The sequence below is a fragment of the Ideonella sp. genome, from assembly GCF_035254525.1.
Taxonomy (GTDB): domain Bacteria; phylum Pseudomonadota; class Gammaproteobacteria; order Burkholderiales; family Burkholderiaceae_C; genus Ideonella.
The window spans coordinates 1-51,650 of sequence record NZ_DATFAN010000135.1 but is presented as its reverse complement, the minus strand read 5'-3'; the positions used below and the strand labels follow the sequence as shown (position 1 = coordinate 51,650).

General features: G+C 71.2%; 46 protein-coding genes and 1 pseudogene. 26 read left to right on the top strand and 21 right to left on the bottom strand.

Annotated features, from left to right (window positions below):
- From VJ693_RS13425 to VJ693_RS13415, 3 genes are all read left to right on the top strand, one after another.
- A partial coding sequence (locus VJ693_RS13425; protein ID WP_324154857.1) for a class I tRNA ligase family protein occupies positions 1–1,150 on the top strand: 1,150 nt, incomplete at its 5' end.
- The gene (lspA, locus tag VJ693_RS13420) at positions 1,150–1,650 is read left to right on the top strand and encodes a signal peptidase II (RefSeq protein WP_324154855.1); all 501 of its coding nucleotides are present in this window, start codon (positions 1,150–1,152) and stop codon (positions 1,648–1,650) included. The genes VJ693_RS13425 and lspA, both read left to right, overlap by 1 nt.
- 77 nt (positions 1,651–1,727) lie before the next feature.
- Positions 1,728–2,861, top strand: a complete 1,134-nt coding sequence (locus VJ693_RS13415; RefSeq protein WP_324154853.1) for an ABC transporter substrate-binding protein — start codon at positions 1,728–1,730, stop codon at positions 2,859–2,861.
- Positions 2,862–2,868: 7 nt separating this feature from the next.
- Here the strand turns inward: VJ693_RS13415 and VJ693_RS13410 are convergent, their stop codons facing one another.
- From VJ693_RS13410 to VJ693_RS13400, 3 genes are all read right to left on the bottom strand, one after another.
- A complete protein-coding gene (locus tag VJ693_RS13410; RefSeq protein ID WP_324154852.1) occupies positions 2,869–3,606 on the bottom strand; it encodes a glycine zipper 2TM domain-containing protein in 738 nt (245 codons plus the stop codon).
- 170 nt (positions 3,607–3,776) lie between these two features.
- On the bottom strand, positions 3,777–4,907 hold the full coding sequence (locus tag VJ693_RS13405; protein ID WP_324154850.1) for an anhydro-N-acetylmuramic acid kinase: 1,131 nt from the start codon (positions 4,905–4,907) through the stop codon (positions 3,777–3,779).
- Positions 4,908–4,948: 41 nt separating this feature from the next.
- A complete protein-coding gene (locus tag VJ693_RS13400) occupies positions 4,949–6,355 on the bottom strand; it encodes a M23 family metallopeptidase (RefSeq protein ID WP_324154848.1) in 1,407 nt (468 codons plus the stop codon).
- 277 nt (positions 6,356–6,632) lie between these two features.
- Between VJ693_RS13400 and tyrS the strand changes: the two genes are divergently transcribed.
- From tyrS to VJ693_RS13375, 5 genes are all read left to right on the top strand, one after another.
- Positions 6,633–7,871, top strand: coding sequence for a tyrosine--tRNA ligase (gene tyrS / locus VJ693_RS13395; protein ID WP_324154846.1), 1,239 nt, complete (start codon positions 6,633–6,635; stop codon positions 7,869–7,871).
- Between the two features lie 41 nt (positions 7,872–7,912).
- The gene (locus VJ693_RS13390; protein ID WP_324154844.1) at positions 7,913–8,380 is read left to right on the top strand and encodes an FKBP-type peptidyl-prolyl cis-trans isomerase; all 468 of its coding nucleotides are present in this window, start codon (positions 7,913–7,915) and stop codon (positions 8,378–8,380) included.
- A 163-nt stretch (positions 8,381–8,543) separates the two neighbouring features.
- The gene (locus VJ693_RS13385; protein WP_324154842.1) at positions 8,544–9,437 is read left to right on the top strand and encodes a cation diffusion facilitator family transporter; all 894 of its coding nucleotides are present in this window, start codon (positions 8,544–8,546) and stop codon (positions 9,435–9,437) included.
- Between the two features lie 10 nt (positions 9,438–9,447).
- The gene (gene dtd / locus VJ693_RS13380) at positions 9,448–9,903 is read left to right on the top strand and encodes a D-aminoacyl-tRNA deacylase (protein ID WP_324154840.1); all 456 of its coding nucleotides are present in this window, start codon (positions 9,448–9,450) and stop codon (positions 9,901–9,903) included.
- Positions 9,904–10,009: 106 nt separating this feature from the next.
- Complete coding sequence (locus VJ693_RS13375; RefSeq protein ID WP_324154838.1) at positions 10,010–10,438, top strand: c-type cytochrome; 429 nt, start codon at positions 10,010–10,012, stop codon at positions 10,436–10,438.
- A gap of 25 nt (positions 10,439–10,463) precedes the next feature.
- On the opposite strand, the gene VJ693_RS13370 is transcribed toward VJ693_RS13375, so the two are convergent.
- The 7 genes from VJ693_RS13370 to VJ693_RS13340 all read right to left on the bottom strand — a co-directional run bounded on the left by VJ693_RS13370 (position 10,464) and on the right by VJ693_RS13340 (position 17,448).
- On the bottom strand, positions 10,464–11,576 hold the full coding sequence (locus tag VJ693_RS13370; protein WP_324154836.1) for an ABC transporter substrate-binding protein: 1,113 nt from the start codon (positions 11,574–11,576) through the stop codon (positions 10,464–10,466).
- A 116-nt stretch (positions 11,577–11,692) separates the two neighbouring features.
- Entirely contained in the window at positions 11,693–12,214 is a 522-nt protein-coding gene (locus VJ693_RS13365; RefSeq protein ID WP_414652280.1) for a DNA-deoxyinosine glycosylase, read from the bottom strand.
- Positions 12,211–13,074, bottom strand: a complete 864-nt coding sequence (locus tag VJ693_RS13360; protein WP_324154834.1) for a TatD family hydrolase — start codon at positions 13,072–13,074, stop codon at positions 12,211–12,213. The genes VJ693_RS13365 and VJ693_RS13360 overlap by 4 nt, the downstream gene beginning before the upstream one ends.
- 6 nt (positions 13,075–13,080) lie before the next feature.
- Positions 13,081–13,602 (bottom strand): preprotein translocase subunit YajC, encoded by a 522-nt coding sequence (locus VJ693_RS13355; protein WP_324154833.1) that lies wholly within the window; start codon positions 13,600–13,602, stop codon positions 13,081–13,083.
- 12 nt (positions 13,603–13,614) lie between these two features.
- Positions 13,615–14,304 carry an ABC transporter ATP-binding protein gene (locus tag VJ693_RS13350; RefSeq protein ID WP_324154831.1) on the bottom strand — a complete coding sequence of 230 codons (690 nt, stop codon included), beginning with the start codon at positions 14,302–14,304 and terminating at the stop codon, positions 13,615–13,617.
- Entirely contained in the window at positions 14,297–15,568 is a 1,272-nt protein-coding gene (locus VJ693_RS13345) for a lipoprotein-releasing ABC transporter permease subunit (RefSeq protein WP_324154829.1), read from the bottom strand. The genes VJ693_RS13350 and VJ693_RS13345 overlap by 8 nt, the downstream gene beginning before the upstream one ends.
- Before the next feature lie 50 nt (positions 15,569–15,618).
- Complete coding sequence (locus VJ693_RS13340) at positions 15,619–17,448, bottom strand: sensor histidine kinase (protein WP_324154827.1); 1,830 nt, start codon at positions 17,446–17,448, stop codon at positions 15,619–15,621.
- A gap of 233 nt (positions 17,449–17,681) precedes the next feature.
- Here VJ693_RS13340 and VJ693_RS13335 point away from each other — a divergent pair, with 233 nt between their 5' ends.
- From VJ693_RS13335 to VJ693_RS13320, 4 genes are all read left to right on the top strand, one after another.
- Positions 17,682–18,623: a hypothetical protein gene (locus tag VJ693_RS13335; protein ID WP_324154825.1), complete on the top strand. Its 942-nt coding sequence runs from the start codon at positions 17,682–17,684 to the stop codon at positions 18,621–18,623.
- 95 nt (positions 18,624–18,718) lie between these two features.
- A complete protein-coding gene (gene recJ / locus VJ693_RS13330) occupies positions 18,719–20,434 on the top strand; it encodes a single-stranded-DNA-specific exonuclease RecJ (RefSeq protein ID WP_324154823.1) in 1,716 nt (571 codons plus the stop codon).
- 156 nt (positions 20,435–20,590) lie between these two features.
- Positions 20,591–21,754, top strand: a complete 1,164-nt coding sequence (locus VJ693_RS13325) for a VCBS repeat-containing protein (RefSeq protein ID WP_324154821.1) — start codon at positions 20,591–20,593, stop codon at positions 21,752–21,754.
- 101 nt (positions 21,755–21,855) lie between these two features.
- On the top strand, positions 21,856–22,902 hold the full coding sequence (locus VJ693_RS13320) for an RNA methyltransferase (protein ID WP_324154819.1): 1,047 nt from the start codon (positions 21,856–21,858) through the stop codon (positions 22,900–22,902).
- 10 nt (positions 22,903–22,912) lie between these two features.
- Here the strand turns inward: VJ693_RS13320 and VJ693_RS13315 are convergent, their stop codons facing one another.
- On the bottom strand, positions 22,913–23,998 hold the full coding sequence (locus VJ693_RS13315) for a beta/gamma crystallin-related protein (protein WP_324154818.1): 1,086 nt from the start codon (positions 23,996–23,998) through the stop codon (positions 22,913–22,915).
- A 223-nt stretch (positions 23,999–24,221) separates the two neighbouring features.
- Between VJ693_RS13315 and VJ693_RS13310 the strand changes: the two genes are divergently transcribed.
- On the top strand, positions 24,222–26,108 hold the full coding sequence (locus VJ693_RS13310) for a DUF885 domain-containing protein (protein WP_324154816.1): 1,887 nt from the start codon (positions 24,222–24,224) through the stop codon (positions 26,106–26,108).
- Here VJ693_RS13310 and VJ693_RS13305 read toward each other — a convergent pair.
- Together VJ693_RS13305 and VJ693_RS13300 are read right to left on the bottom strand one after the other, a co-directional pair.
- On the bottom strand, positions 26,080–26,733 hold the full coding sequence (locus VJ693_RS13305) for a 3'-5' exonuclease (protein WP_414652279.1): 654 nt from the start codon (positions 26,731–26,733) through the stop codon (positions 26,080–26,082). The two genes, VJ693_RS13310 and VJ693_RS13305, sit on opposite strands and share 29 nt — an antisense overlap.
- Positions 26,730–28,556 (bottom strand): putative nucleotidyltransferase substrate binding domain-containing protein, encoded by a 1,827-nt coding sequence (locus VJ693_RS13300; RefSeq protein WP_324154812.1) that lies wholly within the window; start codon positions 28,554–28,556, stop codon positions 26,730–26,732. Before VJ693_RS13300 ends, VJ693_RS13305 begins: the two co-directional genes overlap by 4 nt.
- Before the next feature lie 148 nt (positions 28,557–28,704).
- Between VJ693_RS13300 and VJ693_RS13295 the strand changes: the two genes are divergently transcribed.
- Positions 28,705–29,013 carry a DUF485 domain-containing protein gene (locus tag VJ693_RS13295; RefSeq protein WP_324154811.1) on the top strand — a complete coding sequence of 103 codons (309 nt, stop codon included), beginning with the start codon at positions 28,705–28,707 and terminating at the stop codon, positions 29,011–29,013.
- Positions 29,010–30,737 carry a cation acetate symporter gene (locus tag VJ693_RS13290; protein WP_324154809.1) on the top strand — a complete coding sequence of 576 codons (1,728 nt, stop codon included), beginning with the start codon at positions 29,010–29,012 and terminating at the stop codon, positions 30,735–30,737. Before VJ693_RS13295 ends, VJ693_RS13290 begins: the two co-directional genes overlap by 4 nt.
- 61 nt (positions 30,738–30,798) lie before the next feature.
- On the opposite strand, the gene VJ693_RS13285 is transcribed toward VJ693_RS13290, so the two are convergent.
- Positions 30,799–32,766, bottom strand: a complete 1,968-nt coding sequence (locus tag VJ693_RS13285; protein WP_324154808.1) for an alkyl/aryl-sulfatase — start codon at positions 32,764–32,766, stop codon at positions 30,799–30,801.
- 24 nt (positions 32,767–32,790) lie between these two features.
- Positions 32,791–34,401 carry a GMC family oxidoreductase gene (locus VJ693_RS13280; RefSeq protein ID WP_324154806.1) on the bottom strand — a complete coding sequence of 537 codons (1,611 nt, stop codon included), beginning with the start codon at positions 34,399–34,401 and terminating at the stop codon, positions 32,791–32,793.
- A gap of 116 nt (positions 34,402–34,517) precedes the next feature.
- Here VJ693_RS13280 and VJ693_RS13275 point away from each other — a divergent pair, with 116 nt between their 5' ends.
- Positions 34,518–35,477 (top strand): LysR family transcriptional regulator, encoded by a 960-nt coding sequence (locus VJ693_RS13275; protein ID WP_324154804.1) that lies wholly within the window; start codon positions 34,518–34,520, stop codon positions 35,475–35,477.
- Here the strand turns inward: VJ693_RS13275 and VJ693_RS13270 are convergent.
- Positions 35,428–35,982 carry a DUF2505 family protein gene (locus tag VJ693_RS13270; protein ID WP_324154802.1) on the bottom strand — a complete coding sequence of 185 codons (555 nt, stop codon included), beginning with the start codon at positions 35,980–35,982 and terminating at the stop codon, positions 35,428–35,430. The two genes, VJ693_RS13275 and VJ693_RS13270, sit on opposite strands and share 50 nt — an antisense overlap.
- Positions 35,983–36,170: 188 nt before the next feature.
- Between VJ693_RS13270 and VJ693_RS13265 the strand changes: the two genes are divergently transcribed.
- The 9 genes from VJ693_RS13265 (at position 36,171) to VJ693_RS13225 (ending at position 43,917) form a co-directional block, all read left to right on the top strand.
- On the top strand, positions 36,171–36,620 hold the full coding sequence (locus VJ693_RS13265) for a hypothetical protein (RefSeq protein WP_324154800.1): 450 nt from the start codon (positions 36,171–36,173) through the stop codon (positions 36,618–36,620).
- Positions 36,621–36,758: 138 nt separating this feature from the next.
- Complete coding sequence (locus VJ693_RS13260; RefSeq protein WP_324154798.1) at positions 36,759–37,094, top strand: hypothetical protein; 336 nt, start codon at positions 36,759–36,761, stop codon at positions 37,092–37,094.
- A complete protein-coding gene (locus VJ693_RS13255; protein ID WP_324154796.1) occupies positions 37,091–38,518 on the top strand; it encodes a TolC family protein in 1,428 nt (475 codons plus the stop codon). The genes VJ693_RS13260 and VJ693_RS13255 overlap by 4 nt, the downstream gene beginning before the upstream one ends.
- A gap of 16 nt (positions 38,519–38,534) precedes the next feature.
- Positions 38,535–39,959 (top strand): copper oxidase, encoded by a 1,425-nt coding sequence (locus VJ693_RS13250; protein WP_324154794.1) that lies wholly within the window; start codon positions 38,535–38,537, stop codon positions 39,957–39,959.
- 25 nt (positions 39,960–39,984) lie between these two features.
- Positions 39,985–40,494 carry a cupredoxin family protein gene (locus VJ693_RS13245; RefSeq protein WP_324154792.1) on the top strand — a complete coding sequence of 170 codons (510 nt, stop codon included), beginning with the start codon at positions 39,985–39,987 and terminating at the stop codon, positions 40,492–40,494.
- 17 nt (positions 40,495–40,511) lie between these two features.
- On the top strand, positions 40,512–40,835 hold the full coding sequence (locus VJ693_RS13240) for a copper-binding protein (protein WP_324154790.1): 324 nt from the start codon (positions 40,512–40,514) through the stop codon (positions 40,833–40,835).
- Between the two features lie 68 nt (positions 40,836–40,903).
- A complete protein-coding gene (locus tag VJ693_RS13235; protein ID WP_324154788.1) occupies positions 40,904–41,314 on the top strand; it encodes a hypothetical protein in 411 nt (136 codons plus the stop codon).
- 21 nt (positions 41,315–41,335) lie between these two features.
- On the top strand, positions 41,336–43,549 hold the full coding sequence (locus VJ693_RS13230) for a copper-translocating P-type ATPase (RefSeq protein ID WP_324154787.1): 2,214 nt from the start codon (positions 41,336–41,338) through the stop codon (positions 43,547–43,549).
- A complete protein-coding gene (locus VJ693_RS13225; protein ID WP_324154785.1) occupies positions 43,546–43,917 on the top strand; it encodes a hypothetical protein in 372 nt (123 codons plus the stop codon). Before VJ693_RS13230 ends, VJ693_RS13225 begins: the two co-directional genes overlap by 4 nt.
- On the opposite strand, the gene VJ693_RS13220 is transcribed toward VJ693_RS13225, so the two are convergent.
- From VJ693_RS13220 to cadR, 5 genes are all read right to left on the bottom strand, one after another.
- A complete protein-coding gene (locus VJ693_RS13220; protein ID WP_324154783.1) occupies positions 43,901–47,062 on the bottom strand; it encodes an efflux RND transporter permease subunit in 3,162 nt (1,053 codons plus the stop codon). The two genes, VJ693_RS13225 and VJ693_RS13220, sit on opposite strands and share 17 nt — an antisense overlap.
- A gap of 11 nt (positions 47,063–47,073) precedes the next feature.
- Positions 47,074–48,378, bottom strand: a complete 1,305-nt coding sequence (locus VJ693_RS13215; protein ID WP_324154782.1) for an efflux RND transporter periplasmic adaptor subunit — start codon at positions 48,376–48,378, stop codon at positions 47,074–47,076.
- A complete protein-coding gene (locus VJ693_RS13210; protein ID WP_324154780.1) occupies positions 48,375–49,631 on the bottom strand; it encodes a TolC family protein in 1,257 nt (418 codons plus the stop codon). Before VJ693_RS13210 ends, VJ693_RS13215 begins: the two co-directional genes overlap by 4 nt.
- Before the next feature lie 150 nt (positions 49,632–49,781).
- Positions 49,782–50,213: a hypothetical protein gene (locus VJ693_RS13205; protein ID WP_324154778.1), complete on the bottom strand. Its 432-nt coding sequence runs from the start codon at positions 50,211–50,213 to the stop codon at positions 49,782–49,784.
- 96 nt (positions 50,214–50,309) lie between these two features.
- Positions 50,310–50,750 carry a Cd(II)/Pb(II)-responsive transcriptional regulator gene (cadR, locus tag VJ693_RS13200; protein WP_324154777.1) on the bottom strand — a complete coding sequence of 147 codons (441 nt, stop codon included), beginning with the start codon at positions 50,748–50,750 and terminating at the stop codon, positions 50,310–50,312.
- Positions 50,751–50,816: 66 nt separating this feature from the next.
- Between cadR and VJ693_RS13195 the strand changes: the two are divergent.
- Positions 50,817–51,650: pseudogene (locus tag VJ693_RS13195) on the top strand (cation-transporting P-type ATPase); the annotation flags it as partial.

The window sequence follows — 51,650 nt, the reverse complement described above, 5'->3', positions numbered from 1 at the left end:
CAAGAAGTCCCATGCCGGCGCCGGCCACGAGACCGGCCCCGAGGCGGACCTGTACCTCGAAGGCCATGACCAGCACCGCGGCTGGTTCCACTCATCGCTGCTCACCGCCTGCGCGATGTACGGCCGGGCGCCGTATCGCGGGCTGCTCACGCACGGCTTCACGGTCGATGCGCAGGGCCGCAAGATGAGCAAGTCGCTGGGCAACGGCGTCGATCCGCAGGAGACCAGCAAGAAGCTCGGCGCCGAGATCATCCGGCTGTGGGTCGCCGCGAGCGACTACTCGGGCGACATCGCCGGCGACGACAAGATCCTCGCCCGCGTGGTGGACGCCTACCGCCGCATTCGCAACACGCTGCGTTTCCTGCTCGCCAACGTGAGCGATTTCGACCCGGCGAAGGATGCGGTGCCGGGCGACGAGATGCTCGAGATCGACCGCTACTCGCTGGCACGTGCCAGCGAGCTGCAGGCCGAGATCCTCAAGCACTACACCGCCTACGAGTTCCACCCGGTGGTGGCCAAGCTGCAGGTCTACTGCTCGGAGGACCTCGGCGCGTTCTACCTCGACGTGCTGAAGGACCGCCTGTACACGACCGCGCCGAAGAGCCTCGCGCGCCGCAGCGCCCAGACCGCGCTGTGGCACATCACGCAGGCGATGCTGCGCTGGATGGCGCCGTTCCTGAGCTTCACGGCCGAGGAGGCGTGGAAGGTGTTCGCGCACGGCACGGGCTCGGTGCAGACCATCTTCACCGAAACCTACTGGCCGCTGCCGACGCCCGACGCGGCGCTGCTGGCCAAGTGGGCGCGCATCCACGAGATCCGCGACCTGGCGAACAAGGAGATCGAGACCGTGCGCACGACCGGCGCGGTCGGCGCCTCGCTGCAGGCCACGCTGACCATCACCGCCCCGGCGCAGGACGCAGCGCTGCTGCGCTCGCTGGGCGACGACCTGCGCTTCGTGACCATCACCTCGGCGGTGAAGGTGGTCGAGGGCGCGACGCTGTCGGTGGTGGTCACGCCCAGCACCGCGCCCAAGTGCGAGCGCTGCTGGCACTACCGCGACGATGTCGGTGCCGATGCGGCCCACCCCACGATCTGCGGGCGCTGCGTCAGCAACCTGAGCGGTGCGGGCGAAACCCGTAAGGTGGCCTGATGGCGGCCCGCCAGTATTCCGCCGCCGGCGGCGCGAGCCTGTGGATCTGGCTCGGGCTCGCGCTCGTCGTGATCCTGCTCGACCAGTTCGCCAAGACGCTGATCCTCGGCGACTTCAGCTACGGCGAGAGCCGCAGCGTGACCTCGTTCTTCAACGTGGTCCGCGTGCACAACACCGGCGCGGCGTTCAGCTTCCTGGCCGGTGAGTCGGGCTGGCAGCGCTGGTTCTTCGTCGGCCTGGGTGCACTGGCATCGGGGGTGATCGTCTGGATGCTGAAGAAGCACCCGACGCAGAGCCTGTTCTGCTTCGCGATCTCGCTGATCCTCGGCGGCGCGGTCGGCAACGTGATCGACCGCCTGCTGCATGGCTACGTGGTCGATTTCATCCAGCTGCACTGGGCCGGGCGCGCGTTCCCGTCGTTCAACCTGGCCGACAGCGCGATCACGCTGGGTGCCGTCTGCCTGGTGCTCGACGAACTGCTGCGCGTGCGCAAGAGTTGACCGAATGGTGCGCGCGCCCCGCGGCTGAACAGCCAATCAGCTCATCTCCTCGCCTAGACTCGGCGCCAGGAGACGACATGGCAAACGACATTCAACGGCGCCGCCTGCTGCAAGCAGGCCTGGGCGCCATCGCGCTGGGCACCCAGGCGCCCACGCGCGCGCAGGCCCGCGGCGAACTGCTGCTGGGCCAAAGCGCAGTGCTCAGCGGCCCGCTGGGCAAGGCGATCACGGCGCTGAACCAGGGGCTGCAACTGGCGCTCGACCAGGCCAATGCGGCCGGCGGCATCAACGGCCAGGCCCTGAAGCTCATCTCGCTGGACGACGAGCTCAAGCCCGACAAGGCGATCGCCAACTACAAGGCCCTGATCGGGCAGCACCGCGTCAGCGCCTTCCTCGGCTGCGTGGGCTCGGGCACGACCGCCGCGGCGGCCGGCGTGCTGCGCGAGAGCGGGCTGCCCAGCTTCGGCGGCTACGCCGTCGGCGACGGTGCCCGCGAGAAGGCCAAGGGCGCCGCCTACTTCCTGCGCGCCAGCTACGGCCGCGAAGCCGAGGTGTTGGTGCAGCACCTGCTCACGCTGGGCATCGACCGGATTGCCGTGGCCCATCTGGCCAACCCGGGCGGCGACGAGGTGCTGCAATCGGTCACCCGGCTGCTCGACGCCAAGCAGGTCAAGCTGCGCGGGGCCGGCGCCGTGGCCAACGATGGCGCCAACGCCGGTGCGGTCGCCCGCACGCTGGCCGCGCTGGATGCCCAGGCCATCATCATGTTCCTGAGCGCGCCGCTGGCCGCCGCGCTGATGGATGCGGTGCTGCAGACCGGCCACCGGCCGAGCTTCTACGGCATGTCCATCGTCGCCGGCGACGGCGTCGCCGCCATCATCGGGTCGAAGGCGCGCGGGCTGGTCGTGGCCCAGGCCGTGCCCTACCCCTGGTCCGAGGTCGACGTGACGGCGCAGGAGTACCGGCGGCTGTGCGCCGCCCGGCAGGCGGCGCCGAACTACATCGGCTTCGAGGGCTACCTGAACGGCACCTTGTTCGTCAACATCCTGCACCGCGCGGGCGACCTCAGCCCGTCACGCATCCACGCCGCCGTGCGCGCCACGCGCACGCGCCTGGCGGGCATGAACGTCGACTTCGCCGATGGCGACCTGAGCGGCTCGAGGTTCGTCGAGCTGGTGCAGGTCACCGAAGCCGGCCGCTTCGTGCGCTGAAGCCGGCTCAGGCCGGGCGGCTGCCGGCAGCAGGCGGCGGCGAGGTCACCTTCAGCGTCTCGCCGTTGACGGTCACGTGGCTGCCCACGGCCACCGATTGCGGCCGCGTCAGCATGCGCAGCGAGCCGTCTTCCATCCGCACCTTCACGCGGTAGACCGTCTCGGCCCTGGCGTGCTTCTCGATCGCGTTGCCGGAGAAGCCGCCGCCGATGGCGCCGAGCACCGTCAGCGCGGTCTTGCCGCTGCCGGCGCCCATGCGGTTGCCGATGGCGCCGCCGACGACGCCGCCGGCCACGGCCCCGACGCCGGTGGCCTTGCCCTGGCGTTGCACCGGCTCGACCGCCTCGACGACCCCGCAACTGTTGCAAACCGACACCGCGACGGGCTGCATGCCCGTCCGGGGCGACGCGGCCGCATCGTTCGTGGGCGTGCCGCGGCCCGCTGGTGCGCCGCGCTGCACCGGTGCCGGGCCGGCGACGGGCAGCGGCTTCGGGCCTGCGGCGGCGTCCTGCGGCGGTGGTGCGCCGGTCGTCGCGGTGGCCGGCATCGGCTGTTCGGCCGCGCCCCCTGCAGCGAGCGCCAGGGGCAGCGCGGGCTCCTGCGGCGCACTGTCCGGGCCGCGCCAGACCAGCGCGGCGCCGAGTGCGGCGATCGTCGCGCACATCAGGGTGATGACGACCCAGACCGAGCGGGGCCAGCCCGTTCGCGGCGGGCGGGGTGGGATGAAGGCGGTGGATGGATGCATGGCGGCCCCTCGTATTCGGTTCGAGCCGTGCGTACGGCCGCGGCCCGAGGTGGAGATGGCCCGATACTGCCGCGGGCGAAAGGCCCTCGCGTTTCCGAATGCTTCGGCGGCGGGCTGCGCTGGCTGCAAGCAGGCGGCGTGCCACCCTGCCCGCGCACGCAGCCAAGGCCTCAGGCCGGGTAAACGGCCCCCAGCACGCGCGGGCCGCGGGCGCCGGTCGCTTCGGGCCGGTTGCCCGGCTGCCCGAGCAGGCAGGCGCGCGCCAGCCAGGCGAATGCGGCCGCCTCCACCTGCAGCGGCGGTAGGCCCGCGTCGGCCGTGGAGCCCACGCCGATCCCCGGCAGCAGGGCCGCCAGGCGTGCCATCAGGTGCGCGTTCAGCGCACCGCCGCCGCACACGCGCAGGTCGGTGATGCCGGTGGCCTCGCGGCGCAGTGCCTCGGCCGCGGCGCGGGCGGTGAACTCGGCCAGCGTGGCCTGCACATCCTGCGGCGCCGCCTGTTCGAAGCCCGCCAGGCGCCCCGCCAGCCAGCCGGCATTGAACAGGTCGCGGCCGGTGCTCTTCGGCGGCCGGCGGGCGAGAAACGGCTCCGACAGCAGCGCGCCCAGCAGGGCGGGCAGCACATGGCCGCCGGCGGCCCAGCGGCCATCATCGTCGAAGGGCCGGCCCTGGTGGCGCTGCACCCAATGGTCCAGCAGCGCGTTGCCCGGGCCGCAATCGAAGCCGCGCACCATGCCGGCCGCATCGCCGGCCGGCGGCAGCAGCGTCAGGTTGCCGATGCCGCCGAGGTTCAGCACCGCGCGGGCGGCGTCGGGCAGGCTGAAGACCTGGGCATGGAAGGCCGGCACCAGCGGTGCGCCCTGCCCGCCGGCCGCCACGTCGCGCGAACGGAAGTCGGCGATCACGCAGATGCCGGTCGCCTCGGCCAGCAGCGCAGGCTGGTTGATCTGGATCGTGTAGCCGGTGCCGTCGAACTCACCCGGGCGGTGGCGCAGCGTCTGGCCGTGCGAGCCGATCGCGGCCACGTCGCCGGCGGCCTGGCCACTGGCGGACAGCAAGGCCTGCACGACCTCGGCCTGCACGCGGGCGAGCTGGTTCGCGGCCAGCGCGGCGCGGTGCAGCTCGTTGTCGCCGGCGTGGTTCAGTTCGAGCAGCTCGCCGCGCAGGGTCTGCGCGAACGGCCGGTGCGCATGCGCCAGGACCCGGATCGAGTGCTGCGCCGGGTCGTCGGGAAACCGCGCGAGCACACCGTCCACGCCGTCCAGCGAGGTGCCGGACATCAAGCCGATGAAGCAACTCATCGGCGCATTGTCGCGGGCCGAGGGCCGAGGGCCCGGTCGGCCTATTCGGCCCGGCCGGCCACGCCCTGCAACTCGTCGGCGGCGAGCAACTGGGTCTTCAGCGCCGCGGCGACCTGTGCGAAGCGCGGCCGCTGCGCCGCGTCCAGCACCACCGTCTCGGCCGCCTTGGCGATCTTCAACGGATCCTGGTGCTGGCCATTGACCTTGAACTCGAAATGCAGGTGCGGGCCGGTGGCCCACCCCGTCGAACCGACGGCACCGACGTTCTGCCCCTGCTCGACACGCTGGCCACGGTTGACGTTGATGCGCGACAGGTGGCCGTACAGCGTGCTGCGGCCGCCGGCGTGCTGGATCTGCACGACGTTGCCGTAGCCGTTCTGCCAGCCGGCGAACTCGACGACGCCGTCGCCCACCGCGCGCACCGGCGTGCCGGTCGGCGCGCCGTAGTCGGTGCCCAGGTGCGCGCGCCAGGTCTGGAGGATCGGGTGGAAACGCATCGAGAAGCCCGAGGTCACGCGCGAGAACTCCATCGGGCTGGCGAGGAAGGCGCGGCGCTTGCTCTCGCCCTTGAAATCGTAGTAGCCGCCCTTGCCGCCCTGGCCGCCGAACCAGACGGCCTGGTAGGTGCGGCCGTCGTTGACGAACTCGGCGGCCAGCACGCGGCCGCTGCCCTGGCTCCAGGTGATCGGCTCGCCGTCGGCCGTCAGGGCCTCGTAGACGATCGAGAAGCCGTCGCCCTTGCGCAGCTCGCGGTGGAAATCAATGTCGGCCGAGAAGATCTCGGCCATCTGCACCGCGATCGCGTCGGGAATGCCGGCCTCGTCGGTGGCGGCGAACAGCGAGCTGCGGATCGTCCCGCCGGCCAGCCGGGCGCTGGCCTCGAGCGGCGCGGTCTCGAGCGTGGTCGTGAAGCCGCCGTGCGCGCTGCGCGAGATCGTCAGCCGGGTGAAGCGCGAAGGCAGGTTCGAGGCCGCGCCGTCGTCGTCGGCCGGATAGCGCGCGACCAGCGACTGCAGCCGCCCTTCGTCGTCGAGCTCGGCCGACACCATCTTGCCCGGGCGGCCCGACAGCACGCGCTGGCCGTTGCGGTCGGTGCGCAGGAACTGGGCGGCTTCGGCGTCGATCACCCCGAGGCGGTGCAGCAGCGTGTCGGCCGTGTCGCTGGCGCGCGTGTTCTCGCTGCGGCGCAGTTGCAGGCCCTGCTCGGCCAGGGCCTCGATCTGGCTGGCCAGGCCCTGCGGCTCGATCGCCTCGACGATCTGGCGACGGGGCAGCTCGGCCGCATCGGGTGCCAGCGGCGCGATACCGAAGGCGGTGACGGCGAAACCGGTCATCACGACCGCCAGGCCGGTGGCCAGGCCGTGCCGGTGGGCGTGGGCGGCGTCGCGCGCAGCGCGCGCCACGGAGATCAGGGTAGTCGGCAGGCTCGGGCGGGATGGCTCGGTCATCGGTTCGATCGGTACAGCACAACCCGCCCCAGGGTCGACGACAAGGCACTCTCGCGCCGGGGAGCCGGCACCGCAGAGATCCAGGTTCAAGAGCCGAAGCGCCCTGGGCGGGGGCCGACCCGTAGAATTCGCCGCTTGTAGCCACCATCGCGATGGCCTTGGGGCAATGCCGGCCCGGGGCGGCCCTCATGGGAGCCGGAGCCCGTTCCAGGCGTGCGCGCGAGTATAGCAACGCAGCTACAAGCACCATCCCCTGTTTGCATTTTGTGACCTCCGTATGTCCGAATCCGTGACCGCTGCCGCGCCCGGCACCCTGAGCGATACCGTCCAGCACGCGCTGGCCGTCAGCCTGCGGGGCTGCAGCGAGCTGCTGCCCGAGGCCGACTGGGTCAGGAAGCTGCAGCGCGCCGAGGCCAGCGGCCAGCCGCTGCGCATCAAGCTCGGCCTGGACCCGACCGCGCCCGACATCCACCTCGGCCACACGGTGGTGCTCAACAAGCTGCGCCAGCTGCAGGACCTGGGGCACCGCGTGATCTTCCTGATCGGCGATTTCACCTCGCTGATCGGCGACCCGTCGGGCCGCAACACGACGCGCCCGCCGCTCACGCGCGAGCAGATCGAGGCCAACGCGCAGACCTACTACGCCCAGGCCAGCCTGGTGCTCGACCCCGCGAAGACCGAGATCCGCTACAACAGCGAGTGGTGCGATGCGCTGGGCGCACGCGGCATGATCGAGCTGGCCGCGAAGTACACCGTCGCCCGCATGCTGGAACGCGACGATTTCACCAAGCGCTTCCAGGCCGGCACGCCGATCTCGGTGCACGAGTTGCTGTACCCGCTGATGCAGGGCTACGACTCGGTCGCGCTGAAGAGCGACCTCGAGCTCGGCGGCACCGACCAGAAGTTCAACCTGCTGGTCGGCCGCGCGCTGCAGGGCGAGTACGGCCAGGAGCCGCAATGCATCCTGACCATGCCGCTGCTCGAGGGGCTGGACGGCATCGAGAAGATGTCGAAGTCGAAGAACAACTACGTCGGCATCACCGAGCCGGCGAACACGATGTTCGCCAAGATCCTGTCGATCAGCGACGAACAGATGTGGAAGTGGTATACCCTGCTGTCGTCCCGCTCCGAGGGCGAGATCGCCGCGCTCAAGGCCGAGGTGGCCGCCGGCCGCAACCCGAAGGACGCCAAGGTGATGCTCGCCAAGGAGATCACCACGCGCTTTCACAGTGTCGCGGCGGCCGATGCGGCCGAGCTCGACTTCCAGAACCGCGCCCGCGGCGGCATCCCGGACGAGATCGCCGAGGTCTCGCTCACCGGGGCGCCCATGCCCGTCGGTGCCCTGCTCAAGGCTGCCAACCTGGTGCCCAGCACCAGCGAAGGCCTGCGCATGGTCGAGCAAGGCGGGGTGCGGGTCGACGGCGGGGTGGTTTCTGACAAGGGGCTGAAACTGCCAGCCGGTACATTCGTCGTCCAGGTGGGCAAGCGCAAATTCGCGCGCGTCACGCTGAGTTAGGGCCGTACGCCGGCCGTCTATCCACGTTCGCGGAGATCCCGATGAACCGAATCCGTCTCACAGGTTTGCTTGTTTCCTTGCTTGCGCTCGCCGGGCTCGCCGCCCATGCCCAGATCGAGCCGGTCAGCAGTGCCGCCTCGGCGGCCAGCCCGGCCAAGGCCGCCGACGGCAGCGAGACCTGGCCGAGCGGCCTGGTGTACCGCTCCCTGCGCGACGGCAGCGGCCCGACCCCGAGCTCGACCGACGTGGTCAAGGTGCACTACCGCGGCACCTTCCCGAACGGCACGGAGTTCGACAGCTCCTACACCCGCGGCCAGCCGGCCGAGTTCCCGCTCAACCGCGTGATCGCCTGCTGGACGGAGGGCGTGCAGAAGATGAAGGTCGGCGGCAAGGCCCGGCTGACCTGCCCGCCGTCGATCGCCTACGGCACCAAGGGCGCCGGCGGCGTGATCCCGCCGAACGCGACACTCAATTTCGACGTCGAGCTGATCGGCATCGCAGGGCGTTGACCCCCTGGTTGGAGCCCCCACGCCCCCTTCCGGGGGCTGCCCCCAGGGGGGCTCGCGCAGCGGACCGGCGAAGCCGGATCCGCGCACGCCACTTGAATGGGCGGCGCTTCGCGCGCCCGTTCGGCACGGGAAGACCTTAAGCTCGGCCGGCGACAATTTCGACATGCAGGTCAGCTCCTACTTGAAATTGTCTGTCGCCACCGCGGTGGCGACCATCGTCCTGAAGACCGGCGCGTGGTGGCTGACCGACTCGGTCAGCCTGCTGTCGGATGCGATGGAATCGCTGGTCAACCTGGCCGGCGCGATGTTTGCGCTGGCGATGGTCACCATCGCCGCCCAGCCGCCCGACGACGACCACCCGTACGGCCATCACAAGGCCGAATACTTCTCCAGCGGCTTCGAAGGCGTGCTGATCATCGCGGCGGCGCTGGGCATCGTCTGGGCCGCGGTCGAGCGCTGGTTGCACCCGCAGCCGCTGCAGGCGCTGGGCCTGGGCCTCGGCCTGTCGATCGTCAGTTCGGCCATGAACGGCGGGCTGGCCTGGGGCATGCTGCGCACCGCGCGACTGCACCACTCGATGGCGCTCGAGGCCGATGCACGACACCTGTTCACCGATGTGTGGACTTCGGCCGGCGTCGTCGTCGGCCTCGTCGCCGTCAGCCTCACCGGCTGGCAGTGGCTGGACCCGCTGGCGGCCATCGCGGTCGCGGTGAACATCGTGCGTGAAGGCATCTCGCTGGTCTGGCGCTCGGCCGACGGGTTGATGGACCGCGCGCTGGAAGACGAGCACCGCGCGGCCATCGACGAGGTGCTGGCCGGCTTCACCCACCCGACCAGCATCCGCTTCGATCACCTTGTCACGCGCCGCGCCGGCGCCCGCCGCTTCATCGACCTGCACATGCACATGCCGGCCGGCTGGACGCTGCAGCGGGCGGCCGCGCTGCGTACCGATGTCGAGCAGGCGCTGATGAGCGCGGTGCCGGGCCTGCGCGCGAGCATCCAGTTGCTGCCGATGGACGTCGAGGCACATTTCGACGACGCGAAGGACCTGCTGTGAGGGGAGACCGTTGATCGGCCTCGTCCAGCGCGTGCGTGAGGCCAGGGTCGAGATCGCGGGCCGCACCGTCGGCGCGATCGGGCCCGGACTGCTGGTGCTGGCCTGCGCGGAGCCGGCCGACGGCGAGGCGCAGGTCGAGCGCTTCATCGCCAAGATCCTGAAGCTGCGCATCTTCAGCGACGAGGCCGGCAAGATGAACCGCAGCGTGCAGGATCTCGACGGGGCCGGCACCCCCGGCGGCCTGCTGGTCGTCTCGCAGTTCACGCTGGCCGCCGACACCTCGGGCGGCAACCGGCCGAGCTTCACCGGCGCCGCGCCGGCCGAACAGGGTCGCGCGCTGTACGAGCGGCTGCTCGCGCGGGCACGGGCGCTGCACCCGCAGGTCGCCGCCGGCGAATTCGGCGCCGACATGCAGGTGCATCTGGTCAACGACGGGCCGGTGACGATCCCGCTGCGGATCGGTTGAGCCGCGGCCCGGCCGGCCGATGCCGGTTTGCGCTGGCTCAATGGATGGCGGCGGTCAGGCGCGCAGGCTTGCATCGTCATCCCGAAGACCAACTCTGGAGGCGCCCATGAGAGCGAACTGGACATCGATGGCCATCGCTGCGGCATTGGCCTTGTGTGTTGCGCCGTCGGTACTGGCTCAGTCCAAGCCGGCCAGTGATTTTGGCAAGCGCGAGTTCGAGGGCAATTGCGCGAGTTGCCACGGCATGAACGCCAAGGGCAACGGCCCCTTGGTCGAGATGCTGCGCAAGAGCCCGCCGGACTTGACCCTGCTGGCCAAGGCGAACGGCGGCGTGTTCCCGATGGCGCGCCTGTACGACGTGATCGACGGGCAGAACGTGCCGTCGCACGGCTCGCGCGACATGCCGATCTGGGGCCGGGACTACAAGATCCAGGCGGCCGAGCACTACATGGACATGCCCTACGACCCCGAGGCCTACACCCGTGCGCGCATCCTGGCGCTGCTCGAGTACCTCAACCGCTTGCAGGTGAAGTAGGGCGCCTCACGGCGACCGGGCGAGGTCACTGCACGAACCGATTGCCTCGCGACAACATGGTCAGCTCGACCCAGTTGCTGCCCTGGTGGCGGGTCGGCGAGAACTGCAGCGAATAGCCGCCGAGATCGAGTCTGTCGACCGCATCCATGGCATGCAGGATGCTCTCGCGCGTGGGGTTCGGGCCGGCCTTCCTGATCGCCGTGACCAGCGCCGTGGCTGCAATGCACGACTCGAGCGAGGTGTAGTTGAGCTTGGCACCGTTGAGCGCGTTCAAGGCCTCGGCGCATTCGCGAATCAGCGGGACCGAGACCTGATTGGAAGGCCGCGGCGACGGGATCACCTGCGACACCATCGTGCCGCGCGCCAGGCCGCCGGCGGATTCGGCCAGTTCGTCCGGGTTGACGAACGACAGCGCCGCGACCGACAGCGGGACACCCTTGTCGCCCGCTGCCTTGAGGAGATCGCGCACCGCCCCGAACTGGGTGGTGGCCAGCACGTAGTGGGCCGGGCTCTTCAGCACGGCATCCAACGCGGCGGTGTCGAGCGCCGCGCCGCGCTTGATCGCCACGCCCGGCGGCCTGGCCAGGCCCACCTCGGCATGCGCAGCAACGACCGCGTCGAAGTTGCTGCGGCCCACCTCGTCGTCGTAGTAAAGAACGACGGCCCTGTCGGCGCCGACGCTGCGCTTGGCATCGATGATCTTGAGCGCCTCTTCCTTGTACGACGCGCGAATCGTGAACACGTTGGGGTGGCTGCGCAACGCGAGCGAGCCGCTGAACGGCGCGAAGAACAGCACGTTGTAGCGCGCAGCGAGCGGCAGTGAATCGATGCTGTTCGTCGCCGAGTTGTAGCCGAACAGCGCCAGCGCGCCCTGCGCGCCGAGCAGCTGCTGCGTGTTCTCGAGGGCACGCTGGCGATTGTTGGCGTTGTCCAGCGTGACCAGCTTCAGGCGCCGGCTGCCCAGGGACTTGCTCGCATTGACGCGGGCAAACACCGCGAGCGCCCCGTCGCGCATGTCGCGGCCGATGTCCGCGTTGGTACCACTCAAGGCCACCGACTGGCCGATCACGATGTCCTGCGCATGCGCCGGCGGCGCAAGGGCGAGGATGAGCGACAAGACTGCCAGGCCCTTCTTCATGAGGTGTCCTTTCGTGCCGAGAGTGGCGCGAATGTCCACCGGGCCCTGTTCAGTTCTTCTTGACCGCGGTCATCATTTCGACAGCCCCCGCGGGGAACACGGGCGCTTTTCACGATTCAGCGGCCCAGCCCCGCCGACTGGAACGCCTCGCGCCAGGCGGCCAGCTTGCGCTCGAGGCTCCAGCTCGCGTTGGCCGGACTGGTCGACGGCAGGCGGTAGACGGGCAGGCCCAACGCGGAGGTGACGCGCATGTGGCGCGCCGATTCACCGCCATTGTGGGCGATGGCCGCCAGGCCGGGGGCGCGCCGGCGCAGGCTGCCCAGGTCGTTCGGCTCGGCGGCCTCGATCGCGCTGTCGAGGCTGCCTTCGCGCACACAGGCGGCATAGACGTCCCACAGGCCCAGGCCGCGTGCGCGGATCGCCGCCAGGCGCGCCGGATACGGCAGCGCGACGAGGTCGATGCCGAGCAGCGTGCCGACGATGGGCCAGAACTGGTTGCGCGGGTGGGCGTAGTACTGCTGGGCCTGCAGTGACGCGACGCCCGGGAAGCTGCCGAGCACGACGAGCCGGGTGCCGGGCGCGATCACCGGCGGCAGCCCGACCAGGCGCAGCGGCGTGGGGCAGGCCAGGCGGCTCACCGGGGCTCGGCGTCCGGGGCGTCCGGGGCGCCCGGAGCTGCCAGGGCGGTCAGAGCGGCCAGCCGCGGAAGCGCGGCAAGCGTGTTGGCCGTCGTCTGCGCGGCGGTCTCGGCCAGCGACCAGCCGTGCAGCTCGGCCAGCGTGGCCGCGATGCGTGGCAGCTCCGCCGGCTCGTTGCGGCTCGACTGCCCGGCCTCGCGCTCGGCGGCCGTGCGGTACAGCCAGTGCGGCGGAATGTCCGGCGCGTCGGTCTCGAGCACCGGTGCGTGGGCCGGCAGCCGGGCCGCGAGCGAGCGGATGTTCAGCGCACGCTCGAAGGTCATCGCGCCGCCGAAACCGAGCGTGAAGCGGCGCTCGATGAAGCCCTCGGCCTGCTGCACGCTGCCGTTGAACGCGTGGCAGATGCCGCCGGGCACCTCGATGCGGCGCAAACCCTTGAGCAGCCCGTCCGCCGAGCGCCGCACATGCAGGATCACCGGCAGGCCCGCGTCGCGCGCGAGCTTCAGCTGCGCCTGGTAGAAGCGCTCCTGCCGCGCGGCGTCCGGGTCGGGCACGAAGTAGTCCAGGCCGATCTCGCCGACGGCCACGAGGCGCGGGTCGTCGCGCCAGCGGGCCAGCGCGTCGGCCAGGCGCTCCAGGTCCTCGTCGGCCGAGCGCGGCACGTACAGCGGGTGGATGCCGAGCGCATAGGCAAAGCCGTGGCCATGCGCCAGCGCACGCACGGCGTCGAAGTCGAAAACGCCGACCGCCGGCAACACCAGCATGCCGACGCCCACGGCGCGCGCGCGGGCAACGACCGCGTCTCGGTCGGCGTCGAACTCGGCGGCGTCGAGGTGGCAGTGGGTGTCGATCCAGTGCATCGGCTGTCAGCGCGGCGGGCTCGGGTCGGGCGGCCGCCAGCGGCCGTGCGCGGCGCGCGCGCCCTCGCCGTCTCCGCGGCCGCCGCGGGGGCCGATGCGCGCTGGCCCCGGGCCGGACGGCGGGATCTCGAGCGTCGGCGGGATCGGCTCCAAGCCCAGTTGGTTGCGCAGGTCGGCGCGAAGTTCCTCGGCCAGCGGCTGGGTCACCACCGCCTCGCCGCGCACGACGGCGGTAGCGCACGCCGCGGCCATTTCCACCTGCTTGAGCGTGCCGAACAGCACGATGTCGGCCAGCGCCTCCTCCAGCTGGACCCGGTGGTCGCCGGTGGCCGGCGTGAACGAGCCGGCGAGCGATCGGTAGGCGACCACCAGCGAGCGCAGGCGCTCGGTCTCCTGCCGGTTTTCGCGCTGGCGCCGGTGGCGCACGCGCAGCAGGATGAAAAGTCGGATCACCAGCAGCACGATCGTCACCGCGATCGGCACGATGATCGCGAGCGGATGGATGTCGTCCCAACTGCCCAGGCGCATCGCGGGCCCCCTTCAGTCAGCGTTGGACAGGCGGCCCGCCTCGAGCCGCAGCCGGCGATCGCAGCGCGCGGCCAGGCTCGCATCGTGCGTGACCAGCACGAAGGCCAGGCCGCGTTCGCGGGCGCGCGCCAGCATCAGCACGAACACGCGGTCGGCGGTGTCGCGGTCGAGGTTGCCGGTCGGCTCGTCGGCCAGCACGCAGGCCGGGTCGGCCACCAGCGCACGGGCCAGCGCCACGCGCTGGCGCTCGCCGCCGGAGAGCTCGCCCGGCCGGTGCAGCACCCGCTCGGCCAGCCCCACCTCGGCCAGCGCGGCGCGCGCCCGGGCCTGTGCCTCGGGCACCGCCAGCCGCCGGATGCGCAGCGGCATTGCGACGTTGTCGAGTGCGCTGAACTCGGGCAGCAGATGGTGGAACTGGTAGACGAAGCCCAGGTGCTGGTTGCGCCACAGGCCTTGCTCGGCCGCGCCCATCTGGTCCAGCCGCCGGCCCTTCAAGGTGACGGCGCCGCCAGTCGGCGCATCGAGCCCGCCCAGCAGGTGCAGCAGCGTGCTCTTGCCGGAGCCGGAGGCGCCGACGATCGCCAGCGTCTCGCCGGCCCGTACGACGAGGTCGACACCTTGCAGCACCTGCACGTCGAGCGGGCCCTCGTGGAAGCGCTTGTGCAGGCCTTGCGCCGAAAGAACGGTGTTCAGGTCATTCATAGCGCAGCGCCTCCGCCGGGTTCACGCGGCTGGCGCGCCAGCTCGGGTACAGCGTGGCCAGGAAGGCCAGGGCCAGCGAGATCAGCGCGATCGGCAGGATGTCGGCCATCTGCGGGTCGCTGGGCATGCGGCTGATCAGGTAGACGCTGCTGGGCAGGAAGGCGACGCCGAGCGCGTGCTCGATCGCCGGCACGATCACGCCGACGTTCAGGGCGATCAGCAGCCCCAGGCCGACGCCGGTCAGCGTGCCGATCACGCCGGCCGTGGCGCCCTGCACGACGAAGATGCCCATCACCGAGCGTGGGCTCGCCCCCAGCGTGCGAAGGATCGCGATGTCGGCGCGCTTGTCGGTCACCGTCATCACCAGCGTCGAGACCAGGTTGAACGCGGCCACCGCGACGATCAGCGTCAGGATGATGAACATCATGCGTTTCTCGATCTGCACCGCGTCGTACCAGGCGGCATTGGTGCGGGTCCAGTCGCGCACGCGCACGTCGGGCCCGAGCGCGCTGGCCAGGCGCCAGCCGACCTCGCGCGCCTGCTGCACGTCGACCAGCTCGAGCTGCACGCCCGTCGGGCCGTCGGTGCGGAACAGCCGCGCCGCATCGTCGAGGTGGATCAGCGCGAGCGCGCTGTCGTACTCGTAGTGGCCGACATTGAAGATGCCGGCCACGGTGAACTGCTTCAGGCGCGGCACCACACCGGCCGGCGTGACCTGCCCGCCCGGCGCGATCAGCGTGACCGGGTCGCCCACCTTCACGCCCAGCGCACGCGCCAGCTCGCCGCCGAGCACGATGCGCCACTGGCCGGGCACGAGTTGCTCCAGCGTGCCGTCGGCCTGCAGCTTCGCGGCCAGGTCGGTGATCTGCGCTTCGGCGGCCGGCAGCACGCCGCGCACCACCGCGCCGCGCATGTCTTCGCCGCGCGCGAGCAGCGACTGCACCGCGATGAACGGCGCGGCGGCGCGCACGGCCGGGTCCTCCTTGGCCTTGGCGGCCACCGCCTGCCAATCGGGCAGCGCGGCGCCCTGCGGCTGCAGGATCTCGACGTGCGCGATCGCCGACAGCATGCGGTCGCGCACCTCCTTCTGGAAGCCGTTCATCACGCTGAGCACGACGATCAGCGCCATCACGCCCAGCGCGATGCCGATCACCGAGACGAAGGAGATGAAGGAGATGAAGCCGTTGCGGCGGCCGGCCCGGCCGGCGCGCGTGTAGCGCCAGCCGATCTGCCATTCGTAGGGCAGGTGATTGATAACACTCATGAGGCGGCCATGCTACCGGAGCGCCCGGCCCGGCCGGATGGCCGAGGCGTTCAGCGGGCGTCGGCGCAGCGGTCCAGGCGAATGCTGAAGGTGCTGCCCTGGCCGGGTCGGCTGTCCACCGCGATCGCGCCGCCCATCTGGGCCAGCAGCAGCTTGACGATCACCAGGCCCAGGCCGGTGCCCTCGGTGCGCCAATGGCGCGCGAGCCGCCGGAAGGGCTGGAACAGCGATTCGATCTCGTCGGGCTGCAGGCCCTCGCCCTGATCGCGAAAGTCGATCCACAGGTGGTCGCCGTCGACACGGTGCTGCACCGCGAGCCGGCCGCCGGGGCGGTTGTACTTGCAGCCGTTGGTCAGCAGGTTGACGAAGACCTGCTCGAGCCGCACCGGGTCGGCGCGCACCTGCAGCAGCTCGGGCGGCAGCTCGGCATCGATCGCGATGCCCAGCGCCTGGCGCTGCGGCTCGACCTGCTGCAGCGCGGCGCGCAGCACCTCGCCCGGCGCCACCGGCTCGACCTGCACGCTCAGCTGCCCGGCATCGATGCGCGTCACGTCGAGCACGTCGTCGACCAGGTGCAGCAGGTGCGTGCCGGCCGAGACGATGTGCTGCGTGCGCTTGGTGGCCGCGGGCGGCAGCGGCTCGGCCGGGTCGGCCAGCATCAGCTGCGAGAAGCCCAGCACCGCGTTCAGCGGCGTGCGCAGCTCGTGGCTCAAGCGCGAGAGAAACTCGATGCGCGCCCGGGCCACGCGCTCGGCGGCGGCCTTGTCGATGCTGAGCTGGGTGGAGAGCTCTTCTTCGCTGACGTCGCGGACCACACCCAGCACGCCGCGCACGTTGCCGTCATCGCCCGGCTGCTGCAGGCCCACCGTCTCGAGGTGGCGCACGCTGCCGTCGGCGCGACGCACGCGGTAGCGCACGCGGAAGGCCGCGCCATCCTGCCGTGCGCGGGCCAGCGCCTCGCGCAGCGCCGGCAGGTCTTCGTCCAGCAGCAGGCTGCGCAGTGCCTGGCGCTCGAGCGTGCCACCCTCGGGCGCGACGCGGATGCCGAACAGCGCCGCGGCGCGGCGGTCGAAGTGGTAGCGATCGTCGGCGGCGCGCCACTCGAACACGCCGATGCCGGCCGTCGCCGCCGCCAGCGACCAGCGCTGGTGCGCCTGGGCCAGCTGCCACCGATGCCGCTCGGTGCGCCGCAGCGTGCGGATCGCATTGGCGAAGACCACCACGCCCATCAGCAGCGCCAGGCCCGCGACGGCCGCTTCGAGCAGGCGCAGCGTGGTGCGCGAGGCCACGCCCAGCGACTCGGAAAAGTGCTTCTCGCGCGCGACCAGGCGCGCGTCGAGCGCATCGAGCTCGACGTCCAGCGGGGCCAGCTCGTCGCCGCGCGTCGACTCCGGGGCCGCCCGCCGCGCGCGCAGCGCCTGCCCGGCGCGGCGCAATTCGTCGATCAACTCGTCGCCGGCGCGCCAATCGGCCACCGCGTCGCGCATCAGCGGGCTGCTGCTGAAGGCGCGGTAGAGCAGGATCATGCCGTCCACGTCATCGGGGTGGTTGCCGCCGCGCAGGAAGCCGGCACGGGCGCGCTCGATATCGGGCTGGGGCAGATCCAGCGCCTCGCGTGCCTCGTGGTCGCCCAGCGGCACGTCCAGCGCCGCCTCGAAGCGCTGCCAGGCGGACGGTGAACCGGTGGCGGCATACAGCCGCAACTGCGCAACCGCCGTGCTGCGGCCCTTGGACCACAGGCTCTCGCCGCCGACATAGGCGCGCACCGCCGACAGCACCTGGAAGCCGCCGATGCACAACGCCAGCAGCACGCCGATCACCAGGACGAACGGCGCCAGCACCCGGGCGGGCGAAGCGCGATCGGTTTCCGCCGCCACCATCTGCGACGCTCGCGTGAGGGTCAGGCCCGCAGGGTCATGGGCGCACCCTTGCGCGGGGTGAGGTGAAGGCATCAGGCATGGCGTGACTCCCTGTCTTGGCACGGGCCTGGCGAAGGCGCATGCATGCCTTTATCGGCATCTGATCGGCCGACTGTATAGGAATGGTTCCTCGGCCGATACGCCTGCCCGGTGATGCCCGCAATGCGAGCCGGGCCGCCACCGATAATTCGCGGATGCACCTCGTGCTCCCCTTCGCCTCCGCCCTGTCGCCCGCCGCCGGCCAGGCCCTGTCCGCGCTGCAGTTGCCGAAGCTCGAGCAATTGCTGGCCAGGCTCGATCCCACCGAGCGTGACGAGGGCGACGAGCTGAGCCTGACGCCGCCGCACGAACGTGCCCTGGCCCGGGCCTGGGGCTGGGCGCCGGCCGATGACGGGCTGCGCCCCTTCGCCGCGCTGGCCGCCCAGCGCGACGGGCTGGCGGTGAGCGCCGGCGACGAAGGATGGGCGCTGCTGAGCCCCGCGCACTGGCATGTCGGCACCGACCAGGTCTCGCTCGGCAACCCCGCGGCACTGGGGCTGGACGAGGCGCTGTCGCGCCTGTTGTTCGACGCGCTCGCGCCGCTGTTCGAGGGCGACGGCTGGATGCTGTTGTGGGGCGCCCCCTCGCGCTGGTACGCCCGCCACCCGAGCCTGGCCAGCCTGCCCAGCGCATCGATCGACCGCGTGGTCGGCCGCAACGTCGACCTCTGGTTGGGCGACCAGCCCGCCGCGCGCACGGTGCGCCGGCTGCAGGCCGAGGCACAGATGCTGCTGCACCGCCACCCGCTGAACGAGGCGCGCGAGGCCGAGGGGCTGCTGCCCGTCAATTCGTTCTGGCTCAGCGGCACCGGCCAGACCCAGCCGGCCCCCCGCCCCGATGCCGCGCAGGTCGACGATCGCCTGCGCGGCCCGGCCTTGGCGGACGACTGGGCCGCCTGGGCCGAGGCCTGGGCCGCGCTCGATGCCGGCCCGCTGGCCGACGCACTGCGCCGCGCCGAGGCCGGCGAGCCGGTGCAGCTCACGCTGTGCGGCGAGCGCCATGCCCAGACCTTCGCCCCTGCCGCCCGGCCCTGGTGGCGGCGCGGCCTGCTGGCGCCGCGGCGCACGAACCCCTTGCCCATCTTGACTGCCCTTTGATGACGCACCTGCTTCCTGAACCAAGTCCTTGCGCGGATCCGGCTTCGCCGGTCCGCTGCAAGAGCCCCCTCGGGGGGCAGCGAGCGCCAGCGAGCGTGGGGGTCCTCATTACCCGCGACGTGCCGCCGCGCACCGCGTTTGCACTCGAGCAGAGCGGCGTGCACCCGCTGCTCGCACGGCTGTTCGCCGCCCGCGGCGTCAAGAGCCCGGCCGAGCTCGACGACGGCCTGCCGCAGTTGCTGCCGCCCACCGAGCTGCGCGGCAGCGTCGAGGCCGCGCGGCTGCTCGCCGACGCGATCGAGCAGGGCCAGCGTTTGTGCATCGTGGCCGACTACGACTGCGACGGTGCCACCGCCTGCGCGGTCGCGCTGCGCGGCCTGGCGATGCTGGGCGCGGCGCCCGGCGCGCTGGGATACGTGGTGCCCGACCGCCAGGTCCATGGCTATGGGCTGACGCCGGCGATCGTCGACCTCGCGCGGGCGCAGCGGCCCGACGTGCTGGTCACCGTCGACAACGGCATCGCCAGCCATGCCGGCGTGGCGCACGCGCGCGCGCTCGGCATCAAGGTGCTGGTGACCGACCATCACCTGCCGGCGCTCGTCGACGGCCAGATCGTGCTGCCCGAGGCCGACGTGATCGTCAACCCGAACCAGCCGGGCTGCAGCTTCGCGAGCAAGGCGCTGGCCGGTGTCGGCGTGATGTTCTACACCCTGCTCGCGCTGCGGGCCGAGCTGCGCGCGCGCGGCCGCTTCGATGCCGCGAGCCAGCCCCGGCTCGATGCGCTGCTCGACCTCGTCGCGCTCGGCACCGTGGCCGACGTGGTCAAGCTCGATGCGAACAACCGCCGCCTCGTCGCGCAAGGCCTCAAGCGCATCCGCGCCGGCCGCATGCAGCCGGGCGTGGCCGCGCTGTTCGCCGCGGCGTCGCGCGAGCCGGCACGTGCCTCGGCCTTCGACTTCGGTTTCGCGCTCGGGCCGCGCATCAACGCCGCCGGCCGGCTGTCGGACATGACGCTCGGCATCGAGTGCCTGACCAGCGACGACCCGGTGCGGGCCGGCGAGCTGGCCCGCATGCTCGATGCCATCAACCGCGAGCGGCGCGAGCTCGAGGCCGGCATGCGCGAGCAGGCCGAGGCCATGCTGGACACCCTGATGCCCGAAGGGGACGCGCCACCCGCCGTCGTGCTGTTCGACCCCGAGTTCCACGAAGGCGTGGTCGGCATCGTCGCCGGGCGCATGAAAGACCGGCTGCACCGGCCGACCTTCGTCTTCGCGCTCGGCAACGACGGGCTCCTCAAGGGATCGGGCCGCTCGATCGCCGGTTTCCACCTGCGCGATGCGCTCGATCTGGTCTGCAAGCGCCACCCCGGCGTGCTGAAGAAGTTCGGCGGCCACGCGATGGCCGCCGGCTGCACGCTGGCCGAGGAGGATTTCGACACCTTCGATGCCGCGCTGCAGGCGGTGGCGCGCGAATGGCTGCAGCCGGCGGCGCTGCTGCGCCAGCTCGCCACCGATGGCCCGCTGCCGCTGGAGTACTTCAACGCCGACACCGTCAGCCGGCTCGATGCCGAGGTCTGGGGCCAAGGCTTCGAGGCCCCGGTGTTCTGCGACGAGGTCGAGGTGATCCAGCAACGGCTGGTTGGCGAGAAGCACCTGAAGCTGCGCCTGAAGCACCAGGGCACGCTGCGCGACGCCATCTGGTTCGGCCACGCCGAGCCGCTGCCGGCACGGGTGCGCCTGGCCTACCGCCTGAGCCTGGACGAGTTCCAGGGCCAGCAGCGCCTGCAGATGGTGGTCGAAGCGGCCGTCTGAGGCGGCCCGGCGCTGCCTGAGCCGCTGCCCCCCTGCCCCCGGTCAAGCCCGTTGCATCCGGCAGGTGCCCGGCCGGCGCCGCTTGCGTTGGCGCAAGCGAGACGGCCAGCGTCGATGGTGCAGTAGCAGCACTTTCGAACTCGACAGGGGGAACCCATGAAGACTTTCGCCGCATGGCTGGCCGCTTCGCTGATGGCGATGCATCCCTGGATGGCCCACGCCCAGCAGCAGGCGCAGTACAGCGCCGAGTACCTCGAAACCACCAAGGACTGGGGCTGGGTGGTCGCCGACTTCAACAACGACGGGCACGACGACTTCTTCGTCTCGGGGCACGACGAGACCGACAGGATCTGGTACTGGAGCCCCACCGGCTACGTGCCGAGCTCGCAGGTGTTCGTGATGGTCGACCGGCACGATTGCGACGCCGCCGACTTCAATCGCGACGGCCGGATGGACATGTACTGCGCCGTCGGCGCCCTGCAAGGCACGGGCAAGGGCTACAACGAGCTGTGGCTGCAACGCTACGACGGCAGCTTCAGGAAGGTGGCCAACCACGGTGCCTACGACATCTACGGCCGAGGCCGGATCCCGGTCGCCTTCGACTTCAACCACGACGGCTACCCCGACATCTACGTCACCAACGACGCCACCGAACGGGCCGACGGCCAGCCGAACTTCAACCACGTGTTCGTCAATCAGGGCAATGCGACCTTCGTCGAGGTGCCGACCCTGGCCACCGGCGCGCGCGGGTTCTTCTGCGCCGTCAAGGGCGACATCAACGGTGACGGCTGGGACGACCTGGCCGTGTGCGACCGCGACGACGTGGGGCACCTGTACATCAACAACCGCAACGGTGACTTCACCGAGCTGTCGTCCCCGGCCCTGGCGGCCCGCTGGCGCGATGCCCGTCTGGTGGACATGAACGGCGACGGCCGCGACGACCTGGTGCTGATCACCACCCAGAACTACGTCCAGATCTGGCTCAACAGCGGGTCCGGCAACTACTTCGAGACGCCGGCGCTGCAGAACAAGCCGGTGTTCACGCCGCAGGCCCTGACGGTGGGCGACTTCAATGCCGACGGGCTGAAAGACGTGTACGTCGCGCTCCACCAGTCAGCCTGTTACACCAGCAACCAGGACACGGCGCCGGACATCATCTATTACGGCAAGGCGGGTGGCGGCTGGTACAAGGCCAAGCAGCCCGAGACCTACGCGGGCTGCGGCTACAAGTCCGCGACGCTGGATGGCTCGCGCGTGCTGCTGATGCAAGGCGGCATGAACTCGCTGGGCCCGAACTACGTGATCAAGTGGTCGGAGTGACGCGCGTGGCCGGCTGACCCGCAGGGCGGCGACAATGTCGTATTGGGACGAGGTCGACACCGACCACTCGCCCGAGACACTGCCACGTCCGCCTGAGCCCCTTGCCTTCCGTCATCGCCACCCTGCCCGCGCTGCGCCAGCGCCTGCGCGCGCTCGGCGCCAACCCGGCGCACGAGGAGCGCGTGCTGCGCCTGTGGGCCAATGCGCTGCCGCAGACCAGCGGCCGGCGCCGGCTCGAGGATTTCATGCCGCAGGCGCTGCGCAACGCGCTGCCGGCGCTCGACGACGAGTTGCAGTCGCTGGCACGCATCCGCTCCGAGCACCCGGGCGAGGATGGCTCGGCGCGCCTGCTGGTCGAGTTGTCGGACGGGCAGGCGGTCGAGAGCGTGCTGCTGCCGCGCGACGGGCTGTGCGTGTCGACGCAGCTCGGCTGCGCGGTCGGCTGCACCTTCTGCATGACCGGCCGCGACGGCCTGCTGCGCCAGCTCGGCAGTGCCGAGATCGTGGCCCAGGTCGCGCTGGCGCGGGCGAAGCGGCCGGTGAAGAAGGTCGTCTTCATGGGCATGGGCGAGCCGGCGCACAACCTCGACCACGTGCTCGACGCGATCCACCTGCTCGGCACGGCCGGCGGCATCGCCCACAAGCAGCTCGTGTTCTCCACCGTCGGCGACCGGCGCGTCTTCGAGCGGTTGCCGCTCGGGCGCGTGAAGCCGGCGCTGGCGCTGTCGCTGCACACCACCAAGCCCGAGTTGCGTGAGCGGCTGCTGCCGCGCGCGCCGCGCATCACGCCGGCCGAGCTGGTCGACCTCGGCGAGCGTTATGCGCGCGCCACCGGCTACCCCATCCAGTACCAGTGGACGCTGCTCGAAGGCATCAACGACGGCGACGACGAGATCGACGCGGTCACGCAGCTGCTGCAGGGCCGGTACGCGATCCTCAACATGATCCCGTACAACCAGGTCGACGGGCTGGACTACCGCCGCCCGAGCTGGGAGCGCGCCGCCGAGATCGCCCGCACGCTGCACCGCCGCGGCATCCTGACCAAGCTGCGCCAGTCGGCGGGGCAGGACGTGGACGGCGGCTGCGGGCAGCTGCGCGCACGGTCCGCCGCGGCCCGGCCGGTGGTGTGGGCCGGGCGAACGGCCTGAGCCCTCCCGCTCACTGCTGCAGGCGGGGCTCGCCGGCCTCGTTCACCGTGACCGTCGGGCCCGGCGCGAAGGTGGTCTGCACGTGGTGCTCGATGCCGCGGAAGACGTAGGTCACGTCCCAGTATTCCGGTGCACCCTGCGGCGGCACGGCCGCGCATCGTTGCACCGGGCCGCGCTCGCGGTCGGCGTTGGCGCCGATCACGGCACCGACGACCGCGCCGCCGACGGTGGCGGCATCGCGGCCCGAGCCGCTGCCGATCTGGTGGCCGATGATGCCGCCGATCACGCCGCCGATCACCGCGCCGGCGGCGTTGGGCTCGCGCGCCACCCGATCACGCTCGACCCAGCAACGCTGTTGCGGCGTCGCGAAGATCGCGTTGGCCGAGACCACGCTGGCTTCGAAGAGCTGTTCCTGCGGCCGGCGGCGCCAGTCGTACACCGGCTGCGGCATTGGCGCGTAGCGCGCGTCGTCGAAGCGCGCGGTCGGGTGCACCGGGCGGACCGACGACAGCCTGTCGTTCAGGCCCATCGCCCCCAGGCTCGGGTACATGCCCGGCCGCAGGATCACGCAACGGCCGCCGAAGCCGGCGTGCTCGCAGGCCTCCCAGCGCTCGCCCAGCACCATCACCGACGAGGCGCGGTCGTTGAAGCCGAAGCGGCCCAGGTCGACCACCTCGCCCTGCGCGCGGAACGCGCGGCCATGGAAGCCGCCATGCTCGAAGAAGGTGATCTCGCCATCCACCGGGCGCGGCGCATAACGGCCCTCGTGGTAGGGCACGTCGCGGCGCGCGGGCCGGGCCGACGACAGGCGGTTGTTCATGCCCATGTCCTGCAGCGAGCGGTAGTGGCCCGGCAGCAGCACCATGCACTGGCCCTGGAAGTCCACGTGCTCGCAGACCTCCCAGGCCTCCCCGGTGACCACCACCGACGAGGCGCGGTCGTTGAAGCCGAATCGGCGCAGGTCGGGCACCGCACGCGGCGCCGTGACGGCCTGGCCCTCGAAATTCTTGTGTTCGTAGAAGGTCATGTCGGCGCGAGCCGGGGCGGCCAGCACCGCCGCGCTCAAGGCCATCGCACCCATCCACCAGCGTTTCATCGGATCTCCTTAGGCCACGTTGACCGTGGTGGCTTGTCAACGCCAGGCCCGGCGGGCCGGCCGACAGCCTGCCCCTGGGTCGCCGGGTAAGTTTTTGTGTCGGTGTGCCACACTGATGCCGTCAACGGCGGATTCACTCCGCCTATGCCGGCTTCGGTCGCACCGATGCGCCATGCCCGCCGGCGCCGCGGCAACATCGCGCCTTCAAAAGGGGAGCCAGATGATGCTGAACCGACGAGACTGGGGCAAGGCGGCGCTGGGCGCCGCAGCGGCGTTTACCGCGCCGTGGCATGCCGTGCGGGCCGCCGCGACCGAAGGGCCGAGCGCGGCTTTCGCCGACATCGCCGCCCGCTATTTCGCCGACCGGATGGACTTGGACCCGCTGCAGGCCTCGGCGCTGCTTGCGCAGCCGAAGTACGAGGGGCGCCTGTCGATCGGCATTGCGCCGGCCCAGATCGCCAGGCAGCGCGCGCTCAACGAGCGCGTGGAGCGTGAGTTGGCCGCGCTGCCCACCGCCGGGCTGGGGCCGGCCGAGCAGCTGAGCCGCGATCTGTTGGCGCGGGAGGCGCGCGAGGGTCTCGAGGCCGTCGCCTACCCCGACCACCTGATGCCGATGAATCAGTGGGGCGGGCTGCCGCTGATGCTGGCCAACCTGGCCGGCGGCGACCAGGCCCAGGCGCTGAAGACCCCCACCGACTACGACAACTACCTGAAGCGCCTGCTGTACCTGCCCGACTACAGCGCGCAGGCCATCGCCAACATGCGCGAGGGCATGGCCAAGGGCATCACCGTACCGCGGGCGCTGATTGTTTCGGGACTGCCGGCACTCAGGAGCCTTGCCGCGCCAACGCTGGAGCGCACCCCCTTCGGCGCGGCACTCAAGGTGATGCCACGCGGCTTCACCAGCGCCGAGCGCACCCGCATCACCGGCGCCTACCACGCGGCCTATGCCGGCCAGATCCGCCCGGCCATGCAGCGCCTGATCGCCTTCCTGCAGGGGCCCTACCTCGCCGCCTGCCGCACCAGCGCGGGCCTCGGTGCGCTGCCCGGTGGCGCCGACTGGTACGCCTGGCGCGTCCGCCTGCACACCACCACCACGATGACCGCGGACGACATCCATGCCCTGGGCCTGGCCGAGGTCGAACGCATCCGCGCCGAGATGGCCGCGCTGCAGCCGAAGTTCGGCTTCAAGGGCGACGTGACTGCCTTCTTGCGCTGGCACGAGACCCAGGCGCGCTTCCGCCCTTACAGGAGCTGGGACGAGATACTGAAGGCCTACACGGCGCTGAATGAACGCGTCGTGCCCCAGCTGTCGCAGTTGTTCGGCCGCCGGCCGAAGCAGCCGCTCGCGATCCGCCTGATCCCCGAGCTGCAACGCGCGACGACCAGCCCGTACTACAACGGCCCGACGCCGGATGGCTCGCGCCCGGGCATCTTCTTCGTCGGCGCACCGACGGTGCCGGCCAAGTACAACAACGCCTCGATGACCTCGCTGCTGCTGCACGAGGGGCAGCCCGGCCACCACTTCCACATCAGCCTGCAGCAGGAGCTGGCGCTGCCGGATTTCCGCCGCTACGGCTGGACGGACGCCTACGGCGAGGGCTGGGCGCTCTACGCCGAGACGCTGGGCCACGAGCTGGGCCTGTACGACGACCCGAACCAGCACCTGGGCCACCTGCAGATGGAGCTGCTGCGCGCGGTGCGCCTGGTCACCGACACCGGCCTGCACGCCAGGGGCTGGACGCGCGAGGCGACGATGCGCTACATGATGGACACCGAGGGCAGCACCGAGCCCGAGGCCCGGCTGGCGACCGAACGCTACATGGCCGCGCCCGGCCAGGCGCTGGCCTACAAGATCGGGGCGATGAAGATCCAGGCGCTGCGGCAGCGGGCCCGCGAGGCGCTGGGCAGCCACTTCTCGATCAGCGACTTCCACGACCGGGTGCTGGCCCAGGGCACGCTGCCGCTGACGGTGCTCGAGCGGGAGGTGGATGGCTGGATCACGAGGAACGACGGGCCGCTCCCGAGTTCCTCGGCCCCCCTCGGGGGGCGGGCCGGGCGCAGCCCGGACCTGGGGGCGCTCAGCGGCCCAGCAGGTGGCGCAGCTTGACGAAGGCCAGCGCGGCCATCACCGCGTCGTTCAGCGCATCGTGCGCATGGCGCTCGGGCAGGCCGAGCTCGCGCATCATCGTCGCGAAGCGCAGATCGATCGCGGCGCCGTGCTGGTACGGCGGCAGCTGCCGCAGCTTGTACTCGTAGTACATCGCCGAGACCTCGATCTTCGGCTGCGGCAGCCCCATGCCCAGCAGCGGGAAAACGGCCCGGTCGATCATCGCGATGTCGAACTCGAGGTAGTAGCCGACGATCGGCCGCGGGCCGATGAAGTGCATCAGCCGCATCATCGCGTCGTCCGGCTCCAGCCCCCCCGCGACTTCGCGCTCGAGCAGCCCATGCACCCGCACCGCGTCGGCGGAGATCGCGCGGCTGGGCCGCACCAGCAGTTCCAGCCGCTCGCTGGTCAGCAGCCGGTCGCCGGCGATGCGCAGCGCGCCGATCGAGATGATCTGGTCGCGGTGCACGTTCAGCCCGGTGGTCTCGCAATCGAGCGCCACCCATTCGTCGGGCGGCGGCTCGTCCCACATGAAGCGAAAACGCGAGTCGCCGAGGTGGTAGAGCAGCCACTCCTGCTTGAGCGCCGGCCACCACGAGCCGGGCGACAGCCAATTCACCTTCACAGCATGTCGAGCCGATAGCGCTGGCGCAGCCATGCCCGGAAGCGCTTGACCACCGCCAGCGCATCCTTCAGCAGATCACGGTCCAGGCTGCCGAGGCGGTTGACGTCGATGGCGCGGTCGTTGTCCCGGCCGAGCTCCAGCGCCTCCAGGCCCGCGCGCAGCCTCAGCTCCATGAAGAAGTGCAGGCTGTCGATCAGGTCCGGCGCCAGGTCGGCGGGCAGGCGGCCGGCTGCCACCAGCGCCTCGATGCGCGCGACGGTACCGGTGGCGCCGACATGCGCCTCCAGCGCCAGCGCGCGCACGCCGTGCACCAGCGGGAACAGCCCGGCCTTCTTCAGGTCCAGCCGCTCGGCCGGCGCGTCGCCGATCGTGAACAGGCGGTTCCACCAGCCGCCGTGCGATTCGAAGGCGTCGATGGCCGCGGCGAAGCGGGCCAGCATCGCATCGTTGTCGGTCACGGCGGCATCGAGCCGGGCGCGCACCTGCTCGAGCAGCGCCGGGTCGCCGGCCACCGCGTGGGCGTCGACGAAGATCGCCAGCGCCATCAGGCCCTCGGCATCGGCGGCCTGCAGCCAGTGCCGCACCGTCTGGCCGAAGCCGCTCGCATCCTGCCGCCAGGACGGGTTGCTGAGCATGATGCGGCCGGGGCACTCGGGGTAGCCGAAGCGCGCCAGCGCGGCCGAGAAGCGCCAGCAGATCACATCCAGGTCCGACGGCAGCACGTAGCCGTCGCGCAGCACGAGGCCGTTGTCCTGGTCGGTGCGCAGCAGCTGCTCGCCGCGGCCCTCGCTGCCCATCACGAACAGGCAGCTGTTGGCCACCAGCTCGGCCGGCGCGATCAGCTGCCAGGCCCGCTCGAACAGCTTGGCGTTGAGCTCCTGCACCAGCCGCGCGATCAGCGCCACCTTGGTGCCACCGCGGTGCAGCAGCCCGATCAGGCGGGTGATGTGCGCGGCAGCGTCGGTGAGGCCATCGAGGTCGCGCGCCTCGAGGATCTGGCGCGTGATCAGGTACGAGTGGTTCGACAGGTAGCTCAGCACGTCAACCTGCTCGAGAAAGCCGTCGATGCGCTCGCCTTCGGCCACCACCACGCGGTGCACCTGGTGGCGGATCATCAGCGCCAGCGCGTCGAACAGATGGTCCCCGGGCCGCACCGTCACGAGCTTGAAGGTGGCCAGCTCGCGCACCGGCAGCTCGGCCAGCGGCGCGCCGTGCAGGATCGCCCGTTGCAGCCCGCTGGTGGTGAAGACGCCCAGGCGCGGCGGCGTGGTGCGGGCATCGCGCACCAGCACGCTGCCGGTGTGCTGCGCCTGGAAGACCTTGACCACCGAGACGATGTCGGTCTGGCCGTCGACGATGGTGGCCGGCCGCACCACCGCCTGCTCGACGCGCGTCAGGCCCAGCGACTGCAGCTCGTGCTGGCTGTCGCGCTCGGCCAGTGCCGAGAGCTTCTTCGACAGGTCGGCGAACAGCAGCGCGCCGAAGGTGACGTTGCGCGCGATCAGGTCCAGCACCGTCTGCCGCGCGAGCTGGTAGGCGAGCACCTCCTCGGCCGCGACGAAGCGGCCCACGACCTGGCCCGCCACCAGGGCGCGGCCGTCGAAGCAATCGTCGGGGCCCAGCGTATCGACCAGCTCGTCGCCATCGAGCTGGCGCACATGGCCCTTGATCACGACGAACAGATGCAGGGCCTGCTGACCTGCATCAAGAATCACCGCGCCTTCGCGGAAGTAGGCGATGTCGACGTGGTCGCGCACCAGCTGTCGCTCGCTGCCGTCCAGGCAGTCGAACGGCGAGGCGTTGAAGTTGAAGGCGTTGGGCACGGCGGTGTTCTCGCCAGCATATTCGGCCCGCACGCTTACGTCGGCCTGAGTCGCGCGCGGACTCGTCAGCCCCGGGTCAGCGCGCGGTCAGTGCGGGGTCAGACCGCCGACCCACACTCGCTCGACCCCATCGAACCAGGAGCGAGACATGAGCGACCCCGTCACCGAGCGCATCCGCGCGAACCCCAAATACCAGGAACTCAAGCGCAAGCGCAACGTCTTCGGCTGGACGCTCGCCCTGTTCATGATGGTCGTCTACTACGGCTACATCGCGCTGATCGCGTTCAACAAGGAGTTCCTGTCGATCCCGATCGGCGCAGGGGTCACGACGATCGGCGTGCCGATCGGCATGGGGGTGATCGTCTTCACGATCGTCATCACCGGCATCTATGTGCGGCGCGCGAACACCGAGTTCGATGCGCTGACCCGTGAGATTCTCGCGAAGGAAGGCAAATGACCCGCGCCCGCATCGTCATCGCCGCGCTGCTCGCCGCCTTCGCCACCGGCAGCGCCTTCGCCGCCGGGGCCGACCTGGGCCAGGCGGCCCAGCAGGCGACCAACTGGACGGCCATCGGGATGTTCGCGGCCTTCGTGGCCGGCACGCTGTGGATCACCAAGTGGGCCGCCAAGCGCACCCGCTCGGCCGCCGATTTCTACACCGCCGGTGGCGGCATCACCGGCTTCCAGAACGGCCTGGCCATCGCGGGCGACTACATGTCGGCCGCGTCCTTCCTCGGCATCTCGGCCGCGGTCATGGCCAGCGGCTACGACGGGCTGATCTACTCGATCGGCTTCCTGGTCGGCTGGCCGGTGATCACCTTCCTGATGGCCGAGCGGCTGCGCAACCTCGGCAAGTTCACCTTCGCCGACGTGGCCGGCTACCGCTTCAAGCAGACGCCGATCCGCGCCTTCGCGGCCTCGGGCACGCTGGTGGTCGTGGCCTTCTACCTGATCGCGCAGATGGTCGGCGCCGGGCAGCTGATCAAGCTGCTGTTCGGCCTCGAGTACTGGATGGCGGTGGTCATCGTCGGCGCGCTGATGATGGTCTACGTGCTGTTCGGCGGCATGACGGCCACGACCTGGGTGCAGATCATCAAGGCCTGCCTGCTGCTGGCCGGCGTGAGCTTCATGGCCTTCATGGTGATGGCGCAGTTCGGCTTCAGCCCCGAGGCGTTGTTCGCCAAGGGTGTTGCGGTCAAGACCGCCATCGCCGCCGCGGCCGGCAAGACGCCGGAAGAGGCGGCCACCCTGGGCGGCTCGATCATGCGCCCCGGCGGCTTCGTGAAGGACCCGATCTCGGCGATCAGCTTCGGCATGGCGCTGATGTTCGGCACGGCCGGCCTGCCGCACATCCTGATGCGCTTCTTCACCGTGCCGGATGCGAAGCAGGCCCGCAAGTCGGTCTTCTGGGCCACGACCTGGATCGGCTACTTCTACGTGCTGATCTTCATCATCGGCTTCGGCGCGATCACGCTGGTGCTGACCAACCCCGAGTACGCCGACGTCGCCAAGGGCGTCATCAAGGGCGGCGCGGGCACGGCCAACATGGCGGCGGTGCTGGTGGCCAAGTCGGTCGGCGGCGACGTGTTCTTCGGCTTCATCTCGGCCGTGGCCTTCGCGACCATCCTCGCGGTGGTGGCGGGCCTGACGCTGTCGGGCGCCTCGGCCGTCTCGCACGACCTGTACGCCACGGTGTTCAAGCACGGCAAGGCCGACAGCGCCGCCGAGCTGAAGGTCTCGCGCATCACGACCGTCGCGCTGGGCATCGTCGCCGTGGTGCTGGGCATCGTGTTCGAGAAGCAGAACATCGCCTTCATGGTCAGCCTGGCCTTCGCGATCGCGGCATCGGCCAACTTCCCGGTGCTGTTCATGTCGGTGCTGTGGAAGGATTGCACGACCAGGGGCGCGGTGATCGGCGGCTTCCTCGGCCTGATCTCGTCGGTCGGCCTGACGGTCGTCTCGCCCTCGGTGTGGGAAGCCACGCTCGGCAACCCCAAGGGCTCGGCCTGGTTCCCCTACACCTCGCCGGCCCTGTTCTCGATGAGCATCGGCTTCGTCGGCATCTGGCTGTTCTCGATCCTCGACCGCAGCGGCCAGGCCGCGAAGGAACGCGGGGCCTTCGAGGCGCAGCAGGTGCGCTCGGAGACGGGTCTGGGCGCGTCGGGGGCGTCGGGCCACTGAGCGGCGCCGCTGAGCGGGATGTCGCAGGGCCGGCGTCGAAGGGCGCCGGCCCTGCGCCCGTTCAGGGCGTGACGATCGGGAAGGTCCCGCTGGCCTTGTCGATCAGGCTGAAGAAGCGCACCAGGTCGATGCGGCTGCCGTCGACGTGGAGGTCGTCGCTCATCAGCGTGTCCTTCACGCCGGCCGTGCCGGCCATCATCTTCACGAAGATCGGGCGGGTCAGCGTCAGCGTCGCGTTCGCGTCGGGCGCCGGCGGGGCCTTGCGGTGGTGCAGCACCGCGTTCTCGATCCACAGGACGTAGGACTCGCCAAGGTCCGACAGCACCAGGTTGACCTTCAGGTTCTTGCCGCCCGCCGCGGGGCCGTCCAGCCCGGCGGCCATGGCCTCGAGGAAACGCTCGACCGGCGTCTGCCCCAGCATGTCGATGAAGCTCGCGCGGTCTACGCCCTTGGCCGGCGGGCCGTTGCGCAGCTCGGCCGCGGCGGTCAGGTAGCTGTTGCGCCAGGTGGCCGCCTCGGCGGCGTAGCCGAGCTGGTCGTAGGTGCGCGCGAGCAGGTCCTTGGCGGCCCGATGGTCGGGCGCGGCGAACACGGCCTCGTCCAGCAGCTCGGCGGCCCATCGGTACTCGCCCTGGTCGAAGGCCGCCTGCGCGGCGGCCACCGCCTTGTCGGGGCCGCCGATCAGCGCGATGTGGCGCCGCGCCGATTCCTCCGGCGGCAGCGGGTCCAGGCGGGCCGGGTTGCCGTCGTAGGCGCCCAGGTAGAACTGGTAGACCGCCTTCACGTTGTGGCGCAGGTCGCCGTAGTAGCCGCGGGCGCCGAAGTGCTGCTGCAGCGAGGCCGGCAGCTTCACCATGTCGGCGATCTCGCGCGGCGTATAGCCGGCGTTGATCAGGCGCACCGTCTGGTCGTGCGTGTACTTGTAGACATCGCGGTGGACCGTGATGAACTCGGCGATGCGGTCGTGACCCCAGACCGGCCAGTTGTGCTGGCCGAAGTACACCTCGGCGTCGCCGAGCTGGTCGAGCGCCTGCTGCATGTAGCCGGCCCAGCGCAGCGCGTCTCGCACCTTGGCGCCGCGCACCGGCAGCAGGTTGTGCATGGTCTGGGCGAGGTTCTCGGCGCCGCCGTAGGCCTTGCGGTCGGGGATCTCGAAGGTCATCTCGGCCGGCGCCTCGGCGCCGGGCACGTTGTGGAACACGAAGCGCACGCCATCGAGCACCAGCTCCTGCGTGGGCTCGGTGATCAGCTGCGTGGGCGGCAGGATGCCGAAGTTGCCGTAGGCCACGCCCTTGCCGAGCCCGGTGTCGACCATGCCGCGGGGCGAGCGCTCCAGGTCCTTGCCGAACTGGTAGGCCGAGCGCCGGCCCATCGCGGTGCCGACCATCACGTTCTCGCTGGTCGCCTCGTCCATGAAGCCGGCCGAGGCGACGACCGGGATCCGGCGCGCGGCCACCTCCTCGGGGCTGGCCACGCCGAGCGCGCCGCCGAAATGGTCGATGTGGCTGTGCGTGAAGACGATGGCGGTCACCGACTTGTTGCCGAGGTGCTGGCGGGCGAAGGCCAGCGCCGCGGCGGCGCTCTCGCGCGCGGTCAGCGTGTCGACCACGATCCAGCCGCTGCGGCCCTCGATCAGCGTCATGTTGGCGAGGTCGAAGCCGCGCAGCTGGTAGATGCCGTCGGTGACCTTGAACAGGCCGGTCTGCGCGTTCAGCAGCGCATGCCGCCACAGGCTGGGGTTCACCGTCGGCGGTGCCGGCCCGTCGAGGAACTTCCAGGCGTCGAAGTCGACCAGCACGCTGCCGTCGGCGGCGCGCAGCTGCCCGGCCGGGCGCGCGATGAAGCCACGCCGCGCGTCCTCGACATCCCGCGGGTCGTCGAGCCTCAGGCCCTGGGCGAGTTGGTGGTTGGCGGCCTGGGTGGCCGGCGTGGCATCGCCGGCCACGCCGCCGATACCGGGGTGCTTGCCGCAGCCGGCGGCCAGCAGCGCGAGCGTGACGATCGCGGCGAGCGCGGAACGTGGTGACATGAATGCCCTCTTTCGGTCGCCAGGTCAGGCCGCCTGTGCATCGGCGCGGATCAGGTCCGCTGCCTTCTCGCCGATCATGATGGTCGGCGCGTTGGTGTTGCCGCCGACGATCGTCGGCATGATCGAGGCGTCGACGACGCGCAGGCCGGGCACACCGTGCACCCGCAGGCGGTCGTCCACGACAGCCAGCGGGTCGCGCCCCATCTTGCAGGTGCCCACCGGGTGGTATTGCGTGTCGGCCCGCGCACGGATGTCGGCCGCGATCGAGGCCGTGTCGTCGGCACGCACCGGGTACAGCATCCGGCCGCGGATGCCGTTCAAGGGCGCGGATTCGACGATGCGCTGCTGCCACCGTGCGCCCTTGAGCAGCAGCGCCATGTCGCGCTCGTCGTCGAGAAAGCGGGGGTCGATGCGCGGCGCGGCACGCGGATCGGGGCTTGCCAGGCTCACGCGGCCGCGGCTGTGCGGCCGCAGCACGTCGACGTGGCACGAGATGCCGTGCCCCCAGTGCAGCTTGCGCGCGTGGTCGTCGACGATGCCTTGCACGAAGACGAGTTGCAGGTCGGGCACCGGGACATCCGGGCTGGAGCGCAGGAAGGCGCCCGATTCGGCGATCGAGCTGGTGATCATGCCGGTGCGCTGCGTCTTCCACTCCAGCGCGGCCGCGGCCAGCTTCGCGCCGCCACGCAGCGACAGCCCGAAGGTCGCGCTGTCGTTGCGCGTGCGCCAGGTCTGCACGTAGTCGATGTGATCCTGCAGGTTCTGGCCGACGCCCGGCAGGTCTCGCCGCACGGGGATGCCCAGCCGCTGCAGCTCGGGGCCGGGCCCGATCCCCGACAGCATCAGCAGCTGCGGCGAACCGAAGGCCCCGGCACTGAGCACGATCTCGCGGCGCGCGCGCAGGCTCATGCGCTCGGCGCCGACGCTCGCCTCGACGGCGCATGGCCTGGCGCCATCGAAGGCGAGGCGCGACGCGGTGGCGCCGGTGATCACCTTCAGGTTGGGCCGCGCCAGGTGGGGCGTAAGGTAGCCCTTGGCGGCGCTGCAACGCTCGCCGTTGCGCTGCGTGACCTGGTACATGAAGGCGCCGAAGGGCTCCCCCGCGTTGTAGTCGTCGATCACCGGCAGGCCGTTGGCTGCCGCCGCGGCCAGGAAGGCCCGGTTGATGGGGCTCGGGCTGCGCAGGGCGGTCACGTTCAGAGGCCCGCCCCGGCCATGGGCCGGCCGGTCGCCGAAGGTCTCGTTGTTCTCGGCGCGACGGAAGTACGGCAGCACCTCGTTCCACGACCAGCCCAGGTTGCCCAGCGCGGCCCAGTGGTCGTAATCCCAGCGGTGGCCGCGCACGTACAGCATGGCGTTGATCGAGCTGCTGCCGCCCAGCGTCTTGCCGCGCGGCTGGTAGCCGCAGCGGCCACCCAGGCCAGCCTGCGGCACCGTCTCGTAGGCGTAGTTGTGGATGCGCCGGGGCACCATCGCGACCACGCCCGCCGGCGCGTGGATGAGCACGCTGCGGTCCGGCCCGCCGGCTTCCAGCAGGCAGACACTGACCTGGGAGTCCTCGGTCAGGCGCGACGCGAGCACGCAGCCGGCCGAGCCGGCGCCCACGATGACGTAGTCGAATTCCATGGGCCGCATGGCCTGTGTCTCCTTGGGGGCCATCGCGGCCCTTCGCTCGAATGGCGCGCAGGATCGGTGAATCCGGCATGAACGTCCAATGCATAATGTTCAGGCATTCATTGCATGGCATGCATATGCAGCTGCGACACCTCCGGCACCTGGTGGCCCTCGCCGACGAAGGCCGGTTCGTCGCGGCGGCCGAGCGGGTCCACCTCAGCCAGGCGGCGTTCAGCCGCAGCATCCAGGCGCTCGAGAGCGAGCTCGACCTGCGGCTGTTCGACCGCGGCCCCCAGGGCGCCGTGCTCACGCCCGCCGGCCGCGTCATCGCGGAGCGAGCGCGGCAGCTCCTGTTCGACAGCCGCTGCCTCGAGCGCGATGTCGCCCTGCTGCGCGAAGGCGACCTGGGCGACGTCAGCTTCGGGGCCGGCCCGTTCCCGGCCGCCACCCTGGTGGCGCCGCTGCTGGCGAGCCTGCATCGCGAAGCGCCGGGCCTGGTCATGCATGTGCGCAGCGGCAACGTCGCCAGCCTGCTCACGCTGCTGCACGCCGAATCGATCGATTTCTTTCTCGCCGACCCGCGGCTGGCGGCGCCCGACGCCCGGCTGGAGACGGCGCCCATCGCCCAGCTCGAAGGTGCGTTCTACGTGCGTGCACGCCACCCGCTGGCGCGCCAGCGGGTCGTCCGGCCGGCCGATCTGCAGCGCTACGGCGTCGCGTCGGTGTTCACGCCGCTGGAGCTGCGCGACGCACTGGCGCGCGGGCTGGGTTTCGACGGCGCCGCGGGCTTCCCGCTGCGCGCCGAATGCGACGACCTGCCGACGCTGCTGCACCTGGCGCAGCACAGCGACCTGGCGGTCGTGCTGCCCCACGCGCTCGTGGCCGCCTCGACGCGGTCACTGAAGGCCCTGACGCTCGCCGGTGCCGCGCCGCCGCTCTACGCCGACGTGCAGGCGGTCTGGCTTCGCGGCCGGACCCGCTCGCCCGCCGCGCAGCGGGCCATCGACCTGGCCCGGCAGGTGGCCGCCACCCTGCCCGGCGCGGTGGTCATCGCAGGGCTTCGGGGAGGGGGTGCGACTGCAGGTAGCGCAACGTGAAGTCGTGGTCGGCATCGAGCGCCGCGCGCACCTCGCGGCCGAACAGCAACGTGGCGGCGTCGCCCGCCAGCGGCAGGGTCGTCTCGATCCGCCAGTCCATCGTCATTCTGCAGGCCCCGGGCGCCAGTTGCCTGATCGTGCCGCGGCCGTGCGCCTGCAACGGCAGGCCGAGCAGCGTGATGTCGATCGCGGCCTCGGCCTCGCGGGGGCCGTTGCGATGCCAGGCCGAGCGGTGGCGCAGCGTCTGGCGCTCGGTGGTCAGCACGCGTACCCAGGCCGGCAGGTGAGCGCGGTCGGCGACGACGTCGCGCTCCAGATCGACGTCGATCGCCTCGGCCGTGGCCGCGAAGCGGCGCAGCCGCAGGGCCCTCGCGCCCAGTGCACGGTACTTCTGCCGGACATAGTCGCGCTGGCCCAGAGTCGCCCACAGGCGGTCCAGGCCGGCCGGATAGTCGTGCTCCAACGTGAACGCGATCATCTCAGAGCGTTGGAGTCCGTCGGGCATGGGTGAAAGACGCTCACGCCCAGTGCGCGGGTCTGTTGCTCCTGCAGCGCGAGGGTGAGAGAGCCAGCAGATCCATCGTGTAGGCAAGGTAGCGGGGGGCCACGCGCAGCCGGTTGAGCGCCCTCAAGCCAGGGGGGCTTTGGGGCCGACCGGCGTGGCCGGGGGGCGCTTTGGATACATTAACGCCCATGCGTTCGCTGTGGCGTTTCATGCTGGTGTGGCTGATGGCGCTGGCGATTCCCGTTCAGGGGGTCGCCGCCGTCGGCATGCTGCATTGCGCGACGTCGCCGCAGCCGGGGCCGCTCGCGCTCGCGGGGCCGGCGCATGCCGGGGTGATGCACGCGCACGGGCCGGCCTCCCCACACGCGCATGCTGCGCATGCCGGCCACGGGCATGACGGCCATCACGTCGGAGATGGGCATGGCCCGGCGGCCGATAACCCGGCCGACAGCACGACGTCCCTCGGCCACAAGTGCAGCGCCTGCGCCGCCTGCTGCGCCGGCCTGGCGCTGCCGGCCCACGCGGTCGAGTTCAGCAGCCCCGTCGTCGCGAGCTTCGCGGCACTGCCGCCCGGCGCCACGCCGGTGCGCTTCGTGCTCGGCCGGCTCGACCGGCCACCCCGCCCCGCCCTCGCCTGAACGGCGGCGCCCGCTGCCGCTGACCGGCCTCGCCCCCCGGTTGCGCGCTGCCCGGTTGCCTGATGGCCCGTTCCGCCGCCACGCCCTCAGCGCATCCGCCGTGGGCGTGCCCGTCCCGACCCTGCGAGGTTCGTTCCCATGCATGCATTCCCCCGCTGGCGGCTGGCAGCCGCCCTGCCGCTCGTGGCGAGCCTGGCGGCCCAGGCCGCCGCGCCCGGCGATCCGCTGAACCCTGAAGTGCCCGTGCCCCCGGCCAGCCACGCCTCCTCGCTGGCCCGCTACCGGCCCGCCGGCGAGACCGAGGTCGCGCCGTGGAAGGCCACCAATGACATCGTCGGCCGCATCGGCGGCTGGCGTGCCTATGCGCGTGAGGCGAGCGCCGCGCCTGCACCTTCAGCAATCACCGCTCCAGCCTCCGCCGCCTCGGGCGCCACCGGTGGCCACGACCACTCCCACGGAGGCTCGACCCGATGAAGCGCCGCCCTTCCCTTGCGCGCCTGCTGATCGCCGCGGCCGCCACGGCCACGCTGGCGGGTTGCGCCACGCTGAGCGACGACGGTGGATTCAGCCCCGTCGAGCAGACCGCCCGCGAGCGGCTCGGCAAGGAGGTCCGCTGGGCCCGCAGCGACCAGGATCGCGCGCTGATCGCCGAGCGCGTCGACACGCTGCTCGCCCAGCCGCTGACCATGGACGCGGCCGTGCAGCTCGCCCTGTTGAACAACCGCGGCCTGCAGGCCGACTTCTTCGAGCTCGGCATCACCGAGGCCGAGGTGGTGCAGGCCGGCTCACTGCCGAACCCGGGCTTCAGCTTCAGCCGGCTCACCCGCGGCAGCGAGGTCGAGCTCGAACGCGGCTGGCACCTGAACCTGGCCAGGCTGCTCGCGCTGCCGCTGGTGCGCGAGGCCGAATCGCGCCGCTTCGCCCAAGCGCAGGGCACGGCCGCCACGCGCGTGCTCGCGCTGGCCGCCGACACGCGCAAGGCCTGGGTGCAGGCGGTGGCCGCCGAAGAGGCGGTGCGCTACAGCGGCCAGGTGGTTCGCGCCGCCGAAGCCAGCGCCGAGCTGGCGCGCCGCATGGCCCAGGCCGGCAACTACAACAAGCTGCAGCAACTGCGCGAACAGTCGTTCTACGCCGACGCCGCGCTGGGCCTTGCGCGTGCCGAGCAGGCGCAACGCGCGACGCGCGAGCGCCTGACCCGGCTGCTCGGCCTGTGGGGCACGCAGACCACGTTCCGCCTGCCCGAGCGCCTGCCCGACCTGCCGGCCGCGCCGCGCGAACAACCCGACATCGAGCGGCGCGCGATCGCCGAACGGCTGGATGTGCAGGCCGCGCGCCTGGCCACCGAGCAGACCGCACGCCACCTCGGCCTGACCCGCACGACGCGTTTCGTCGACGTGCTCGAGCTCGGCGTGCTGAACAACGGCTCGAGCGAGGCGCCCACGCAGCGCGGCTGGGAGGTCACGCTCGAGCTGCCGCTGTTCGACTGGGGCACGGCCAAGGTCGCCCGCGCCGAGAGCGTCTACCGCCAGGCCCTGAACCGCGCCGCCGAGGCCGCCATCAACGCCCGCTCCGAGGTGCGCGAGGCCTATGGCAGCTACCGCTCGGCCTGGGACATCGCCAAGCACCACCGCGACGAGCTGGTGCCGCTGAAGCAGCGCATCGCCGAGGAAGACGTGCTGCGCTACAACGGCATGCTGATCGGCGTGTTCGAGCTGCTTGCCGATGCCCGCTCGCAGATCGCGAGCGTCAACGCCGCGATCGACGCGCTGCGCGACTTCTGGCTCGCCGATGCCGAGCTCGAGATGGCGCTCGTCGGCCCTTCCGGCGCGAGCATGGCCTTCGCCACCCCCGCTTCTGCAGCCAACGCCGCGGCCGAGCCCGCCGGCGGCGGCCACTGATCCCCAAGGATTCCCGATGGTTTCCCGACGCAACTTTCTCGGCCGTGCCGGCGCGATCACGGCCGCCGCCACTGCCGCCACCGTCAGCAAAGCCGCGATGGCCGCGCTGCCCGAACCGGTCATCCAGACCCGGCCCGACACGATGCCGCCGCTGGTGCCCGCCAGCGGCCGGCCCTACAACCCGGTCGTCACGCTCAACGGCTGGACGCTGCCCTGGCGCATGAACAACGGCATCAAGGAGTTCCACCTCGTGGCCGAGCCGGTCGTGCGCGAGATGACGCCCGGCTTCACGGCCCACCTGTGGGGCTACAACGGCCAGAGCCCGGGGCCGACGATCGAGGTCGTCGAGGGCGACCGCGTGCGCATCTTCGTGACCAACAGGCTGCCCGAGGTGACCAGCGTGCACTGGCACGGCCAGCGCCTGCCCAACGGCATGGATGGTGTGACCGGCCTGACGCAGCCACCAATCCCGCCGGGCAAGACCTTCGTCTACGAGTTCGTCGCGCGACGGCCCGGCACCTTCATGTACCACCCGCATGCCGACGAGATGACGCAGATGGCCATGGGGATGATGGGCATGTGGGTCACGCACCCGAAGGCGAAGCACCCGCTGATCGACGAGGTCCAGCGCGACTTCTGCTTCCTGCTGGCCGGCTACGACATCGACCCCGGCGCCTACACGCCGAAGATCATGACGATGCTGGATTTCAACCTATGGACCTGGAACAGCCGCGTCTTCCCCGGCATCGACCCGCTGGTCGTGCGGCAGATGGACAAGGTGCGCATCCGCGTGGGCAACCTGACGATGACCAACCACCCGATGCACCTGCACGGCCACGAGTTTCAGGTCACCGGCACCGACGGCGGGCCGATCCCGAAGGCGATGCGCTTTCCCGAGGTGACGACCGACGTCGCGGTCGGGCAGATGAAGCAGTTCGAGTTCATCGCCGACGAGGAAGGCGACTGGTCGTTCCATTGCCACAAGAGCCACCACACGATGAACGCGATGGGCCACGGCGTGCCGACGATGATCGGCGTGGACCACCGCAAGGTCGTGCGCGAGATCACCGGGCTGATCCCCGACTACATGGTGATGGGCGAGCGCGGCATGCACGACATGACCGAGATGGAGATGCCGTTGCCCGACAACACCGCGGCGATGATGACCGGCGAAGGCCCGTTCGGCGCGGTCGGCATGGGCGGCATGTTCTCGGTGCTGAAGGTGCGCAAGGACCAGAAGCCGCGCGATTACACCGACCCCGGCTGGTACCGCCACCCGCCCGGCACGGTGGCTTACGAATTCACCGGCACGCTGCCCGAGCCGGCGGCCGCACCGCAAGGCCGCCAGGGCCACGGCGCGATGGCACCGGCGGCGGCGCCGAAATCTCCCATCGAAGTGCAGGTGCGCAAACCCGGGCCGGGCCATGCCGGCTCGCATTGATGATCGAACGACACGAGGACGAACGATGACATCTTGGATCCCTTCCCTGCTGCTTGCCGCAGCGCTCGCCGCCACCGGCGCCGCCCAGGCACACGGCGGCACCGACCACGCGAAAGCCGGCGCCCCCGTGCGCAAGGAGCAGAAGCCCTGGGGCATCGCCGCCGACGCCAAGGCCGCCAAGCGCACCATCGAGCTGCGCATGCTCGACACGATGCGCTTCGTGCCCGACCGACTCGAGGTGCGCCAGGGCGAGACGGTGCGCCTGCGCATCCGCAACGACGGCACGATGCTGCACGAATTCGTGCTCGGCACGAAGCAGGAGCTCGACGAGCACGCCGCGCTGATGGTGAAGTTCCCCGACATGGAACACGACGAGCCCTACATGGCCCACGTGCCGCCCGGCCAGACCGGCGAGATCGTCTGGACCTTCAACCGCGCAGGCACCTTCGACTTCGCCTGCCTGATTGCCGGCCACTACCAGGCCGGCATGGCCGGGCGCATCCAGGTCGCCGCCACGCCCACCCGCCAACCTTGACCCGAATGGAGCCCCCCATGAAGACCACCCTGCTCGCCCTGTCACTGATCGTCGCCCTGCCCGCCCTCGCGCAACAGCAGCCCGCCCAGCCGCCGGCCGCATCGGCAACGGCCAACGCCGACATGACCGCCGGCGAAGTCCGCAAGGTCGACAAGGCCGCCGGCAAGGTCACGATCAAGCACGAGGAGCTGAAGAACCTCGAGATGCCCGCGATGACGATGGTCTTCGCGGTGCGCGACCCACTCTGGCTCGACCAGCTCAAGGCCGGCGACCGCATCCGCTTCAAGGCCGCACGGGCCGACGGCAAGTACACGGTCACCGAGCTGGAATTCATGCGCTGACGCGCCCACCGATCGCTGGCACCGGCGCTCGCCGCGCCGCTGCCCTCACGCACCACCAGGAGTCCACCATGGCCATGCTTCGCTCGATCTCGATCACCACCCTCGTCGTCACGCTCGTCGCCTGCGCCCAGACGCCCGTTGACCGCACCACCGCACGCCCGATGGCGGCCGCCGCTTCAGCGCCCATGGCCATGCCGGACCGGATGGCGCAGATGGAGGCCCATATGAAGGCCATGCGCGAAATGCACGACAGGATGGCCCGCGCTGGCACGCCGGAAGAGCGACAGGCCCTGATGGCAGAGCAGATGAAGATGATGCAGGACGGCATGGCCATGATGGGCGGCATGGGGCCTGGCTCGATGCGCATGGGCATGGGCATGGGCGGCCCGCAGATGATGGAGATGCGCATGGACATGATGCAGTCCATGATGCAGATGATGATGGACCGCATGCAGCCCCCGACGCCTGCCACGAAGTAGTTGGCGAGGAGGGCCGAAGCCATGAACGCTCACGATCACACGCACGCCCCCCATCACCACGTCCCCGCCACGCCGGCGCCGCCAGCGCCGACGCCCGCCCCCGGCACGATCTACACCTGCCCGATGCACCCCGAGATCCGGCAGGACCACCCGGGCAGCTGCCCGAAATGCGGCATGACCCTGGAGCCGGTGCTGCCGGCGCTGGACGACAGCGACGAGAACCCCGAGCTGCTCGACTTCCAGCGACGCTTCTGGTGGACGCTGCCGTTGACCGTCGTCGTCACCCTGATGGCGATGCTCGGCCACCGGCTCGGCTGGTTCGAGATGGCCACGCAGAGCTGGATCGAGCTGGTTCTGTCGGCGCCGGTGGTGCTGTGGGCCGGCGGGCCCTTCTTCGTGCGCGGCGTGCGCTCGATCGTCCAGCGCAGCCCGAACATGTGGACGCTGATCGGCCTGGGCACCGGCGCGGCTTTCGTCTACAGCGTGGTCGCCACCGTCGCGCCGGGCGTGTTCCCGGCCTCGTTCCAGGCCATGGGCCGGGTGGCGGTCTACTTCGAGGCCGCCGCGGTGATCATCTCGCTGACGCTGCTCGGGCAGATCCTCGAGCTCAAGGCGCGCTCGCAGACCTCGGCCGCCATCAAGGCGTTGCTGGGCCTGGCGCCGAAGACCGCGCGCCGCATCGCACCCGACGGGCACGAAGAGGACGTGCCGCTGGCGCATGTGCACGTGGGGGATCTGCTGCGCGTGCGGCCCGGCGAGAAGGTGCCGGTCGACGGCGAGGTGGTCGAAGGCAGCAGCTCGGTCGATGAATCGATGCTCACCGGCGAGCCCCTGCCGGTGCATAAGCGCCCGGGCGACGCGCTGATCGGCGCGACGCAGAACACCAGCGGCGCGCTGGTGATGCGCTCGCAGCGCGTCGGCGCGCAGACCGTGCTGTCGCAGATCGTGCAGATGGTCGCGCAGGCCCAGCGCTCGAAGGCGCCGATGCAGCGCATGGCCGACCAGGTAGCCGGCTGGTTCGTCATGGCGGTCGTGGCCATCGCGCTCGCAACCTTCTTCGCCTGGGGCCTGTGGGGCCCCGAGCCCCGCTGGGTCTACGGGCTGATCAACGCGGTCGCCGTGCTGATCATCGCCTGCCCCTGCGCACTGGGGCTGGCGACGCCGATGTCCATCATGGTCGCCACCGGGCGCGGCGCCACGCAGGGCGTGCTGTTCCGCGATGCGGCGGCGATCGAGCACCTGCGCCGTGTCGACACGCTGATCGTCGACAAGACCGGCACGCTGACCGAGGGCAAGCCCGCGTTCGACCGCGCCGTGGCCGCGCCGGGCGGCGAGCCGGACGAGGTGCTGCGCATCGCCGCCAGCCTGGACCAGGGCAGCGAGCACCCGCTGGCCGACGCGATCGTGCACGCGGCGCGCGCGCGGGGCCTCGCGCTGGCCAAGGCCGAGAACTTCGAATCCAGTTCGGGCATCGGCGTGCGCGGTGTCGTCGACGGCCGGCGTGTCGCGCTCGGCAACACCGCGCTGATGCAGCAGGAGGGTGTCGGCGTCGAGCCGCTGAAGGCACAGGCCGAAGCCTTGCGCAGCGAGGGCGCCAGCGTGATGCACCTGGCCGTCGACGGGCAACTCTTCGGCCTGCTCGCCGTGGCCGACCCGGTCAAGGCCAGCACGCCCGAGGCGTTGGCCACGCTGCAGGCCGCCGGCCTGCGGGTCGTGATGGCCACCGGCGACGGCCTGACCACCGCGCGCTCGGTGGCCCAGCGCCTGGGCATCACCGAGGTGCACGGCGAGGTCAAGCCGGCCGACAAGCTGGTGCTGGTGCAAGCGCTGCAGCGCGAGGGCCGCGTGGTCGCGATGGCCGGCGACGGCATCAACGACGCGCCGGCGCTGGCCCAGGCCGACGTCGGCGTCGCCATGGGCACCGGCACCGACGTGGCGATGAGCAGCGCGCAGGTCACGCTCGTCAAGGGCGACCTGCGCGGCATCGCGGTGGCGCGCCGCCTGTCGGAGGCGACGATCGCCAACATGAAGCAGAACCTCGGCTTCGCCTTCGTCTACAACGCGCTCGGCGTGCCGCTCGCGGCCGGGGTGCTCTACCCCGCCACCGGCTGGCTGCTGTCGCCGATGATCGCCGCGCTGGCGATGAGCCTGAGCTCTGCCTCTGTGATCAGCAATGCGCTGCGGCTGCGGCACGCCTCGCTGGCGCCCGCTCGCGTGCAGAATGCGCGCCCATGAACAAGACCCTGCTCACCTTCTCGTTGGCGGCGCTGGGCGCTGCGGCGGCACACGCCGAACTGGTCGACATCGCCTGGTCCGCCGACCAGCGCTTCGAGCGGAGCTTCGCCGTCGCGCCGGCCAAGTTCGCCGAGGTCTGCGGCAAGCTGGCCAAGGGCGAATCCATCGCCTGGCGCTTCGAGGCCGACCAGCCGCTGAACTTCAACATCCACTACCACGTCGGCAAGGCCGTCGAATACCCGGCGAAGCAGGACGGCGCGAAGAGCGCCGACGGCACGCTGGCCGTGGCGCTGGACCAGGACTACTGCTGGATGTGGACCAACAGGTCCGGCGCCCCGGCGACGCTGAAGCTCACGCTGTCGAAGTGAGCGTGGCCGGCGCGGCGGCGGCCGCCCGGCGCAGCCGCCAGCCCTGCACCAGCGCGTAGATGGCCGGGATGACGCCCAGCGTCAGCACGGTCGACGAGATCATGCCGCCGACCATCGGCGCGGCGATCCGGCTCATCACCTCCGAGCCGGCGCCGGTGCCCCACATGATCGGCAGCAGGCCGGCCATGATCGCGACGACCGTCATCATCTTCGGCCGCACCCGCTCGACGGCGCCTTCCATCACGGCGGCGTAGAGGTCCGCCGCCTGCGGCGCGCGGCCTTCGTCGCGGCAGCGCGCCTGCACCTGGCTCCAGGCGTGGTCGAGGTAGATCAGCATCACCACGCCGGTCTCGGCCGCCACGCCGGCCAGCGCGATGAAGCCCACCGCCACGGCGACCGACAGGTTGTAGCCGAGCCACCACATCAGCCACACCCCGCCGACCAGCGCGAACGGCACCGAGAGCATCACGATCAGCGTTTCGGTCAGGCGCCTGAAGTTCAGGTACAGCAGCAGGAAGATCGTCAGCATGGTCACCGGCACGACGACCTTCATCTTCTCGATGGCGCGCTGCATGTACTCGAACTGCCCGCTCCAGCTCACGTAGTAGCCCGGCGGGAAGCTCACCTGCTCGGCCACCGCGCGCTGCGCATCGGCCACGTAGGAGCCGATGTCGCGGCCGCGGATGTCGACGAAGATGTAGGCCGACAGCAGCGCGTTCTCGGTGCGTATGCCCGGCGTGCCGCGCTCGACCACGACCCGCGCCAGCTGGCCCAGCGGCAGCATCGCGCCGTCCATCGTCGTGACCAGCACCTCGCGCTCGATCTGCGCAGGGTTCGTTCGCAGCTCGCGCGGGTAGCGCACGGTCACGCCGAAGCGCTCGCGGCCCTCGACCATCGTCGTCACCATCTCGCCGCCGAGCGCGGTGCCGATCACCTCCTGCAATTCGCCCACCGTGAGCCCGTAGCGCGCGAGCTGCGCGCGGTCGGGCTCGATCGACAGGTAGCTGCCACCGGTCAGGCGCTCGGCAAACGCCGAGGTCGTGCCCGGCACGGCCTTGACGACCGTCTCGATCTGCCGCGCCAGGCGCTCCATCTCGGCCAGGTCCTTGCCGAAGACCTTGATGCCGATCGGTGTGCGGATGCCGGTCGACAGCATGTCGATGCGCGCCTTGATGGGCATCGTCCAGGCGTTCGAGATGCCGGGGAACTGCAGCGCCTGGTCCATCTCGGCGATCAGCTTGTCGGTCGTCATGCCGGGCCGCCACTGGTCTTTCGGCTTCAGGTTGACGACCGTCTCGAACATCTCGGTCGGCGCCGGGTCGGTCGCGGTGTTGGCGCGGCCGGCCTTGCCATAGACCGAAGCGACCTCGGGGAAGGTCTTGATGATCCTGTCCTGGGTCTGCAGCACCTCGGCCGCCTTGGTGATCGACATGCCGGGCAGCGAGGTGGGCATGTACAGCAGCGTTCCCTCGTCGAGCGTCGGCATGAACTCGCTGCCGAGCTGCGAGGCGGGGAACACGGTGAGCGCCATCACCGCCGCCGCCGCCGCGATGGTCAGCACCTTCCATCGCATCACCCACGCGATGATCGGCCGGTAGGCCCAGATCAGGAAGCGGTTGACCGGGTTCTTCGCCTCGGGCATCACCCGGCCGCGGATGAACAGCATCATCAGCACCGGCACCAGCGTGACCGACAGCAGCGCCGCCCCGGCCATCGCGAAGGTCTTGGTGTAGGCCAGCGGCGCGAACAGGCGCCCTTCCTGCGCCTCCAGCGTGAACACCGGCAGGAACGAGACGGTGATGATCAGCAGCGAGAAGAACAGCGCCGGGCCGACCTCGGTGCAGGCATCCAGCATGGCGTCGGCCCGCTCGCGCGTGCTGTGACCCGGCTTCAGGCGCTCCAGGTGCTTGTGCGCGTTCTCGATCATCACGATGGCCGCGTCGACCATCGCGCCAATCGCGATCGCAATGCCGCCCAGGCTCATCAGGTTCGAGTTCATGCCCAGCAGCCGCATCGCGATGAAGGCGATCAGCACGCCCACCGGCAGCATCAGAATCGCCACCAGCGCCGAGCGCACGTGCAAAAGGAAAATCACGCACACCGCGGCGACGATCAGGCTTTCTTCCAGCAGTGTGCGCTTCAGGGTGTCGATCGCGCGGTGGATCAGCTCCGAGCGGTCGTACACCGGCACGATGCTCACGCCCTCGGGCAGGCCCGAGGCGATCTCGCCGATCTTGGCCTTGATGTTGCCGATCACCTCCAGCGCGTTCTGCCCGTAGCGGGCCATGGCGATGCCGGAGACCACCTCGCCTTCGCCGTTCAGCTCGGCCACGCCGCGCCGCTCGTCGGGCACGCGCTCGACACGCGCGATGTCGCGGATCAGCACCGGCGTGCCGCCGTCGGACTTGACGGCCAACGCCTCGATGTCGCCGATCCCGCGCAGGTAGCCCTTGCCGCGCACCATGTACTCGGTCTCGGACATCTCGACCACGCGCCCACCGACATCGCGGTTCGAATCGCGAACGACCTGCGACACGCGCGCGAGCGGAATGCCGTAGCTGCGCAGCTTCACCGGGTCCACCGTGACCTGGTAGGTCTGCACGAAGCCGCCGATCGACGCGACCTCCGCCACGCCCTGGGCCTTGGTGAGCTGGTAGCGCACGAACCAGTCCTGGATCGCGCGCAGCTCGGCCAGCGTCTTGTGCTTGGCCAGCAGCGCGTACTGGTAGACCCAGCCGACCCCCGTGGCATCGGGCCCCAGCGAGGGGGTGATGCCCGGCGGCAGCCGGCCGGCGGCGAAGTTCAGGTACTCCAGCACCCGGCTGCGGGCCCAGTAGATGTCGGTGCCGTCTTCGAAGATCACGTAGACGAACGAGGCGCCGAAGAACGAGAACCCGCGCACGACCTTGGATCTCGGCACCGCGAGCATCGCTGTGGTCAGCGCGTAGGTTACCTGGTCTTCCACCACCTGCGGCGCCTGGCCGGGCACCTCGGTGTAGACGATGACCTGCACGTCGGACAGGTCCGGCAGTGCGTCGAGCGGCGTGCGCAGCACCGCCACGACGCCGCCGATCACGACGAACAGCGTGGCCAGCAGCACGAGCAAGGGATTGCGGCCCGACCAGCGGATGAGGTGGTTCAGCATGGTGGCCCCCTTCAGTGCCCGGCCGGCGCGCTGGCCGCCGCGCCGAAGCCGCCGACCGCCGCGCGCAGGTTGCTCTCGGCATCGATCAGGAAGTTCGCCGCGACGACCACCGGCTCGCCCTCGCGCACGCCCGAGAGCACCTCGACCACGCCATCGCCGCGCTGGCCCAGCCTGACCTCGCGCGGCTCGAAGCGCCCCTCGCCCGCGCGCACCAGCACGAGCTGACGCGTGCCGCTGTCGATCACCGCCGAATCGGGCACCGTCAAGACCGGCGCGCTGGCACCGGCCTGCAAGGCGACCTCGGCCGACATTGCGGGCTTGAGCCGCCCGCGCGGGTTCGCCAGCTCGATGCGCACCGGCACCGTGCGTGTCGCCGCGTCCATCGTCGGCAGGATGCGTGTGATGCGCCCCTCGAAGCGTTCGCCCGGGTAGGCCGGCAGCTGCACGCTGGCCAGGCTGCCCGGCCGCACCAGCGCGATATCGCGCTCGGGCACGTCGGCAACGACCCACACGGTGGACAGGTCGGTCACCTGGTACAGCATCTCGCCGGGCATGAAGCGCATGCCCTGGAAGGCCTTCTTCTCGGTCACGATGCCGGCCACCGGCGAGCGCATGGTCAGCGTGCGCCTGGGCTCGCCGGTCTTCACCAGCGTGGCCAGCTCGTCGTCCGACAGGCCCCAGTTGCGCAGGCGCGCCAGGCTCGCGTCGGCCAGGCGCCCCATGCCGCCGGCGGCTTCGCCCGCGGGCAGCTGCCGCGCGCCCTGCACCGCCAGCAGGTACTCCTGCTGCGCCGTCACCAGATCGGGGCTGTAGACCTCGAACAGCGGCTGGCCGCGGCCCACCGCCTGGCTGGTCGTGTTGACGTGCAGCCGCTCCACGTAACCCTCGAAGCGCGGCGAGATCAGCGCGATGCGGCGTTCATCCGGCTCCACGCGGCCAGTGGCGCGCAGCGCCCGGCCCAGCGGCCGCATCGCGGCCGGTTCGGTGCGCACGCCGAGCTTCTGCACCTTGTCGGTCGACAGCTTGAGGGTGTTCGCCGCGTCGGGCTGCTGCTCCTCTGCGTAGACGGGGATGTAGTCCATGCCCATCGAATCCTGCTTGGGCGTCGGCGAGGTGTCCGGCAGGCCCATCGGGTTGCGGTAGTAGAGGATCTTGCGTTCCGCCGGCTTCGCCGGGGCCGAGGCCGGGGCCGAGGCGGCAGCAGCAGCAGGCCTCCCGGCCGACGGGATGGCGTTGCGCTGGCCTGCCAGGTAGCCGCCGGCGCCGGCGAGCGCAGCCACTGCCAGCGCGATCCAGGTTGTCGTGGTCTTGTTCACAGTTCTTCTCCGACGATGCGTTCGATCTCGGCCACGCGCATCTGCGCGTCGGCCTGGGCCTTGAGACGGTCCTGCCGGGCCTTGCGGATCTGGCGCTCGGTGTCGAGCAGCATCGCGAACTCGGCCTTGCCGGCCTCGTAGGCGGCCAGCGCCGAGCGCAGGGCGAGCTCGGTCTGCGGCAGCAACTCATCGGTGATCAGCGCTTCGGTGCGGCGCGCTGCATCGAGCGCCGAGAGCTGCTCGCCCAGCTCGCCGAGCAGCTGGCTCGCCAGCGCGTCGGCGCGGGCGCGCTGCGCATTCGCCATCGCATCGGCCTCGCGCTGCTGCGAGCGGCGCGTCTCGCGCTGCAGCGGGATGTTCAGCTCCACCATCACGCCCCAGCTCGCGATGCGCGAGCCCATCTGCACTGGCGCTAGGCCGAGCTGCAGGTCGGGGATGTGGTTGCGCGAGGCCAGCTCGCGGTTGCTCTGCGCCGCCCGCAGCCGCGCCGCCTCGGCGGCCAGCAGCGGGTTCGCGCTGCGCGCGCGCTGCGCCAGCGTGGCGGCGTCGTAGACGTTCACCGCCGGCAGCGGCCGCGGCGCGCCGGGCTCGGCCAGCGGCGCGGCGGCGTCGCGCGCGAGCAGCGCGTTCAGCCGCACCCGGGCCTGCTGCGTCTCGTTGGCCAGCGCGATCAGCTCGGCGCGCATCGCCGTCTGCTCCAGCTGCGCGCGAATGGCGTCCTGCTGGCTGCCCAGGCCGGCCGCGTAACGCTGCCGCGCGGTCTGCTCCAGCCGGGCGAGCAGCTCGACCTGTTCACGCACCAGCCGCTCGCTGCCCGCGGCGGCGAAGTACTGCGCGAACCCGGTCTTCAGCTTCGCGGCCAGCTCGCTCCACGCCGCGTCGGCCCGCGCCTGGGCCTGCTGCGCGTCGGCGCTCGCCGCATCGCGCCGCAGCCCGCGCTTGCCGCCCAGCGGAAAGCCCTGCATCAGCGTGTAGCGCGCCTCGCGCGCCGCACCGGTGTCGTTGCCGAGGTTCTCGAGCTCGACACGCAGCACCGGGTCCGGCAGCGCGCCGGCCGGCTGGATGCGCTCGGCCGCGGCCTCGGCCTCATGCCGCATCGCCGCGAGCTCGGGGCTTTGCGCGCGGGCATAGGCCAGCAGGCTGTCGAGGTCGGCGCCCAGTTCGGCCGCCGATGAGATGGACGGCGCACAGATCAGCGCCAGCGCCGCCAGCGCGGCCAGCCGCGATGCGCGCCTTCGAAGGTCGATTCGCACAAGAGCCTCCTCGGGGTGCGAACGTGAGGGGGCGGCACGCGCACCCGAACCGGGCGCGGCCGCATGAACCGTGGGGGGTGGGCCGCCCGCGGGTCGGCCGGGGCGCGCGGGCGCGGCCGTCGAAGCGGCCAACGCGGCGCCCGCCAGGCGCTATAGCGTCAGGCGAAGGAAGGCGATGGGAATGGGCACGCGCGACGGGGGCCGCGCGGCCTCGGCGAGCGGCTCGCGCTGCGCGTCAGCCGCCGCGGCATCCTGCCACAGGGGCGCCGGCGGCGGGGCGAGCCAGGCGATGGTGCCCGGGTCGAGCTGCTGCTTCGCGCTGGCCGCCTTGGCCGCGTCCTCGCCGCAGACCTTCAGGCACACCAGCTTGTCGGCATGCGGCGCCGGCTGGGCCTTGGCGGCACCGGCATGCGCCGGGCAGTGCGCGCCGTCGTGCGCACCCACTTGCGGCGCCGCGAGCTGGGCCGCGGCCGCATGCACCACGCAGGCATCGGCAATGCCCACGCCGAGCGCCAGCAGCCAGGCCAGCAGCACGCGGGCTGCCAGGCTGCGAAGGCGCTGGGCTTGACCGAAGATGGGCATGGGGCGAAGGGCACGGGAGTCTGGCTCGGATACTGCCCGCAGGCAAGGGTTCCGGCCTTGACCACTGTCAACGCGCATGGCGGCGCGGCGTCGGCCTCAGTGCGCGCCGCGCACGTGGCGCCGCCCGGCGGCCGTGGCCGGCCGCGCAGCGGCCTCGAGGCCTTGCAGGATGCCGCAGTCCGCCGCGGCGTTCGGCACGTTGCAGCACGCGCGCAGCTCGCGCAGCGTCTTCTCCAGCGCACGCAACTCGCGGATGCGCGCCGCCACATGGCCGATGTGCGCGTCGAGCAACGCATTGACCTGGCCGCAATCGGCCTGCGGCGCGTCCCTGAACCCCAGCAGCATGCGCACCTCGGCCAGTGTCATGTCCAGGCCGCGGCATTGGCGGATGAAGCCCAGCCGCTCGGCATGGGCCTCGCCGTAGATGCGGTAGTTGCCGCCGCTGCGCGCCGGCGTCGGCAACAGCCCCTCGCGCTCGTAGAAGCGGATCGTCTCGACAGGCGTTCCGCTCGCCTGGGCCAACTCGCCGATGCGCATGTCAGGAACCCCTCTTGGTCGAACAAGGCTTGACTCTAAACCCGCTACAGGGTTTGCAATGGCGGCATGAGCGATGCACCTGCCCACGACCCGACCGGATCCGCGCCCGAATTCGCACCCACTTGCCAGCCTCGCCCCTCGGCGAGCGCCTGCTGCAGCGGCGCCTGCGGCGGGCCGCTGCCGATCAGCCCCGCTGCACGCGACGATGAGGACGGGCAGGCGCCCGTTGGTGGCCTGCCACGCATGGCCGGCGCGCTGGTGCTGGCGATCGCGGCCGAAGCGATATCGCTCGCCAGCCCGGCTTGGGCGGCCCAGGCGCTGAGCCTGTCCGTCGCCGGCGCGGCCATCGGGCTGGCCGGCCTGGACGTGTTCAGGAACGGCCTGGCCGCGCTGCGCCAGGCCCGGCTGAACATCGACGCCTTGATGTCGGTGGCCGTCGCCGGCGCCTTCGTGATCGGCCAGTGGCCCGAAGCCGCGATGGTGATGGCGCTGTATGCGATCGCCGAGTGGCTCGAGGCCCGCGCCGTCGACCGGGCGCGCCACGCGATCACCGGCCTGCTCGCGATGGCGCCCGACGCGGCCGCCGCGCGGCAGGCCGACGGCTCGTGGCAGACGCTGCCCGTCGCCCAGGTCGCCGTGGGTGCGACCGTGCGCATCCGCCCCGGCGAGCGCGTGCCGCTCGACGGCGTGGTGGCCGAGGGCTGGTCGGCGGTCGACCAGGCGCCGGTGACGGGCGAGAGCATCCCGGTCGACAAGGCACCGGGCGACCCGGTGTTCGCCGGCACGATCAACCGCAGCGGCACGCTCGTCGCGCGGGTGACGGCCGAGGCGACGAAGTCGACGCTCGCGCGCATCATCCACGCCGTCGAGCAGGCCCAGGGCAGCCGCGCGCCGATGCAG

Excerpts from the sequence above, each read along its gene's own strand:
- lspA (WP_324154855.1), top strand. The coding sequence starts at position 1,150 with ATGGCGGCCCGCCAGTATTCCGCCGCCGGCGGCGCGAGCCTGTGGATC.
- VJ693_RS13415 (WP_324154853.1), top strand. The coding sequence starts at position 1,728 with ATGGCAAACGACATTCAACGGCGCCGCCTGCTGCAAGCAGGCCTGGGC.
- VJ693_RS13410 (WP_324154852.1), bottom strand. The coding sequence starts at position 3,606 with ATGCATCCATCCACCGCCTTCATCCCACCCCGCCCGCCGCGAACGGGC.
- VJ693_RS13405 (WP_324154850.1), bottom strand. The coding sequence starts at position 4,907 with ATGAGTTGCTTCATCGGCTTGATGTCCGGCACCTCGCTGGACGGCGTG.
- VJ693_RS13400 (WP_324154848.1), bottom strand. The coding sequence starts at position 6,355 with ATGACCGAGCCATCCCGCCCGAGCCTGCCGACTACCCTGATCTCCGTG.
- tyrS (WP_324154846.1), top strand. The coding sequence starts at position 6,633 with ATGTCCGAATCCGTGACCGCTGCCGCGCCCGGCACCCTGAGCGATACC.
- VJ693_RS13390 (WP_324154844.1), top strand. The coding sequence starts at position 7,913 with ATGAACCGAATCCGTCTCACAGGTTTGCTTGTTTCCTTGCTTGCGCTC.
- VJ693_RS13385 (WP_324154842.1), top strand. The coding sequence starts at position 8,544 with ATGCAGGTCAGCTCCTACTTGAAATTGTCTGTCGCCACCGCGGTGGCG.
- VJ693_RS13375 (WP_324154838.1), top strand. The coding sequence starts at position 10,010 with ATGAGAGCGAACTGGACATCGATGGCCATCGCTGCGGCATTGGCCTTG.
- VJ693_RS13370 (WP_324154836.1), bottom strand. The coding sequence starts at position 11,576 with ATGAAGAAGGGCCTGGCAGTCTTGTCGCTCATCCTCGCCCTTGCGCCG.
- VJ693_RS13360 (WP_324154834.1), bottom strand. The coding sequence starts at position 13,074 with ATGCACTGGATCGACACCCACTGCCACCTCGACGCCGCCGAGTTCGAC.
- VJ693_RS13355 (WP_324154833.1), bottom strand. The coding sequence starts at position 13,602 with ATGCGCCTGGGCAGTTGGGACGACATCCATCCGCTCGCGATCATCGTG.
- VJ693_RS13350 (WP_324154831.1), bottom strand. The coding sequence starts at position 14,304 with ATGAATGACCTGAACACCGTTCTTTCGGCGCAAGGCCTGCACAAGCGC.
- VJ693_RS13345 (WP_324154829.1), bottom strand. The coding sequence starts at position 15,568 with ATGAGTGTTATCAATCACCTGCCCTACGAATGGCAGATCGGCTGGCGC.
- VJ693_RS13340 (WP_324154827.1), bottom strand. The coding sequence starts at position 17,448 with ATGGTGGCGGCGGAAACCGATCGCGCTTCGCCCGCCCGGGTGCTGGCG.
- VJ693_RS13335 (WP_324154825.1), top strand. The coding sequence starts at position 17,682 with ATGCACCTCGTGCTCCCCTTCGCCTCCGCCCTGTCGCCCGCCGCCGGC.
- VJ693_RS13325 (WP_324154821.1), top strand. The coding sequence starts at position 20,591 with ATGAAGACTTTCGCCGCATGGCTGGCCGCTTCGCTGATGGCGATGCAT.
- VJ693_RS13315 (WP_324154818.1), bottom strand. The coding sequence starts at position 23,998 with ATGAAACGCTGGTGGATGGGTGCGATGGCCTTGAGCGCGGCGGTGCTG.
- VJ693_RS13310 (WP_324154816.1), top strand. The coding sequence starts at position 24,222 with ATGCTGAACCGACGAGACTGGGGCAAGGCGGCGCTGGGCGCCGCAGCG.
- VJ693_RS13295 (WP_324154811.1), top strand. The coding sequence starts at position 28,705 with ATGAGCGACCCCGTCACCGAGCGCATCCGCGCGAACCCCAAATACCAG.
- VJ693_RS13290 (WP_324154809.1), top strand. The coding sequence starts at position 29,010 with ATGACCCGCGCCCGCATCGTCATCGCCGCGCTGCTCGCCGCCTTCGCC.
- VJ693_RS13285 (WP_324154808.1), bottom strand. The coding sequence starts at position 32,766 with ATGTCACCACGTTCCGCGCTCGCCGCGATCGTCACGCTCGCGCTGCTG.
- VJ693_RS13280 (WP_324154806.1), bottom strand. The coding sequence starts at position 34,401 with ATGCGGCCCATGGAATTCGACTACGTCATCGTGGGCGCCGGCTCGGCC.
- VJ693_RS13275 (WP_324154804.1), top strand. The coding sequence starts at position 34,518 with ATGCAGCTGCGACACCTCCGGCACCTGGTGGCCCTCGCCGACGAAGGC.
- VJ693_RS13270 (WP_324154802.1), bottom strand. The coding sequence starts at position 35,982 with ATGCCCGACGGACTCCAACGCTCTGAGATGATCGCGTTCACGTTGGAG.
- VJ693_RS13265 (WP_324154800.1), top strand. The coding sequence starts at position 36,171 with ATGCGTTCGCTGTGGCGTTTCATGCTGGTGTGGCTGATGGCGCTGGCG.
- VJ693_RS13260 (WP_324154798.1), top strand. The coding sequence starts at position 36,759 with ATGCATGCATTCCCCCGCTGGCGGCTGGCAGCCGCCCTGCCGCTCGTG.
- VJ693_RS13255 (WP_324154796.1), top strand. The coding sequence starts at position 37,091 with ATGAAGCGCCGCCCTTCCCTTGCGCGCCTGCTGATCGCCGCGGCCGCC.
- VJ693_RS13250 (WP_324154794.1), top strand. The coding sequence starts at position 38,535 with ATGGTTTCCCGACGCAACTTTCTCGGCCGTGCCGGCGCGATCACGGCC.
- VJ693_RS13245 (WP_324154792.1), top strand. The coding sequence starts at position 39,985 with ATGACATCTTGGATCCCTTCCCTGCTGCTTGCCGCAGCGCTCGCCGCC.
- VJ693_RS13240 (WP_324154790.1), top strand. The coding sequence starts at position 40,512 with ATGAAGACCACCCTGCTCGCCCTGTCACTGATCGTCGCCCTGCCCGCC.
- VJ693_RS13235 (WP_324154788.1), top strand. The coding sequence starts at position 40,904 with ATGGCCATGCTTCGCTCGATCTCGATCACCACCCTCGTCGTCACGCTC.
- VJ693_RS13230 (WP_324154787.1), top strand. The coding sequence starts at position 41,336 with ATGAACGCTCACGATCACACGCACGCCCCCCATCACCACGTCCCCGCC.
- VJ693_RS13225 (WP_324154785.1), top strand. The coding sequence starts at position 43,546 with ATGAACAAGACCCTGCTCACCTTCTCGTTGGCGGCGCTGGGCGCTGCG.
- VJ693_RS13220 (WP_324154783.1), bottom strand. The coding sequence starts at position 47,062 with ATGCTGAACCACCTCATCCGCTGGTCGGGCCGCAATCCCTTGCTCGTG.
- VJ693_RS13205 (WP_324154778.1), bottom strand. The coding sequence starts at position 50,213 with ATGCCCATCTTCGGTCAAGCCCAGCGCCTTCGCAGCCTGGCAGCCCGC.
- cadR (WP_324154777.1), bottom strand. The coding sequence starts at position 50,750 with ATGCGCATCGGCGAGTTGGCCCAGGCGAGCGGAACGCCTGTCGAGACG.